Genomic DNA, 54,721 nt, shown 5'->3' on the forward strand with positions numbered 1-54,721 from the left:
GTCCCGCGCTGCCGCGTCCCGCGCTGCCGCGCCCCGCGCTGCCGCGTCCCGCGCTGCCGCGTCCCGCGCTGCCGCGCTGCCGCGTGCCGCGGGGCCGCGTGCCGCGGGGCCGCGTGCCGTGGGGCCGCGTGCTGCGTGACCGCGCGTGCTGGGGGCGGCGGGGTCAGGCGTCGTGGCGGCTGCGGTAGCTTTCGATCATCTCTTCGCGCAGCTCGTCGCGCGCGTCCATCAGGGCGAAGCCCAGCAGGTTCAGGCCGCGCCACTGCGACGGGCGGCGCGCCTCGGGGGCGTGCTCGTCGTAGCCGATACCCCAGATGCGGTCCAGCGGGCTGGCCTCGACGAGGACCTTCCCGACCGTCGAGAGCAGGAAGCCGCGCAGGTCCGGGTCGGACGAGAACTTGGCGACGCTGCCGCGCCGGACGATGTCGTACCGGTGCTCGACCCACGCGTCCTCGTCGAACCCGCGCACGTTCCGGCCCATGGCCTTCGCGCGCCCCGGATCCGGCGACTCCAGGATCTTCGCGACGGACGCCTCGTCCCCGAACAGCCGCGCCTTCTCGCACATCATGTAGTGCTCGGCGGTCGGGTACTCGACGCCGTCCACGGTGAACGGCGACGGGTACCACTGGCTCAGGCAGCCCTTCGCCTGCGTCCCTCCCCAGAACAGGACGAACTTGGGAAGCTCACCGCGTTTTTCCAGTTCGAGAAGCTCTTCCATGGTCATTCTCCGAGCGTGGCGGACGTCCCGCGACCGGCGCAATCGGATAAACGAACCCCCGGCCGGAAAATCCGACCGGGGGCCCGGAAAAATCACAGCGCTCGAAGCGCGGTGCTCAGAAGCGCGTCGGCTGCGACGGGGAGCGCGGGATCCGGCGCTCGTTCTGCGAGCTGTAGTCCGGCAGGACGGCCGGGCAGCGCGCGCCCGCCGCCGGACGCGTCCCCGCCAGCAGGTAGGCGTCCACGGACTTGCGGACGCAGGGGCTCAGCCCGTACGCGCCGTGCCCCGCGCCCTGGTAGGTCACCAGGGACGAACCCCTGACCTGCCGGTTCACGTTCTCCGCCCACGGGTAGACCGTCGCCGGGTCGCCGACCCCGCCGATCACCACGACGGGCGCCGACGCCGGGATGCGGGACGGCCGCTGCCGGTCGGCCCCGCCCGGACGGCCCAGGCACGCGACGACCGCCTCGTAGCCGAGCGGGCTCGTCCCCAGGTGCGGGGCGGCCTTCCGGTTCGCGGCCCACATCGCGGCCAGGTCCTTGTAGTTCCGCACCGGGAACGACCAGTCCGAGCACATGATCCCGGCGAACCGGCCGTCCGGCGACACGGGCGTGCGCGCGCCCTTGACCTTGCGGGCCTTCTGCCGGGACAGCTCGCCCAGCTCCTCGCTCAGCTCGTTCCAGGCGATCGGGTCGTACATGGTCGACCGGACGGTCTGGGCGATCCCGGCCGGGGTGAGCCGGATCTTCGGCGAGTCGATGTCGTGCAGCGTCCCGGCGGAGGCCCGCTTCATCAGCGAGTCCAGCACCTTCCACGGGTTCTTGCCGCGGATCGCGCAGTACTTGGACGTCGGGCACCAGCGCGCGAACTGCGCGTAGGCCGCCTCCAGCCCGCGCGACTCGTCCGAGGTGAAACGGGACGCGCCCGCGACGGTGTGGTCCATCGTGCCGTCCACGACCATCGCCTTCAGACGGCCCGGGAAGAGCTCGGCGTAACGCTGCCCGAGCCACGTCCCGTAGGAGACGCCGTAGTAGCTGATGCGCTGCTCGCCCAGCGCCGCGCGGACGGCGTCCATGTCACGCGCGAAGTCGGTGGCGCCCATGTGGTCGTACATGGGGCCGGTGTTCTTGCGGCACGCCTTGTACAGCGCGCCCTGGTACGCCTTCAGCTTGCGGAACTCGGCCTCGTTCCGCGGGTAGAGCGCCGGCGCCTTGCCGAGTTTTCCGCACTTGACGGGATGGCTCCCGCCGACGCCGCGCGGGTCGAACCCGACGATGTCATAGCGCTTGCGCACCTCGCGGGACAGCCCGGCCCGGTCGAGCACGAAGTCGATGCCCGACCCGCCCGGCCCGCCGGGGTTCACGAAGACGGTCCCGAGGCGGTGCTTCGGATCGGTGGCCCTGGCCCGGGCGACGGCGAGCTTGATCGTGCCGAGTTTCGGGCGGGCCCGGTCGATGGGGACGGTGAGCGTGCCGCACTGCGCGGAGTGGTCGTCCGCGCAGCGCTTCCAGGTGATCTCGGCGGGGGACGCGGCCTGCGCCGGCGCGGAAGCCAGCGGCACCGCCGCCACCAGGGCGGCTGCCGCGGCGTATCCCGCCGTGCGGCCCATTCGGGTCACGGAAAAGGACTCCCTGTGGGATGGGGCCTGCGGGGACAGGGAGATGATCTCGGCGTCAGATCACGATTGGGTCATCTCCGAACGCCGATTACGGAAAACAATGAGCCCCGCCGTCCGACCGGACGGCGGGGCCCCGCGCCTCGGAGCCTCAGCCCCGAACCGCCTCAGGACGTCAGCCCTGGACGGCTCCGGGACGTCAGCCCTGGATCGCCTTGTACAGCTTGATCGCCGCCGACCCGAGGTACGGCGAGTTCATCTGCAGCGTCTTGGTCATGTGCGTGCTGTTGATGCCCGCGACGCGTCCGATGCCGTTGCTCTTCATCCCGTAGAGCCACGGCCCGCCGCTCGCGCCCGGCCCCATGCTGCACATGATGCCGAGTCCCCCGGCGGGGTACTTGGAGGCGAAGCTCGTGCCCGAGCAGTAGTAGAGCTGGTCCGGCGGGTTGTGCAGCCTCTTGCCGGAGGGCAGGAGCTCGGCAGGGTAGCCGAACGTGTAGAAGGGGTACTTGCGGTGCTTGTACCCAAAGCTCAGGCCCTGCGCGCCGGTCACCGACTGAATCGGCGTCTTGCCGTGCTTCGTCACGGTGAAGGCAGCGAAGTCGTAGCGGAGGTCACTGCTGTTGGCCCAAGGCGCCATGACGCGGATGCCGGACAGGTACCAGACCCCGAGGCCCTTGCCCCTGTCGAAGTCCGGCTGGAACGCGTAGTACCTGTAAAACCCGTTCTTGCCGCCCCGGCCCTTGTGGACGCAGTGCCCCGCCGTCCACACCGTGGACTTGTTGTGCGAAGTGATGACGGTCGCCGTGCAGGAGTAGAAGGTCTCGCGGTCGTCGGTGGCGAGCAGGCGTCCGATCGTGCGCGCGGGGGCCTTGCCGTGCCGCGTCCAGAGCCTGGCGCTGGAGCTGGCGGCGGTCACCGTTCCTTTGGCGCTGAGCGAGTCCGGAGTGTTCTCCGGTAGCGCACCATCGAGGTTGAGCGATTGGGTGTCAGCCGCCTCCGCCTGGATCCCGGACGACTGCGCAGTCGATGCCGGCTCGGGCATCGGCACGACCTTGGCCTTCGACAAGTCGAGGTTGGCCTGTGCGGACATGCCGGAGCCGAAGTCCTTGGCGATGATGCCCGGCCCGGCCGGGCTCTGCGCCGACACCTTCCCGGCGTCGTGCGTGGTGGACGTGCCGGTGGCGGCGTACGCCACCCCGCCGCCGATGGCGAGCGCACCGGCGGCGCCGCCCGCGATGAGAAGTCGGGTCTTGGAAGGACGCACCCAACTGGCCTTTCCGTAGAGGGATCGGTAACAGCCGTGATGAAAGCCCCAAGACAACCGACTTGGGGCGCGTGCGTCAACCTACGCCAACCGCGCCACACGCGAAGAAATACCGCCAAAGTGGATGCCGATGTTCACCTTCCGTCCCCGTGCTCAGTAGGTGACGTGAGTGGCGTGGTCCTTGACGGGAGGAAGGCACGTGGTAGGGCTGCACGCCGCGTAGGAGACGACGGCGTCACCCGCGTGGCCGGACCGGCGCAGGGGGAGCGTGAGCGTCACCGGGCCGTCGGGGTAGACGGGCAGGGTGGCGTTCACGGACGGCAGGTGAAGAGCGCGAACGGGCTGGTCCGCCGTGGGACGGGCCGTGGCGGTGAGGCCGTCCCGGACGGTCAGGTTCGTGGCGACGCCCAGGCCCTCGACACCGCCCGGCGGCAGGTCGCGGCTGTAGAGGTGGAAACCGGGGCGGACGGGCCGGAAGACCGCGGTCGCGGTGGACGCCGTCACCCTGATCGTCACTTCCACGCCACCCTCGGTGAAGCGGTCGGATGTCCGCCCGTGCGTCGCCGCGCACCCACCGAGCGCGAACGCCACACCGAGTGAGGCCGCCAGGACGATGGCCGGAAGCGGTCTCACCGCCACCAGTGGCCCAGGAAGGTCGTCACCCGCCGGGGCGTCGCGGCGTCCTTGCCCCCGACGGCGTCATTGCCCGTCACGACCTTGACCTCCCCGGACGGCGCGAGGACGACGAACGCCGGGATGCCGGTCCGCTCCAGGTTCAGCCCGTAGCGGTGCGCCGTGGCGAGGTTCCGGTCGAACCGTCCGACGTCGACCATGACCAGGTGGTACTGGCCGAGCAGGGCCAGGACGGAACTGTCCCGGTAGACGCGCAGCATGGTCTTGCACGACGGGCACCAGTTCGCGCCGAAGTCGAGCAGGACGGGCCGGTGGTCGGCGCGGGCCTTGGCGAGCGCGGCCGAGATGTCGGCCGGGGCGCTCCGGGACGTGCCGTACCCGGTGGGCACGTCCTTCAAGGCCATGGGCGGCGCGGACGGGGCCTGCGCCGGCGTGCTCGACACCTCGCCGGCGGCCTTGGGGATCTCGACGCCGCCGGGGGAGGCGGTGCCGCACGAGGCCGCCGCCAGGACGGCGACGACGGCCAGCGCGAGGGCTTTCGCGGGCATGGGGAACGGGACTCCTCAAGATCAAATGACGCTCGACAGTAGCGTTCGATCTCGGGATGCGGGGTTCGGCTGCCGGATCCGGCCAACTCGTAAGTCCAGAGGCGAACTCGAAGGTCAGGCGAGGGCGAAGGACGCGCGGTCGGCGGCGGTCAGGTCGCCGAGCAGGGAGGCGAGGACGGTGGCGGGGGACGTCCTTAAGGCGTCGTCGCCTGGGTGGATCAGGAGGGGGTGTCCGTGCGGGTCTGGATCTCCTGGACGGTCAGGTGGGTCGAGGCGGAGGCCGGGAAGGTGCCGTAGGAGCCGCTCAGGGCGTCGCATGCGCCGGAGCAGGTCCAGTTCACCGTGTAGTAGACCGTCGCGGTGACCGTGGCGGACGTGGCGCGGCGGTAGGTGTAGGCGCAGGTGCTCGGTGGGCCGCCTCGGTGGTAGGGAGTGCCCGGGCCGTCGCAGGTGGTCGCGGCCTCGCCCGTGGACCAGTCCACGCGGAGCGGCGTGCCGGTCATGGTGACGGTCTGGCCGTCCACGGAGGCGCGGGCGAGGCGCGGTTTCCAGGCGGACGCGTCGATCCACAAGTACGTCGGCAGCGAGACCCACGAGCGGCCGGACGGGCTGGTGTGCGGACGCGGCGGCGGGAGCTCGAAGGAGTCCCAGGCCATCGCCGCGACGTCGGCCGTCGGGACTTTCGCGGGCTTCTCGGGGAGCGTCATGCAATGGTCTGCGCCGCCGGTCGCCCGGCACATCGGCTCGACGTCGATGCCCTCGGGGGGTGCGGCGTCCGCGGCGGACGACCTTCCGTGGCCGCCCGGTGAGGCCGACGACGCGCCGATCGTGCAGACCCAGCCGCCCGATCGGGTGCAGCCGCCGGTCAGGACCGTCCAGGCGAGCAGGGACGAGGTCAGCAACGGGAGTCCTTGAGTGCGGTCAGCATCGGAATTCCTCCCACGCGGTCAGCATCGGGAGTCCTTGGGCGTGGCCAGTTCGGCGACCTTCCACGTGCCGTCGGCGTGCGACATCGTGGCATAGACCAGGGAGCGGTGCGGTCTCGGCGCGCCGCCCACGCGCTTCCCGGTCCCGCGCCGGAAGGTGTACGGGCCCGCGGCGGCCAGGCAGTCGACGAGCTGCGCCGATCCCGCGCGGACGGCCGCCAGGTGCGGGTGGGGGACCGCGTGTCCTCGCAGGACGACGCCCTTGCGCCGGTCGCGGGCGATCTCCTTCTGGAGGTGGGCGGCCACCGCGCCGGTCGCGACGGTCGGGATCTGCGACGCGTCGCCCGTCGCCAGCGCCTTCTCGGCGACCTCGTGGAAGCGGCGGTACCGGGTCAGGACGTCCTCGGGAGCGGTCGGCGGGGCCGCGGCGAACCTGGACGGGACGGTTCCCACGGGGTTCAGGACCCCGCCGCGTGCCGCCGTCCGGTCGGTGCAGGCCGACGCGGCAAGGCACAGCGCGAGCGCGGCGTACACCATGCCCCTCATCGAGCCCTCCTTCATGCGCGGGGGCTCGCAGGCTAACGGCGTCGCGGCGGGACCCGCCGGGGCTCTGGGGAACGTCCCGATGGGCCCGCCTCGCCGTGAATCAGGTGGTCCGGCCGATGTCGGCCACGACGTTCAGGCCGAGGAGCAGGTCGAGGTGGATGAACGTCTCCAGCTTCGCGCCGGGGGCGAGCGACGCGTCGGACGCGACCCGGTCCAGGACGGCCAGCGCGACCGGGGTGTTCAGGTCGTCCGCGAGCGCCTTCTCGGCCTCGGTGACCGACGGGCGGTGCAGCGGACGGCCCGGAGCGTTCGCCCAGGTCGCGACGTCCGTCCGCCAAGCGTGGAGGCGTGCTGAGGCGGCTTCGGCGTCCGGGACGAGCGGCTCGCGGTAGTGCGCCGACAGGAAGGCCAGCCGCACGGCCAGCGGATCGTCCTCGGGCACCGAACCGGACGCTGCTGGCGGAACCACGAGCGTCAGGGATTCAGCCTCCCGCGCCTCCGGGACGATGTGGATATCCGGGCGGGACGGCGGGGGCAGCAGCGGAGGGACGCCGTAGTCGGACGCGTCCTCGTGCGTGCCCGCGACCTGGACGCGTCGTCCGGCGCGTTCGGCGACGCGGCGGAACAGGTCCGCGACGACCAGGCCGCGGAGGTCGGCGTCGTCCGCGATGTGGACCGACAGCACCTCCGTGCGTGGCAGGCCTTCGAGCCGTCCGGACCGAGGGTCGTGCAGGCGCAGCATGCCTCGGAGCCTAAGCGATGCCCCGGAGGACCCGCGGGAGTGGCGGTCAGGGGAGGGTGGTGGAGCCGTCCGGCTTGCGGACGGCGGCGAAGCGCAGCCGGACGTAGTCCGCGACCCAGCCGGACTCGCGGCGCAGGGCGGGGGCGGCCAGCTCGTTGACGCGGGCGAGCAGCGGCTCGACCATCTCGGGCGGGACGTCGGCGAGGGTGCTCGGCGCGTAGATGCGGATCCAGTCGGCCGCGCCGTCCGGGCATTCGGTCATCCGGGACGGCCGGTCGGCGTGCTCCATGAGGCGGATGGTGAAGCCGCCGTCCTCCAGCCGCGCCGCGTACTCGGCGGGCGTCGGGAAGTACCAGGGGAGTTCGGGCTCGCCGAGGCCGAACACGCGCCACGCGGTCTGCATCGCGGCGATCAGCTCGGCGCAGTTCCCGGCGCCGCCGAGCTCGCCGACGAACCGTCCGCCGGGACGGAGCGCGGCGTGCACGCGGGCGATCACGGCGTCCGGGTCGCGGGTCATCCAGTGCAGGGCCGCGTTGGAGGCGACCGCGTCGAACGGCTCGCTGGTGGTGAAGTCGTGCGCGTCGCCGATCGTGAACGACAGGCCGGGGTACAGCGCGGACGCCTGGGCGACCATCTCGGGCGCGCCGTCGATGCCCAGCACCTCGGCCCCGCGCTCGGCGATCTCCGCGGTGAACGAGCCCGTCCCGCAGCCCAGGTCGATGATCTTCTCGCCGGGTTGCGGGTCGAGCAGGTCGACCAGCGGGGCGCCGTGTGCGGAGACGTACCCGAAGGCTGAGTCGTACGTCGACACGGACCAGTTCACATCGCGCAATTTATCGGACATGTCACTTCCGCCGGGCGCTCGACCCCGCCCGCGCCGCCATATCGTGACGTGAGCGGAACGGGCGAGCGCCGGCGGAACGGGCGAGCGTCAGGGGAACGGGCGAGCGCCGGCGGAACGGGCGAGCGTCAGCGGAACGGGCGAGGAGGAACGCGTGGATCGGCAGCGGACACGGGGCGAGGTCCGGATCGTCGGGGCCGAGCGTCCCGGCGGGCTGGAACTGCGGACGGCGGGCCTGGCGGCGCGCGGCCTGCCGGAGCTGCGGGTGACCGGGCTCGCCTGGTACCTCGGGTCGGGCTGGTCGCGGGTGCTCGGCGAGCTGGCGCGGCGGATCGCCGCCGCCGGACCGGCGCACCCGGCGACCTTCGAGCTCGGCGACGGCGTGACGGTCAACCTCGTCCCGGACGGCGACTTCCTCGCCCCGCACCCGCCGCCCGGCGTGACCGCGGGCGTCGCCGACTGGCGTCGCGAGATCGTCGAGAGCCTCTTCCCGTCCGCGTCGTCCTGACCCCTCCCTCACCTGTGGGGCGGGGGCGGGCGCCGGGAGCTTCGGGGGACGCATTCTAGAATCGGCTTCCAAAACGCGGGAAGGGACGGCCGGGTGACGTACACCGAGATCGAGTACGAGGTGCGGGACGGGATCGCGACGATCACCCTGAACCGTCCGCACCGGATGAACGCCTACACGTACACGATGCGCGCCGAGATGCTCGACGCGTTCGACCGGATCGACGCCGACGACGACGTGCGCGTGGTCGTCGTGACGGGCGCCGGCAAGGCGTTCTGCGCGGGCGCGGACCTCGGCGGCGGTGGCGACACCTTCAACAAGGACAAGTCCCACGACATGTTCGCCGGGGAGGACGACGTCCTGGAGGACGGCACCCCGCGCGACGGCGGCGGCACGGTCGCGCTGCGCATCGCGCGCTGCCTGAAGCCCGTCATCGGCGCGTTCAACGGCGCGGCCGTGGGCGTCGGGGTGACCATGACGCTGCCCATGGACGTCCGGCTGGCCAGCGAGAAGGCCAAGTTCGGGTTCGTGTTCGCGCGGCGCGGGATCGTCACCGAGGCCGCCTCGTCCTGGTTCCTGCCGCGGCTCGTCGGGATCGCGCAGGCCATGGAATGGGCCGCGACCGGACGGGTCTTCGACGCCCGCGAGGCGCTCGACGGCGGGCTCGTGTCCCGCGTCTACCCGCCGGACGAACTGCTCCCCGCCGCGTACGCGCTCGCCCGCGAGATCGCCGACAACACCTCGGCCGTGTCGGTCGCGGCGATCCGGCGGCTGATGTGGTCGGGCCTGTCGGCGCCGTCCCCGTGGGACGCGCACGTCAACGACTCGCGGCTGATGGCGGCGCTCGGCGGCGCCCCGGACGCGGCCGAGGGCGTCACGTCCTTCCTGGAGAAGCGTCCGGCCGAGTTCCCGATGCGGGTCAGCAAGGACCTGCCCGGCGAGGTGCCCGACTGGCCCGTCCGGTGATCAGAAGTTTCAGGTGACCGGCTGGCCGGTTCGCTGATGTTCCTTATGGCTCGACCGCACCGACCGGTTTGTCTGGCAACCTCCGGATTTGTCTGGGGGTTTTGCCGTTTCTGGACGGGATCCTCAAGGACACGTGATCTGTTCCGGGGCACGCCTGAGGCGACGAGGGGCTCAGGCGACGGAGCGGAGGTGCGTGGACATGCGGGGCAGCACGGTGGCGAAGGGCGCGGCGGTGGGGCTGGCGGCGGCGGTGGTCGCGGCCTGCGGGTCCGTCCACGCGGGTGACCTCCGGCAGCAGGCGGCAGCCGCGAAGAAGCGGGCCGCGGCGCTCGCCCCGCCGCCGACCCCGACGGCGCCCCCGGCGCGGACGATGGACTGCGCGCGCCTGAAATGCGTCGCGCTGACCTTCGACGACGGCCCCGGCCCCTACACGGCGCACCTGCTGGACGTGCTGAAGGCGGCGGGCGCGCGCGCGACGTTCTTCATGCTCGGGGAGAACGTCGGCGGGTACAAGGCGGACGTCCGGCGGATGGTCCTGGAGGGGCACCAGCTCGGCAACCACAGCTGGTCGCATCCCCAGCTGACGACGCTGTCCACCGCGGCCGTCCGGTCGCAGGTGCGGCGGACGCAGAAGGTGATCACCCAGGCGTCCGGCGGGGTGGCGCCGGAGGTGTTCCGGCCGCCGTACGGCGCGACGAACGCGCGCGTCGGCAAGGCCGTCGGGATGCCGGAGATCGTCTGGGACGTGGACAGCCTCGACTGGCGGTACCGCGACGTCGCCCGGAACGTCCGGGTCGGGACGCGGGACCCGAAGAAGGGCAACGTCGTGCTGTTCCACGACATCCACAAGACGACCGTGCAGGCGATCCCGCGCGTCCTCGCGGGGCTGAAGAAGCGCGGGTTCACCTTCGTCACGATCGGCGAGCTGACGGAGGGCAAGCGGCTCATCCCCGGCCACACCTTCCCCGCCTGGTCCTGACGCCCTTCACAGTTCGAGGTCCGGTTTCAGCCGGGACATCGTCCAGCGGCGTTGCAGCCGGACGGTCAGCACGAGCAGGGCCAGCGCCGCGAGCAGGTAGAGCCCGAGGATCCCGGCGTCGCGGAGCGCGCGGCTCGCCAGGCCCCCGGAGATCGTCGTCCGCAGCGGCTCCACCAGGTACGTCATCGGGATCACTCGGTGGATCACGCGGAACGGCTGCGGGAGCGTCTGCACCGGGTACAGGCCCCCGCACGACACCAGTTGCGTGATCAGCAGGACGAGCGCCAGCGCGTCCCCGACCGCGCCGACCGCGACCCGCAGGAACTGCACGATCGCGGCGAACGCGGCGATACCGAGCGCCATCAGGCCGAGCGTCCCGGCGGTGGAGACCGGGTCGAGGCCGAGCCCGACGTCCAGGACGAGGAACAGGACCAGCGCCGCGACCAGCCCCACCGCGAGGACGGGCAGGTAGGCCGCGAACGCGACCGTCCCCGCGCCGAGGCGGCCGGCGAGCAGCCTCCCCGAGACCGGACGCATCATCAGGAACGCGACGATCCCGAACACCCACAGGCCGATCGCGATGAAGAACGGCGCGAGGCCGCGCCCGTAGACCTTGGCCGGATGCGCGTTGGACGTCCGGACGTTCACCGGGTTCGCGAAGTTCTCGGCCGCGCGGTGCTGGTCGCCGTTGCCGACCAGCGGGATTTGGTCGCGGGCCGACGCCAGCCCCGACGCGAGCTTCCCGGCACCCGCCTTGAGCTGCGCGTTCCCGTCGTCGAGCTGGATCGCGCCGGAGAGCAGCTGCGCGTTCCCGCTGTCGAGCTGGCGTCCGCCCGCGAGCAACTGCCCGGCGCCCGTATGGAGCTTCTGCGCGCCCGCGAGCAGGGGCGTCGCGCCGTCGTCGAGCTGCCGGGCGCCGGTCGCGACGGCCGCCGCGCCCTTGTCGAGCGTGCGAAGCCCGGACGCGCCCTCCAGCAGCTTCTTCCGCAACGCCGGGACGACCTGCTCGAAGCAGTTCGCGTCGGCGGCGAGTCCCATCGCGACGGTGTTGACGTGCGCGGTCGTCCGGGCGAGGTCGGCGGTGCGCTCGGCGATCGTGTCGGCCAGCTCCAGCAGCGGACCGTAGACCGGGTCGTCCGGCGCGATGTGGTAGCGGACGGCGAGGCGGTGCAGCAGGCCGGGCAGGGTCGCGTCGAGCTTGCGCGCGACGTCGAGGGCCGTCCAGTAGCCGTAGGTGTCGGTGACGGCGGGAAAGCGGGCGGCCAGGTCGCGCAGCCGCGGCTCGGCCGTGCCGTCCACGGACCGCAGTGACCCGAGGAGCGCGCGGTAGTGCGGGCTCTTCGCGACGTCGGGATGCCGGGCGGCGACGTCGCGCAGCCAGCCGTCCACCGCCCCGGTGTCCTTGGCCAGCCGCTGCGTGAGGACGGTCGCGGCCGACGTGAGCCGGGCCGCGTCGGAGGTGACCGAGGACGCCTCGTTCGCCAGCTTCGGCAGGCTCCCGGCGGCGAGCTCGGCCAGCGGGACGGCCGTGGACGCCAGCTCGTGCACGCCCCCGGCCACCTGCGCCGCGCCCGGCGCGAGCCTCGCCGTCCCGGCCTTGAGCTGGGTCAGGCCGTCCGCGAGCTGTTCCGTTCCCGAGTCGGCCTGGGCGAGGCCGGTGACGAGCTGCGCGCTGCCCTGTTTCGCGGCGACGAGACCGTTGACGAGCTGGGCCGATCCGTCCTTCGCCTTGCCGAGTCCCGTGTTGAGCTCGCTCGCGCCGTTCGCCGCGTCCGACAGGCCGCTGTGCAGCTCGGTGAGCTTCCCGAACGCCGCCTCGAAGTAGGCGCTGACGGCCGCCGCCGAGATCTTGCGCTCCAGCTCCGACTGGATCGTCTTGGCCATCACGCCGACGAGGTAGTTGTTCGAGTCGTCCAGCCGGATCGACATCGCGGCCTTCTCCGGCATGCCGGTCGCGCCGCTGGTCAGCCGCGAGCTGAAGTCCGGCGGGACGGTGATCACCGCGTAGTAGCGGCCGTGGCCGAGGCCGTGCGAGGCGGTCCCCGAGTCGGTGAAGTGCCAGTCGAGCAGCCTGTCCTTGCGCAGCTCGGAGACGAAGTCCGCGCCCGCGTTCACCGTCCGGCCCTGCACCTGGACGGGCCGGTCCTCGTTCACGACCGCGACCGGCACCCGGTCGAGCCGCTTGTAGGGGTCCCAGTTCGACCACAGGTAGATCCCGCCGTAGATCGTCGGGACGAGGATCGCGAACACCAGCCCGAGCCGCTGCAACAGCGTGCGGAAGCGCAGCAGCTCATACGGAGCAAGTCGGAACACCGGAGGGAAACGGAACGCCGAGGGGAGACGGAACGCCGGGGGGAGACGGAACGCTGGAGGGAGACGGAAGGCTGGAGGGAGACGGAATCGGCGCATCACTCGGCCCCGCCCTCGTTCGGGGCGGAGTCGGCCGGGGTGGGTCCGGCGGAGCCGGCGGGTTCGTGGCGCGCGAAGTCGCGGGGTTCGAGCCGGACGAACGCGTCGGCGAGGCCGTGCGCGGGCGACGGCTCGGTGACCGTCGCGACCACCGCCGGGCCGGCGCCGGCCGCGCGGCGTGCCGCCGACCACAGCGTGACCTGCTCCTCGGCGTCCGCGCCCAGGTCCAGATCGTCCAGGACGATCACGGCGGGCTCCTCCAGCAGCGCGAGGGCGAGCGCGAGGCGCGTGCTCTCGGCGTCCGGCAGATCGCGGACGACCTCGCCGTCGGCGGCCGTCAGCCCGACGATCTCGCGCACGTCGTCGAAGTCGCGAGCGGCGCCCGGGTCACGCAGGGTGAGGCACCGCTCCCGGACGTGCCGGGCGACGCTCAGCTCCGGCTCCGGCTCGGCCGCGCCGGTCAGCCGCGCGACCGCGACGCGCGTGCGGATGCGCGCGAGGTCCGAGGTGCCGGCGACGGCGAGCGCGCCCTCCGCCGGACGCATCCGTCCGGCCAGCGTGAGCAGCAGACTCGTCCGTCCGCTGCCGCCCGGCCCCGACACCGCGACGACCTCGCCCGGCCCCGCCTTCACCGTCACCCCGGTGAAGATCGGGCCCCGGCGCGTCCGCGCGCCGAGCCCCTCGGCCGCGAGCACAGCTTCCATATCGACCCCCCGGCCAACACCTTCCGGAGGGCGTGCCGTGCCCGGTTCCCCGAACCGGCGGGACGGCCTGGATCTTCACCGAACCTTTGCCGCCACCGTGCGTGACCCCCGAGCCGCGGGGCCGGCGGGGATCACTCCGCGCGGGGGCGGCGGCGGGGCGGCGGGGTGGGCGGGACGACCTTGCCCGCGACGACGATCCCCTCGGGGACGTCCACCAGCTCGCCGGTCCTGCGGCGGACCAGCAGCACTCCGCCGGACCAGGATTCGAGCACGCCGACCACGTCGCTGTACTCTCCCGTTGGCAGACGGCGGCGGAGCGAGACCCGCGCGCCGACGTCGGCCGGTGTGACGGAGACCACCAGCCGCGCGCCGATACGCCCTGGCATGTGCGACCCCCATGTCGAATCGACCGTGCGGTGATGGCCATACTATTCACAGCGAGCTTGCGGTGAGCCGTGACGTGCGGCGGGGCCGGTAACCCGAGAGGAGTCACTGACGTGACCTACGTCATTGCGCAGCCCTGCGTGGACCTGCTCGACAAGGCATGCATCGAGGAGTGCCCGGTCGACTGCATCTACGAGGGGAAGCGCCAGCTCTACATCCACCCCGACGAGTGCGTCGACTGCGGTGCGTGTGAGCCGGTTTGCCCGGTGGAGGCCATCTACTACGAGGACGACGTCCCCGAGCAGTGGAAGGACTTCTACAAGGTGAACGTGGAGTTCTTCGACGACCTCGGCTCCCCGGGCGGGGCCTCGAAGGTCGGGAAGATCGACAAGGACCACCCGATCGTCGCCGCGCTGCCCCCGCAGACGCAGGAGGACTAGCGGCGGCCGGGACTCCCCGGTCCGGTTCAGGTCGTCGGGCCGCGCCCTCCTGTGCGGAGGTCGCGGCCCTCGCCGTTTCTCGATGAGACAGGAGGGGTGGGATTTGCTCTCGCTACCGGATTTCCCGTGGGACCGGCTCGCGCCCTACAAGGAGCGCGCCGCCGCGCACCCGGACGGGATCGTGGACCTCTCGGTCGGCACGCCGGTGGATCCCACCCCGGAGCCGATCCGTGAGGCGCTGCGCGCCGCCGCCGACGCGCCGGGCTACCCGCAGACGTACGGGACGCCCGCGCTGCGCGAGTCCGTCGCGGGCTGGATGCGCCGCCGCCTCGGCGTCGCGGACGCGAACCCTGATGCCGTCCTCCCCGTCGTCGGCACCAAGGAGCTGGTCGCCTGGCTGCCGACGCTGCTCGGCCTCGGCGCGGGCGACAAGGTCGCCTTCCCGGCGCTCGCGTACCCGACCTACGACGTCGGCGCGCGGCTGGCCGGGGCCGCTTCGGTCGCGACCGACTCGCTGCTGTCGCTCGGCCCGGAGACGCCGAAGCTGGTCTGGGTGAACTCGCCGTCCAACCCGACCGGCAAGGTGCTGCCGGTGGAGCACCTGCGCAAGGTGGTCGCGTGGGCGCGCTCGCGCGGCGCGATCGTCGTGAGCGACGAGTGCTACGTCGAGTTCGGCTGGGACGAGTCGAACCCGCCCGTCTCGCTCCTGCACCCGGACGTCTGCGAGGGCTCCCACGAGGGCCTGCTCGTGCTGAACTCGCTGTCCAAGCGCTCCAACATGGCCGGGTACCGCGCGGGATTCGTATCCGGCGACCTGTCGCTGGTCAAGCGCCTGCTGGAGGTGCGCAAGCACGCGGGGATGATCGTCCCGGCGCCGGTGCAGGCCGCGATGCGGGCCGCGTTCGACGACGACGAGCACGTCCGCGAGCAGTACGAGCGGTACGCGCGGCGCCGCGCCGCGCTGCGCGAGGCGTTCGAGCGGCACGGCTTCCGCATCGACCACTCCGAGGCGTCCCTGTACCTGTGGGCGACGCGGGACGAGTCGTGCTGGGACACCGTCGCGCACCTCGCCGACCTCGGCATCCTCGTCGGCCCGGGCGACTTCTACGGCCCGGCGGGCGCGAGCCACGTCCGCATCGCGTTCACCGCGACCGACGAGCGCGTGGAGTCCGGCGCCGCGCGCCTCTGACCCTTCCGCGGAGGCCCGCCACCCATCGCCGGGTGGCGGGCCTTTGGCGTACGTCACACCCTTCTGCCTGGGACGACGGACGCCGCTGCGCTACATTGTGGGCGAGTCAGTACGCACTTACAGTCGAGGAGCTCCGGCGCATGGCACGCGACATCTTCACCGAGGAGCACGAGGCCTTCCGGGACATGGTGCGCTCCTTCATCGCGAAGGAGATCGAGCCGTACCACGCCCAGTGGGAGAAGGACGAGATCGTCTCCCGGGACGTGTGGCTCGCCGCCGGACGGCAGGGCCTGCTCGGCATCGAGATGCCCGAGGAGTACGGCGGCGGCGGCGAGACCGACTACCGCTACTACGCCGTCCTGAACGAGGAGCTGGCGAAGGCGGGCGCGTCCGGGCCGGGCTTCTCGGTGCACAACGACGTCGTCGGCGGCTACCTCGTGCAGCTCCTGAACGACGAGCAGAAGCGCCGCTGGCTGCCCGGCTACTGCCGCGGCGAGCTGATCACCGCGATCGCCATGACCGAGCCCGCCGCCGGCTCCGACCTCCAGGGCATGAAGACCACCGCCGTCAAGGACGGCGACGACTACATCCTGAACGGCCAGAAGACCTTCATCACCAACGGCATCCTGTCCGACCTGGTGATCGTCGCGGCGAAGACCGACCCGTCCGCCGGCGCGCACGGCGTCTCCCTGCTCATGGTCGAGCGCGGCATGCCCGGCTTCGAGCGCGGCCGCAACCTCGACAAGATCGGCATGCACGCCCAGGACACCGCCGAACTCTTCTTCGACAACGTCCGCGTCCCCGCGTCGAACCTCCTGGGCGAGGAAGGCATGGGCTTCATCTACCTCATGCAGAACCTCGCCCGCGAGCGCCTCTGCATCGCCGTCTCCGCCGTCGCGGGCGCCCAGTCCGCCTTCGACATGACCCTGGACTACTGCAAGAACCGCGAGGCGTTCGGCCGTCCCATCGGCAAGTTCCAGCACATCCGCTTCACCCTCGCCGAGATGAAGACCGAGATCACCGTCGCCCGCGCCTTCCTCGACCAGTGCCTCGCCAAGGAGGCCAAGGGCGAACTCGACGCCGAAGAAGCCTCAATGGCCAAGTACTGGACCACCGAAATGCTGAAGACCGTCGTAGACCGCTGCCTCCAACTCCACGGCGGCTACGGCTACATGAACGAGTACCCCATCGCCAAGGCCTACCAGGACGTCCGCATCCAGACCATCTTCGGCGGCACCACCGAAATCATGAAAGAAATCATCGGCCGCAGCCTCGGCATCTGACCGCCCCGCGACCTAATCCGGGCGATTCCCCGGGGCGGCTCCAGCCGTAGGTAGCCATCGCCGGCCGGCAGGGTCCCACCGGCCAGACTGGCGCTCGCCATTCAGCACCGGGTCGAGGAATGCCCTCGCGAGAAGGAGGGCGGGCGCGAGTGTGCGTTCGTTGAGATCTGGCACATCGGCAGCCACACGTTCATAGCCTTTCTTCCAGACGGATGCGTCGGGGATGTCGAAGTGATCGCTGAGCAGCTGGTTTCGACGGTGGTGCTCTGAGTGAAGTGCCCGGCGCAGTGCGGCGGCTTCGATCGTCGCCGTGTGGGCGATCAGGACGATGTCGACCAGATCGCGGAACCGGGTGGACGGTCGGTCACCGTGCCGTTCGACGATGGCCAGGACCTTGTCCGCCAGTGTGTCGACCAGCGGATAGAGCCGATACCGGGGCTTGACCAGCCCTGGGACGTCGGCGAGGAGGTTCAGCGGCCCGCTGGTTTCGGGCGGTGCTGTGATCTGTACGCCGGTGACGAGGTCGATGCTGAAGCGCTCGAACGGGCGGGGACCGAGCGTCGCCGCCACTGGGATCCGCAGACCTGCGACGCCTTGGACGAGTGACCGCGGCTGATCAAGGACGAAGGTGAAGTGATCTCCGAGATCGTGCTCGGCGATGTTCCGCAGTAGCTTGAGCGCGTTCTCCGGGCTAGCCGCGGAGGCGGCCAGATCGATATCGGTGGAATGGCGGGCGGAGTCCAGGCGGGCAAGCATCGCCACGCCGCCTTTGAGGATCCAGGATCCGTCGCCGACGGTGAACACTCTGGCGAGGATCCTGTCGTAGGCGAACTGTCGGCGCAGTTGCGAGACGGTGTAGGGGGATTCTTCGGAAGCGACCTTGAGCCGCGCGGTGATCGCGGCATTGAAGGCAGCGGGCGTCGGGTAGGGGACACCCTCGCCGGCGCCTCTGTACGAGCGCACGTCGGTCATCGTCCGATCTCAGAGAGGAGAAGGCGGAGCAGCCCTGGACCGTCTCTGGGAGGGAGGCCGTAGGACTGCGAGTGGGAGGTGAGCGCGGAGGCGGCGATTGTCGGAGTCAGCAGTCCGCGATCGAGTGCGTCGGAAAGCATCTCGCCGAGATGGCCGCCATCGGTGTTGACCGCGGCCAGGTCCGAAAGCGTGCGTGGCACTGAGGTCACCAGCATCTGGTCCACCCACGCGATATCGTCCGGGCCCAGTGCGCCATGGTGAATCCCGACGTCCGAGCGTCGGGTGCGGACTCTGCGCGTCGCGGGGAAGGTGAACTCGTGCCCGAGCGGGTCCGGGGTGCCCAGGTCGTGGACGAGGGCAGCGCTCATGTGCGAGATGACGCCCTCGCCCGGGGTTCGGGTGCCGACCGGAGTTCCGGGGGAGAGCTGTAGCCAGGCCGCCCTGAGTTCCAGCAGCTCTGGGCGCGGTGCGCCGGCGACGAAGTAGACGCCATGGGCGACTCTTTCGAGCACACCGGCCTGTTCGAGCCGCACGAGATCACGACGGGCGGCACCTGCCGCCTGGGCTTGGCGGGTAGTGAACAGCCCCCATTGCGCCTCGGCGATCGTTGAAGCCGCGGCCAGGGAGGCGGCTAGACTCATGGCACGATTGTCTCACAGTTGAGACAATCGTGTCCGGTGATCGAGGTGGGTGGCCCTGGGCAAAAAACCGAGGATCTTAGGCGGCACCATCGGACCATGAGAGAAACCATCGGCCCTGGCCTCGGCAGCTGACCCACCCGGTAGGGAGTTCTTCCGCGCCTAGTTGCGAAGGACGGTGAGGAAGGCGGCCCAGTCGGCGCGGGTGAAGTCGAGCACGGGGCCTTGGCCATTGGCCTTGGTGTCGCGGACGCCCACGGTGTCGGCGCTGGAGCGCCCGACCTCGACGCAGTTCTCGCCCGGCTCGCTGTGGCTGGCTTTGCGCCAGTCGGAGTACCTGGTGGTCATGTCTTCGTTCCTGCCGTATTGGTGGCGGGCTACCGGCGGAGTTCGGTGAGGAGGGCGGCCCAGTCGGCGCGGGTGACGGCCAGGATGGGGCCTTGGCCGTTGGCCTTGGTGTCGCGGACGCCGACCGTGCTGCTCGTGGAGCGAGCCACCTCGACGCAGCTCTCGCCCGGCTCGCTGTGGCTGGCTTTGCGCCAGTCGGAGTACCTGGTGGTCATGTCTTCGTTCCTGCCGTATTGCTGGCGGATTACCAGCGCAGCTCCGTGAGGAATGCGCGCCAGTCGGCGCGGGTGACGTCCAGGATGGGTCCTTGGCCGTTGGCCTTGGTGTCGCGGACTCCGATTGTGTTGGCTGACGAACGGGCTACTTCGACGCAGGAGTCGTTGGGCTCGCTGCGCTTCGCCTTGCGCCAGCCGTAGTACGTGGTGGTCATGGCGTCGATCCTGCCGCATGAGTGATTTCGTCGGCGAGCGAACTGAGGAAGCTGAGGCTGCTCACCTCCGATAGTGCCGCATCCCGCACGTTCTCGTACCGGGCCAGGCTGCGAGAGACCTCCTCCGGCCGGGTGAGGATGATGTCGGCGGTGACGGTCGCCTCAACGACCACAGTCGGGTCGTCCGGGTCCGGGAACGAGAAGATCAGGAGCGGCGAGCGTGGCATAGGGCTCGCGATCATCTCAGTTCGGAGGGGAAGCACCCGTACGGAAACCCGGGGCTCGGACTCCGCCAGCGCGATGATGTGGCGCAATTGCGAGACGTACACGTCGGGCGGGCAGCTGTAGCGACGTAGCCCCACCTCGTCGAGGATGAACTCGCAGCGCGGGCCGTCCGCGCGGAGGACTGTGCGCTGTCGCTGGAGCCTTGCCTGGGCAAGGCGATCAGCTGAGTACGTGGTCGGCCCCTGTGCCTGTTCCCTCCTGATGAGCGTCCAGGTGTAGTCGGGGGACTGGAGGATGCCGGGAAGGACGCCGGGCTGGTATTCGCGGATGGTTTCGGCGTTGGATTCCAGGTCGGCGTAGATGCGCTGGCGGTCGCCCATCGTGTCGCCGTACTTGTCCCACCAGCCCTTTCGGGCGGCGTCGGTGGCGAGTTCCATGTAGCGGCGCCAGTCGGTGTCGGGGATTTCGAGGGCGCGGAGGATGTTCATGACGTCGGCCAGGTCGGGGCGGCCGTGGGCGTTCTCCAGTTTGGAGATCTTGACGCGGGACTGGTGGATGCGGGCGGCGAGGTCGTCGGCGGTCAGGTCGCGGGACTCGCGGAGCGCGCGGAGTTCGATGGCGAGTCGACGGCGACGTACATAGGGGCTGCTCACACGCGTTCTCCCTTGAACGGACCGGCCCGGGGGTCAACCTCGGCCGCGTGATCTGTCAGACCTGATCGCCACGATAGGCAACGGATGGTGACGGTGGGTGGTTGTTCTCGGGGTTGCGCGGGCTTTTCGTGAAAGGTGCCGGTCGGCTCGGGAACGTTCGCGAGCGGAACGTACGGCTGCGGGACGTCGGGCACGGGCCCGGTCGTGCCGCGCGTCGTAGGAATCGGCTGGAGGGGTGGGCGGGGAGGCCGAAACCGGGACTCGGGCCGTCCGTGGGGATGGACTGTGGGCGACCACGCCGGGTTACCGGTCCAAGCTCGTTCGTGTTCAGGGAGTGCGCCGATGCTGCTCGCGATGCCCCAGCCCGCCCCGTCCGTCCGGGAGATGTACTGGCAGCGTTCCTTTCCCGGTCGTCCCGAACAGGTCAGGGAAGCCCGGTTCTTCCTGCGGACGCTGCTGCCCGGGCATCCCGGGCTGGACGACATGCTGCTGGTCGTCGACGAGCTCGCGGCCAATGCCGTTCAGCACACTCGTTCCGGTGAGCCCGGCGGCGTGTTCGAGGTCGGCGTCCTGCTGGACGGGGAGCACGTCGCGGTCTCCGTGGTCGACCAGGGCGGGTCCGGGGTCCCGGCGGGTGCGGTGTCCGATGAGCTGGACGAGTCCGGTCGCGGGCTCGCTCTCGTCGCCGCTCTCGCCGTCCGCTGTTCCTGGTCGGGGACGGAGGCGTCCCGCACGGTCATCGCCTTCTTTCCCGCTTCGTGAGGGGTCAGGTCGCGAGGATGTGGGCTATCCGGGCGGCTTCGGCGGCGCCTCGGTCGGTGTAGAGGGTCAGGGCCTCGTACCAGTGCGGGCGGGCTTCCTGGCGGCGGCCCAGGGCTTGGTAGGCGTTGCCCAGGCCGTGGTGGGCTCGCGCTTGCTCGTGGCGGTCGTTGATCTCGGTGGCCAGGGAGAGGGCGGCCTGGTGGTGGGTCAGGGCGGCGGTGGGGGAGTCGGTGGCGGTCGCGGTTTCGCCCAGGCCGTTGAGGGCGAAGGCCTGGGCGGCGCGTTCGCCTATGGCCCGGGACGTCGCCAGGGCTTCGCGGTAGTGGTTGCGGGCCGTGGTGTGGTGGCCCAGGTGGTCGTGGGCCTGGGCGAGGAGGCCGAGGGCGTTGCCGCGGGTGAACTGGTCGCCGGTTTTGTCGGTGAGGGCCACGCAGCGTTCCAGGTGGACGAGGGCGTCGGCCGGGCGGCCCGCGTCGTTGTGGACGCCGCCCAGGGCGCAGGTCATGTAGCCGAGGCCGATCTGGTCGTCCAGGGCTTCGGCGATGTCGCAGGCCCGGGCGAGGTGGGTGAGGGCTTCGTCGTGCCGTCCTAGGCGCCAGAGGGCGTAGCCGAGGCCGTTGAGGGCGTGGCTCTCGCCGGTGCGGTCGGCCACGCGGCGGGCTATGTGCAGGGCGAGTTCCAGGTGTTGCACCGCTTCGTCGTAGCGGGCCAGGAAGAAGTAGACGCGGCCGAGGTCGTGCAGGGCGTGGCCCGCGCCGACCGGGTCGTCGTGGCGGCGGGCGGCGGACCAGGCGGCCGTGTGGAGGGCCAGGGCCTCGGTGTGGCGGGCGCGGGCGTTGAGGTAGCGGGCCAGGGCGCCGGACAGGTCGCGGACGTGGCCCGGCCAGCCGTGGTCGGCGGCGTGCGCGGCGGCGGCGAGGAGGTTGGCCCTTTCGGTGTCCAGCCAGGCGAGGGCGTGGTCCGGGCCGGTGAAGGACGCGCCGGGCTCGGATGAGCGCTGCTCGCGTTCGGCGGGGGCGAGCAGGGCCGCCGCGGTCGCCGTGGTGTCGCGGTAGTGGTCGAAGAGCCGGGTCAGGGCGGCGGTGGTGTCGGGGTCCTCGGCGACCAGGTCGGCGGCGTAGGCGCGGACGAGGTCGTGGAACCTGTAGCGGCCCTGCTGCGGCTGCTGGAGCAGGTTGACGTCCAGGAGGTCTTCCAGGAGGTCCTCGGTGGTGGATCGCGGCCAACCGGTGAGGGCGGCGGCCGCTTCGGCGTCGATGTCCGGGCCGGGGTGCAGGCCCAGCAGGCGGAACAGGCGTTGCTGGGGGGCGGTGAGGCACTGGTAGGAGAGGGAGAAGACGGCCGTTATCTCGCGGTCTTCGGCGCGCAGCTCGGTGAGGCGGCGGCGCGTGTCGCGGAGGCGGTCGGTCAGGTGGGCGACGGTCCAGGTGGTGCGGTTGCGGAGGCGGGAGCCCGCGATGCGGATCGCCAGGGGCAGGTGGCCGCAGAGGGCGAGGAGTTCGGTCACGGCGTCCGGTTCCCGGGAGGGACGGGCGTCATCGACGATCTGTTCCAGGAGGGCCGCCGCTTCGGCCCGGGGCAGGACGTCCAGGGACAGGTGCTGGGCGCCGTCCACGCCGCCGAGCCGTCGGCGACTGGTGACCAGGGCCAGGCAACCGGGGGCGCCCGGGAGGAGCGGACGGATCTGGGCGCTGTCGGTGGCGTTGTCCAGGACGACGAGGGTGCGGGTGGTGGTGAGCGTCGCGCGCCACAGGGCCGCCCGGTCCTCCTCGGACGGCGGGATCTGCTCGCCGCGCACGCCTGCCGCCCGCAGCAGCTTCTCCAGCGCGTCGGACGGGCTGAGCGGCGCCTTCACCGGGTGGTGGGCCTGGAGGTCGATCAGCAGCCGGCCGTCCGGGTACCGGTCGGCGAGGCGGTGCGCCAGGTGGACGGCCAGCGCGGTCTTGCCGACGCCGCCCATGCCGTCGATCGCGGAGATCAGCATCGCGGACGGCGCGTCCCCGCGGGCGGGGGCGAGGTCGGCGAGGACGCGGCCCACCTCGCGCCGCCGGCCGGTGAAGTCGGACAGGTCGCCGGGCAGGTCGCAGCGCGCCGCGGGCGACGGCGGCGGCTCGGGCGCGGCGGTGAGGGCCGGGTCGCCGGTCAGGATCTGCTGGTGGAGCCGCCGCAGTTCGGGTCCCGGATCGGCGCCCAGTTCGTCCGCCAGGACGCGCCGGACCTGGTCGTAGGCGGCGAGCGCGTCCGCCTGCCGTCCGGAACGCTGGAGCGCGAGCATGAGCAGCGCCCACAGCGGCTCGCGCAGCGGATGCTCGACGACGAGGCCGCTCAGCTCGCCCACGACGTCGGCGAGGTCGCCGCTGAGCAGCTTCGCCCGGAGGCGGTCCTCGACCACGCCCAGCCGGACCTCGGCGAGGCGGGCCGCCTCGGCGTCGCCGTCGCCGTGCAGGACGACGTCCTCCAGCGGACGCCCGCGCCACAGGGCGAGGGCCCGGGACAGCCGCCGGACGGCGGTGGCGGGCTGGTCCTCGCGCAGGGCGCGCCGTCCCTCGCGGACGAGCGCGTCGAAGGCGAGCAGGTCCAGGTCGTCCGGTTCGACCTGGACGAGGTAGCCGCCCGGCCTGGTCAGCAGCGGGGACGGGCCGCCGCCGGAAGCCTGGAGCAGGCGGCGCAGCGCGGACACGTGCGTCCGCAGGTTCGCCTCGGCCGAGTTCGGCGGCGCGGAGCCCCAGATGATTTCGATCAGTCGGTCCGCGGCGACCACCTGGTTCGCCGACAGCAGCAGCGCCGCCAGCAGGGCGCGCTGCGAGCCCGACCGCACCGGCACGGTCCTGCCGTCCGAACAGATCTCCAGGGGACCGAGCACCCGGAACTCCATGGCCACCTCCCAGGTGAGCACGGATCGTTTCGGCTTCGCGTTCGACCGGGCGGCGAGGCTGTCCGCACCCGGCCGTCCAGCGGTCCGGGCCCGGAGCACCGCGCCGGTGAACAGGCCGCCTTCCGCAAATATGCGCTCCCTGTGCGGTCCCTGTACATCGGCTTCCCACTCTGGAATCACAGCCGATCCGCGGTGGCGGCGACGTCGCACACCGGCTCCGGCCGGTGGCCGCTCGACCGGCTCCGCGTCCCCGGGGACGCGGTTCCAGCAAGGCTCCATCCGAGCTACGGGAGGTAAGTGGTGTTGACCCAGACAGCGCAGACGGCGTCCACGACGGCGGAGGCCGGCGCCGAGGGCGGCCTGGTCCTGCGGGACGAGAACGGCGCCCTGTACTTCATCCGCGAGAGCTTCCTCGACGCGCTCCGCGTGAAGGGCGAGGGCCTGGAGCGGCTGGGCACGCTCCTGCGCGGCAAGGGCGTCGCGGCGGGCGCGAGCGTCCGCGGCTTCCAGATCGTGGACCGCGTCCAGCGGGACGAGATCGAGGTCATCGCGCCGCAGGACCCGGAGGAGATGGGCGAGCTCCAGGCCGTCGTGCTCCCTCCGGTGACCGTCATGTGCCCCTGGTTCTGCTGATCTGACCGGGAGCCGGGGAGCGGAGCCGGCCGGGTGCTCCGGGAGACCGCCCGGGCGGCTCCGCTCCCCACCGACCCCCACCGATGTCCGAGCGAGGAAGGGGACGCAGGTGACCACCGGGACGTACACCGGCGACCGGATCGTGCACGACGCCGACAGCCATCTCATGGAGACGCCGGACTGGCTGGTCCGGTACGCGGACGCGGAGGTCCGCGACCGGCTGCGGCCGCTCGACCTCCACGGCCTGGAGCCGCTGGCCGAGCAGGCCGTCAGCGCGGACGCGCCGTCCGGCCACGTGCAGGACGCGCCCGGCAGGGCGGTGATGGCGGAGAAGAACTGGCGCGCGCAGGGCGCCTTCCGGCCCGAGGAGCGGAGCCGGGCTTTGGACGCGCTGGGTTTCCGCTCGCAGCTCGTGTTCTCCACCTACAGCCATGTCGCGCTGATCGACTGCCCGGGCGGCCCGGGCGGCGTCGACTTCGCACCGGACGTGCTGTACGGCGCGGTCCGGGCGCACAACCGGGGCATGGTGGACTTCTGCCGCGATCCGCGCCTGCTTCCGGTCGGCTGGGTCGCGCTCGACGATCCGGAGCGCGCCGTCGAGGCGTGCGCGGAGGCGCTGGCGATGGGCTGCGCCGCGATCGAGGTCCCCACCTATCCGGTGGGTCCGCGCAGCCTCACGCACCCGGCCCTGCATCCGCTGTACCGGATGCTGGAGGAGGCGGGCCGTCCGCTGGTGTTCCATGTCGGGGGCGGCGGCCCGCTCGTCCACCGCGTCTACGCGAACAACGGGCTCGCCGACCGGGACGGGGCGGTCGGCCACGACACGACGCTCGCGGAGCTGACGCTCGTCGGCATGCCCGCGCCGGTGCAGATGGCGATCGCGGCGCTGATCTTCGACGGGGTCTTCGAGCGGTTCCCCGGCCTGCGCTGCGGCGTGATCGAGCAGGGCGCGACCTGGGCGCCGGGCTTCCAGCGGTGGCTCGACCTCGCGCCGTCGTTCGCCCCGCGCAGCCACGGCGAGCGCCTGTCGATGGCGCCGAGCGAGTACTTCCGGCGGCAGGTGAAGCTGACACCGTTCCCGTTCGAGGACGTCGGCCGCCTGATCGGGGAGCTGGGGCCGGACGCGCTGATGTTCGGCAGCGACTACCCGCACGACGAGGGCGGCGAGGACCCGCTGGGGCGGGTCGAGGCGTCCGTGGCGTCCCGGAGCGCGGACGAGCGCGACCGCTTCTACCGGGGCAACTTCGAGGTCCTGATGGGACATGCGCCCGAGCCGTCGCCCGCCGCCGGCACGGCGGTCCTGCGGACGGGCGAGACGATGGACGTCCTCCGGAAGAAGGCGCTGTTCCGCCTGCTCGCCCGGGACGTCGCCGAGCGCGCCGGGATCCGCGTCGGCCAGGACGAGATCAACGAGGAACTGCACGGGTTCCTGCGGCAGACGGGGCTCGGCTCGCTGGAGGAGGCGCTGTCGTGGATGCGGCACGAGCGGGTCGCCGACGAGGTGTTCCGGCGGTTCCTGGAGGACGCCCGCCTGGTCGGCAGGCTCGCCGAGATGAACGCGGACCGGCTCGGCGGGGAGACCACCGCGCAGGTGCGGATCTCGACCGCGCGCGCGTGGAGGGGCGGAAGAGCTCATGCGAAGCCTTGACCCTCATGTCGCGCTCGCCGTCGGCTACGACGACAGGACGCCGTTCGGCAGCCCGGTGACGACGCGTCCGAGCGGTTCGGTCCGCGAGGTGTACCGGCCGGTGATCGAGCACGCGCGCCGGCACGGTCTCGACGCGGTGGTCGCGGCGGGGCCGGAACTGCTGCGGGAGGTCGTCGGGAGCCGGGCCTTCGCGGGCATCGCGCGGCGCGCCGGGCGGGAATGGCGACTCCGGGAAGAGGTGCTGTATCCCGACCCGCAACTGGCGCGTCCGCGCCTGCTGTCGTTCGAGCACCGCAAGGACGGACGGCGGTTCCAGGCGTCCGTGGACGCGGACGCCTGGCCGGAGGTCCACGCGCTGATCGCGTCGCTGGCGACTCCTGGCGGCGGACCGTCCGGCTCCGTGGCGGGCAGCGCGCGCAGCCGTGCGCTGCTCGACGTCCTGGTGAAGACGGGGATGGTCGGCGGCGACGGCGTACCTTCCGAGAGCGCCGGCGTCCTGGGACGGTCGCAGGTGAGCTTCGTGGGGCACAACACGGTCGTCGTCCGGTCGGGCGCGACCCGGCTGGCCATCGACCCGTTCCAGTTCTCCCGCAGCCCGCGCTACCCGGCGGCCTACCAGCCGCTCGGGCTGGCGGAGCACGGACGCGTCGACGCCGTCCTGATCACCCACTCGCATCCGGACCACTTCGACGCGGCGTCCCTGCTGCGGCTGCCGCCCGGCACCAGGATGATCGTCCCCGACGCGGGGCCGGAGACGCTGCTCTGCGCCGACATGGCCGCGCGGCTGCGCGAGCTGGGCTTCACCGACGTGACGGCGCTGGGCTGGGGGTCCTCGGTCCGGATCGGCGACGCGCGGGTGCACGCGCTGCCGTTCTACGGGGAGCAGCCGACCGACGAGACGACGCTGCACCCGGACGTCCGCAACGGCGGCAACACCTACGTCGTCGAGGCGGCGGACTTCAGCGCCGCGTTCGTCTCCGACAGCGGACGGGACGCCGCGGGGGACGTCCGGTCCGTCGCGTCGCGCTGGCACGCCGAGCATGGCCCGGTCGACCTGGTGTTCAGCGGGTACCGCGGCTGGATCACCTATCCCGTCCAGCTCCTGTTCTCCTCGGTGGGCAGCTACCTGCCGTTCGTGCCGCCCGACCTGTGGGGCGCGCGCAGCCGCCTCATGAACGGCCCGGACGAGGCGATCGACCTGGCCGAGCGCTGGGGCGCGAAGTACCTGTTCCCCTACGGGGACGGCGGCGCGCCCTGGTACTGGTCCGCCGGGCTCGGCCCGCGCCTCGACGGGACGGGGACCGAGGACGCCGACTTCGACCCGTTCCCCGAACGCGTCGCCGACGCGGCCGGACGCCGGATCCGGCTGCCGGGCGGGCTCGGCGGCCGCTCGCCGGTCGAGGTCGTCGTGCTGCGTCCGGGCGACGCGCTGACCGGGTTTCCGGAGTCGTTCGAGGTGGTCCGCGCGCCGGGCCACGCGTGGCCTTTCGGCTGAACGGACGCGAGGAGGAGCCATGAGTCCCGCGCCGGACGGCGGGCATCGTCCCGTCGCTGCGACGATCGAGGTCTTCCCGGACGCGGTGCTGCGCTGCGCGGCGCTGCCCGCGCAGGCGCTCGCGCCCTTCCACGCCCCTGCGCCGGCCGCCGCCGCGCGCCTGGTCACGGCGGCGCGGAACGAGATCGTCGCGCGCCGGGAGCGGCTCGGCGACCTCCTGTACGCGGCGGTTCCGGAGGTCGCGGACCGGCGCGTCCGGCGGCTGCTGCTCGACGTCAGGCGCCAGATCCACCGGCACACGCGGCGGCTCGACAGGCTCGACGAACTGCTCGGGTATCCGGCGGGCGTCCGTCCCGAGCTGGCGGAGGCGCTCGCGGGCGAGCAGCGGTCCCGGTTGCGGCTCGAAGGGCTGGTCGCCTCGTTCGAAGCCGAGCACGCGGCGGTGATGCGGCGGGAACGCGTCGCGCTGCGCCAGGCCGGGTCGTGCGAACACTTCCGCAAGGCGCTGCTGCTGGCCAGCCCCGGTCTCTCGGCGAGCTGGGAGGCGGAGTTGCGGAGGTTCGCCACAGAAGGCGACGGGACGCCGGGCACCGCTCAGAAGAAGCGATCGGCGGCGCGGACCGAGCGTATGGAGCGCGGCGTGTTCGCGTATCTCGTCCGCGCGGCGACGCGTCCGACGCCTCACGGCTTGTGGGCGGGCGTCGTCCCGGTCGGCATGGACGAGACGGCGTCCGCGAGCGCTCGACCTGGGGGGATAACGCTTCGGGCCGCTGAACCGCGCCATGCGGTCAGCCCTGACCTGACGGTCTTCCGGGCGATCCTGGACGCGATCGTGCGGGATCCGAAATACCGGTGGGAGACGCCCGTCCGGCTGGCCCCGACCGTCCGCGCGTTTCCGGACGGCTGGCGCGTGTGGCGTCCGGCCGTCTCCGACGAGGGCTGGGTGCCGCTCCGCACGGACCAGGCCGCCGAGCGGCTGCTCAAGGCGTACGGCGACCGGAGGGCGAGGCCCCTGCGATCCGTGATCTCCGAGCCGGCCGGGTACGAGGCCGCGCACCGCCTGCTGCTCCAGAACGTCCTGCGCTCTGACCTGCGGATTTCCCCGTCGGATGCCGATCCGTGGGCGGCGCTCGCAGAGGCCGGTGACAGGCTTCTCGACCCTGATCGGAAACTCTGGAACGACGCCGTCGAAGGGCTGCGCGCGGCCTGTTCCGATCTGTCCGAGCGCCTTGAGGTCATGGGCGTGGACGAGCTCCGGAAGCGTCTGACGGCGATCGCCGCCGAGGTCCGCGCGTTCGCCGGACGCGCCGGGGTGAAGGTCGGCCTGCCGCGATGGCCGGTACGCGTCGACTACCGTCCGGGCCTCGCGGCGTCCTGGACGGCTGAATTCCGCGAAGCGGTTCGCCGTGCCGTCGCCGAAACGCTGGCCTACTACGAGGCCGACAAGGGGCCGGAACTGCTGCGCCGGTCGAGCATGCGGCTCCTGCTGGGGGAGGCGGAGACCTCCTCCGCCGTCCCGGTCGACCATCTCGTCCGTCACGCCGGAACCCCGTATCGCCTGATGAACGGCATGGGCCCGGTGGGGCGTCCGGACGCGGCGCGCGCCGTGGAGGAGTTGCGCTCGCACCGGGACGAGACGGCGCTCCGCTGGTGCGAACGGCTGCACTCGGCCTCGCCTTACCGGATACCCGAGGCGGACCTCCGCTCCGAGCCGACGGCAGGACCGGGCGGCGCGGTCGTCGTGGCGGTGTGCGGGCGAGGCGGGCTCCGCGTCGAGTGGGGGAGGCCGCAACCCCTCGCGCTGGCCGCGCGGTTCGAGCCCCTGCTCGGCGAGCCGGGGGCCGCGTCGCCGCTGGCCGCTGCGGTGCGGGACTGGTACGCGTCCTGGCCGTCGCGAACGGCCCGGGCCATGGAGATCACGGGAGCGGACGCGCCCGGCCTCAACGTGGCGTCCCGCCCGCCCGTCACCCCACGACGACTCGACTCCGCAGGCGCCGACCGGACGGTGGTTCGCGTGGACCGGGAACGCCTGCTGCCCTGGCTCGCGGATCCGGCGTGGGGCGACGCGCTCGTGCCGGTCTACAACTCGTCCGCGGCGATCGGCGGACGGGACCCGCGCGGCTTCGTCCTGCACCGCCTCGCGCTCGGGCACGGCTGGGAGTTCCTCTGCCGACGCCTGCTGCCCCGCCCGGCACCGGGCGGTCGGGTGCCGCGCGTCGAGCTGCCCTCGTCCGCCGTGCTGTCGCCCGCCCGCTGGTGCCTCGGCGAGCAGGCCGTCGCGGAGATGCTCGCGCCGGCCGAACCGAGCCGCTACCTCGCGTGGCGCGCGCTCGCGGACGGCCTCGGCCTGCCCGAAACGGTGTGGGCGTCCGTCGAGGACGACCCCGAAGCGCCGCCGCTGTACCTGATCACGACGAGCCCGCTCGCGGTGGCGGCGCTGCTGCACCGGCTGGAGGAACGGCCGCGTCCCGTCGAGCTCTTCGAGGTCCACGGGACGGAGCGGAGCTGGGCCGAGTGCGGCGACACCGGCCGGCGGTACTCCTGCGAACTCGCCGTGACCTGGCATGACAGCGGCTACTGGGAGAAGGTGCGCAAGCCATGAAGGTCCTCACGGAGGTGCTCGACCACCTCGACGAGCAGGCGGACGAAGGCCGCCGGTGGCTGGAGGTCCGGCTGCTCGTGGGAACCGATCCCCTCACCCGGGGGCCGCGAATCCCCTGGGCGCGACTCGACGCGGCCGTCGCCCGGTGGCGGAGCGAGCAGCGTTTCGAGCAGTGCTTCTTCGTCCGCAAGTACCCGGGCCTGCGGCTGCGCTTCAGCGGTCCGGGCCTGGCGGAACGGCTGACGCCGGACCTCGCCGCGTGGGTCGAGGACGAGACCGGTCGCGGCGAGCTCGCCGGGCACCGGTTCGCGGTGTACGAACCCGAGCTGCGTCGTTTCGGCGGTCCCGCCGGGATGGACGCCGCGCACCGGCACTGGGACCAGGACACCCGGCTCGTCCTCGGCTACGAGGCGATGTGCTCGGCGATGCCGGTGACGGCGTCCCCGGTGACGGTCGGCGCGTCCCGGCTGTGGGCGGCGATGGTCAACCACCTGCTGCGGCTCTGCCTGGAGGACGCGGCGGAGGTCTGGGACGTCTGGAAGCGCCTCGACACGCTGATCGCCTCGGCGTCCGCGTCCGGCGAAACGGAGCACAGCCGCCCGCAAGGCATCGATCCCGCGCTGGCGCGGGGCCTCTACCAGCTCTCCCCGGAACTGCTCAAACGGCTCGTCCCGGCCGAGGTGCGCATCCTGCTCCAAGCAGCGATCGGCAACCAGAGGACCGCGAAGGAGATCGGCGCGCTGGACTTCCACGGCGGGCTGGCGGTCGGGAAGCGGTCGTGGCTGACGGCGAACGCCACCTTCCAGTGCAACCGCTGGGGGCTCGGCCTGCGGCTGGGGGAGCTGAGGAGCGTCACCGAAGCGATGACGCTCCTCCTCCAGCCCGATCGTCAGGGGACCTCTTAACGGGGCTTGCGAAGGACGAACTTGTCGAGTTCGTCGTAGTTGGGGGAGCCGAGGTCGGCGCCGTAGTGGGTGACGGTGATCTCGGTGTGGCCGTTCGGGGCGTGGGGCTCGTAGTCGAAGGCGGCGAAGCCGTAGGGACGCTTCAGGTCGCGGTAGGCGGACCAGGGCGCGGGCTCGGTGGTGGTCTTCGAGACGCGGGGCGTGGTGGGGTCGCCGGGGCCGACGTCGTGGATCAGGACGCCGTCGTTCGGGGCGTCGAAGGCGGACCACGGGGTGGCGGCGGAGTGGCCGCCGCCACCGATGATCATGTGGACGGCGCCCTTCGTGGCGTCGATGACGGCCGGGTCCGTCTCGCGCGGGGCCGGGGTGAGCAGGTCGCTGCCCGGCAGGACGCCCTTCACCGGGAACGTCCGCTCGAAGTGGTGCTCGTGGCCGGCGAGGACCAGGTCCACGCCGTAGCGGTCGAACAGCGGCAGCCACTCCCGCCGGATGCCGAGGTCCGCGCCGTTGAAGTGCGCCGACGACATCGCGACCTGGTGCATGCAGACGATGATCCAGTCGATCCGCGGGTCGTGCGCGGCGGCGCGCAGCTCGCGCTCCAGCCAGCGCTTCTGCGCGCCGTGGCTGTAGCCGCGGATGTAGGGGTCGTAGCCCTTCGCCTTGTAGCCGGGGACGTTGTCGCGCCGGTACGCGCTGAACGCGCCGTCCTGGAGGCAGACGTCGTCGTTGTTCAGCGAGATGACGCGGATCGGGCCCACGGTGAACGCGTACCAGTTGTTCCGGAACCGGCGGGAACCGTTCTCCGGGAGGGAGAAGCGGGTCTGGTAGGACAGGTAGCCCTCGGGACCGTTCCCGACCTCGTTCTCGTGGTTGCCCGCGCACGGCATCCACGGACGGCGGCTCGCCGACCGCTGGTTGTTGTTGAAGAACGACCGCCAGGTCTCCACCGGGGCGTCGCTGACGTTCGCGTAGCAGAGGTCGCCGTTCAGGAGGTGGAACAGCGGGTCCTGCTTCTCGACGGCGTCCACGATGTAGCCCGCGTTCGGCGTCGCCGGGCCGAGGCCCTTGCCGACCTTCGCCGGAATCGCCTGGTCGCCGAAGCTGGTGAACCGGAACCCCTTGGAACGGCCATGCGGGGCCGTCCGGAAGGAACCCGCCACCGCGGACGCCGCGCCGCGATGCGTCACCTCGTAGATGTAGCGGCTGTCGGGGCGCAGGCGCGGCAGCTCGGCGTGGTAGGTGAACACGCGCTCGCCCGTGAGGGCCTCGGTGTACACGCGCTCCTCGGCGCGGACGACGGTGCCGTGCCCGTGCCCCGGCGCGCCCAGCCGGACGGCCGGGTGCGCGACCCGCTGCGGCGTCGCCCACGAGACGGTCATCTCGCGGGCCGCGTCCGCGCCGAACTGGAGGTGCACCTGCTCGGGCGCCGGCGCGCCCGCCGCGTCCGGCGTCCGCACGAGGGCCGCCGCCTGTCCCGTCTGCGCCAGCACCGGCGCGGCGACGGCCAGCCCGCCGATACCGCCGATACCGCGCAGCACCTGCCGCCTGCCCACCTGGTCGGTCATCCCGCCTCCTCGTCGCGTTCCGCCGACGAACGATCGACCGCCGGCGTGATCGTCACGTGTCGGCGAACGTCCGCCCAGGTGAACACCGCGCGTCAGGACGGCGCGGAGCTTCGCGCGGGGCGGGGCAGGGCGGCGCGGGGCGGGGCGGGGCGGTGCGGGGCGGGGCGGTGCGGGTCAGGACGGGACATAGACGGAGCGGATGCGCTGGTAGGACGCCAGGCCTTCGGGGCCGAGCTCGCTGCCGAGGCCGCTGGACTTCCAGCCGCCGAACGGCGAGCCGGGGTCGGGCGTCCACATGTTCACGCCGATCGTCCCGGTCTCGACGCGGCTCGCGACGGCGAGCGCGTGCTCGGGGTCGGCGCTCCAGACGCTGCCCGCGAGGCCGTAGTCGGAGTCGTTGGCGATCGCGACGGCCTCGTCCTCGGTGTCGTACGGCAGGACGCAGACGACCGGCCCGAAGATCTCCTCGCGCGCGACGCGCATCGAGTTCGACGCGTCCGCGAAGACGGTCGGCTCGACGTACCAGCCCCGGTCGAAGCCGTCGGGCCGTCCGCCGCCGGTGACGACGCGCGCGCCCTCGGCGCGTCCGGCGGCGACGTACTCCTCGACGCGCGCCCGCTGCCGCTCGGAGACCAGCGGTCCCATCGTCGTGGACGGGTCGAGCGGGTCGCCGATCGCGAACGAGCGCGCGACCCCGGCGAGGCCCTCCACGATCTCGTCGTAGCGGGCGCGCGGGGCGAGCACCCGCGAGTTCAGGAAGCAGGACTGGCCGCTGTTCACGAACGACAGGAACGCGAGGCCGGGCAGGACGGCGGCGAGGTCGGCGTCCGGCAGGACGATCGCGGCGGACTTGCCGCCCAGCTCCAGCGTGACCGGCTTGAGCGCGCGCCCGCACTCCGCGCCGATCTCGCGCCCGACGGCCGTGGAGCCGGTGAACGCGATCTTCGCGACGTCCGGGTGCGCGACCAGCGCCCGGCCCGTCGCGCTGCCGCCCGTCACGACGTTGAGGACCCCGGCGGGAAGCCCGGCCTCGGCGGCGGCCTCCACCAGCAGGGACGTGTCGAGCGAGGTCTCCGGCGCGGGCTTCAGCACGACCGCGCAGCCCGCCGCGAGCGCCGGGGCGAGCTTGTGGACCGCGAGCGTGACCGGGAAGTTCCACGGGACGATCGCGCCGACGACGCCGACCGGCTCGCGCTGGAGCCGGACCGTCCCCTCGAACGCCAGGCCCGCGCGCCGCTCGTCGGCGAAGCCGGCGCGGGCGAGCGCCGCGTAGTAGCGCAGGAGGCCCGCCGGGGCCTGCACGCTGCCTTGCACGGACACGACCAGCGGCGTCCCGTTCTGCCGGGACACCAGCTCGGCGAGGCGCTCGCCGCGCTTCTCGATCCCGTCCGCGAACCGCTCCAGGACGGCGGCGCGCTCGGCGGGATCGGTCGCGGCCCAGCCGCGCCGCGCGCGGACCGCGGCGGCGACGGCCCGGTCCACGTCCTCGGCGCCGGCCTCGGTCACCGCGCCGAGTGGATCCCCGGTCGCCGCCTCGATCACCGGGATCGTCGCGGACGCGTGCGCGGCCGTCCACTCGCCGTCGATGTACAGGGTGCTGTCGGGCATGGCGGGCTCCTGCGGGGGTTCAGGGCGGACGGCCGACGCGGCTAGGGAAGGCGGCCGACTCCGCCGAGGTAGGACGGGACGGTGAAGTCCGGCTCGCCGTCCCCGTGCCGCCAGCTCTGCACGGGTACGATGCCGGGTTCGAGCAGCTCGGTACCGGCGAAGAACCCGGTGATGGCCTTGCTGCTGCGGATCGTGAACGAGCCCGACCGCGTCCGCGTGTAGACGTCGCTGACAGTGTCGAACGCCTCGTCCGGCTGCTCGCCGGGGAACGGGTGCGAGATCACCAGGTGGCTGCCGGGCACCAGCCGTCCGCGCACGGTGGCGAGGATGGACGCGATCTCCGCGTCGTCCGGGATGAACTGGAGGATCGCGCAGAACACGACGGCGACCGGCTGCTCGAAGTCGATGTGCCGGGTGACCTCGGGACTGTCCAGGATGGCGAGCGGGTCGCGCAGGTCGCCCTCGACGACGCGCGTGCGCGGGTTGTCGGCGAGCAACGCGCGCGCGTGCGCGAGCACTATCGGGTCGTTGTCCACGTAGACGACGCGGGAGTCCGGCGCGGTGCGCAGCGCGACCTGGTGCACGTTCTCCTGCGTCGGGAGGCCGGCGCCGATGTCGACGAACTGCCGCACGCCCGCCTCGGCGAGCGCCCGGACCGTGCGGCCGAGGAAAGCGCGGTTCTGCTGCACCGCCACCCTGATGTCCGAGCCCGACGCCACGCTGACCTCGATCACCTTGGCGGCGGCCTCGCGGTCGGACGCGTAGTTGTCCTTGCCGCCGAGGTAGTAGTCGTACATCCGGGCCACGCTGGGCACCGAGGGGTCGATGCCGGGCGGCACCGGCCGAATCTCGTTCATGTGCTCAGACAACCACACCCGCGGGGCTTTCGCGATCTTTCTTCACGAAGAGCGGGCCCCGTCCCGCCGGGTGATCCGGACGGCGAAGGCGACCAGCGCGGCGGCGAGCGGCAGCTCCAGGAACGCCGCCATCGACAGCGCCGCCGGAAGGTACCCGGACCGGGCCGTCATCACGTCGAACCAGGCGTCGGCGACCATCAGCGTCGCCAGCGCGGACAGCGCGATCGGCGCCAGCGCGTCCCGCCGCCGCACCAGCACCGCGGCCGTCCCCATCGCGACCACCTCGATCGCGTCGAACCCGCACCACAGCAGCGCCCAGTTCACCGGGCGCGGCTCGGACGGCGGGATGGAGAACGCCATGCCGACCGTCCACACCAGCAGGACGGCGGCGCCGATCGCGAGCGCCCCGGCGAGCAGCCGCTCGGGCGCGCAGGCCCGCGTGCCGCGCGGACGCGGCAGGTTCGTCGTCGTCATGCGTCCAGCTTCGGGCGCACGGGACGACCGCGCCTCCCGCGTCCGGACCGTCCCCCCGGCCAGTCGCACGACCGGCTTTCATCCTCCAGAAGGATTCAGGCGAACCGGGCCTCCACCTGTTCGGGGGTGAGGCCGAAGTCGGTGAGGGTGTAGCGGTGGGACGGGCGGGCGCGGCCCTCGCTCGACTCGGTGTGGAGGTGCTTCATCGCCTCGCGGGCCTCGCCGGTGAGGGGCAGGCCGAAGCGCGCGTAGATCGCTTCGACCGTGCCGAGGGGGTCGCGGACGAAGTCCTCGTAGCGGACGTCGAAGAAGCGGGACGGGTCGTGGCGGGCGCGCTCGGCGCGGAAGGCGCGCAGGCCGCGCGCCCACAGGTCGAGCTGGTCGCGGCCGATCACCTCGCCGCGGAACAGCTCGGACCAGCCGTCGGTCGCGTGCGCGGCGAGGCTGCACATGGACGCCATGGCGGTGCCCGGGTCGCGGTGGGTCTGGACGACCAGGGCGTCCGGGTAGACGGCGAACAGGGCGTCCAGCGCGAACAGGTGGCTCGGGTTCTTCAGCACCCAGCGCCGTCCCGGGTCGTTCAGCCCGATGAGCTGGAGCAGGCGGCGGTGGCGGCGGTAGGCGGGCGTCCAGTCCTGCTCGGCGAGCCACGCGGAGTAGGACGGCAGGTGCGCGAGGCACTCGAACGAGATCGACCGCATCGACTGGCGCAGGAGCTGCCAGCACTCCTCGACCATGTCCGCCGACATGTAGTGGACGCCCATGAACTCCGGGTGCTCGACGTGGTGCCGCTCGTAGCTCGCCTGGACGGCCTGGAAGACCGGGTCGTCCGCCCACGAGTCGCGCGGCGGGCGCGGCTGCGGGACCTCGGTGAGCCACAGTTCGAGGCCCTGGTGCGCCGGGTCGGCGGTGAGCAGCCGGTGCAGGGCGGTCGTGCCGGTGCGGGGCAGGCCCGTGACGAAGATCGGGCGTTCGATCGCGACATCGGCGTGGGACGGGTTCCGCTTCCAGGCGTCCTCGGCGAACAGCCGCGCGGCGAGCGCGCCGCGCAGGAACGCCCGCTGGATCTTGCTGCCGAGCGGCGTCAGGTCCGCGTCCTTCCGGTAGGACGCGAGGAGGACCTCGAGGCCGTCGATGTAGTCGTCCTCGCCGAAGTCGGTCAGGCCGGTGAGGCGGGTGGCCGAGGCGTGCAGGTCCTCGACCGTGCCGACCGTGGTGGCGCCGTCCATCTCGCTCACTCCTCAGTGGTGGAACTCGCCCCTCAGTGCTGGAACTCACTCCTCAGTGCTGGAACTCGCCTCTCAGTGGTGGAACTCGCCGCCGTTGACGTCGAGGCACTGGCCGGTGATCGCGCGCGCGTACGAGGACAGCAGGAACACCGCCGCGTCGGCGATCTCGTCGGGTTCGGGGAGTTTCCGCAGGTCGATGGTCGCGGCCGTCTCCTCGTAGATCTGCCGGGACGGGACGCCGCGCTCCTTCGCGAGATGGTCGAAGTACCACTTGAGGTTGTCGGCCCAGATCCAGCCCGGCGCGATCGTGTTCACCCGGACGCCGCGCGGCCCCAGCTCGGTGGACAGGCCCCGGGCGAGCGCGAGCAGCGCCGCCTTCGCCATCTTGTAGGCGCCGAACGTCGGCCTGGAGTGCCGCAGGACGGCCGAGTTGACCATCACGACCGACCCCCTCGCCTCGACCAGCGCCGGGACGAACAGCCGGGTCAGGTCGAGCGCGGCGAGCACGTTCGTCTCGAAGCCCTTGCGGACGGCGGCGAGGTCCACGTCGAGGAGGTCCTGGAGCGGCGGGATCGCGAAGGCGTTGTTGACCAGGCCGTCCACGCGTCCGTGCGCGTCGAGCGCCGCGCGGACGAGCCGCTCGCAGGACGCCCGGTCGCGGATGTCGGTCGGGACGGCGGTCGCGCGGCGGCCGAGCGCGCGGACCTCCTTGGCGACCTCCTCCAGGCGTTCCTCGGTGCGGGCGGCGAGGACGACGTCCGCGCCCGCCTTCGCGCACCGGAGCGCCAGCCCGCGCCCGAGGCCGGGGCCGACCCCGGAGATGACGACGACACGTCCGTCCAGCATCAGCCCAGCATCCTTCGCGCGGTCGAGACCTGGCGGGCGGCGATCCGGTCCGCCCACTGACGTGCGGTGACGCGCTGCCGCTCGTGGAACGGCAGGCGGTCCGGGAGGTCCTTGAACGGGACGACCTCGACGCGCGGGCCGTCCTCCGGGGTGAGCTCGCGCGACAGCCGCTGCCAGCGGATCTGGAGGAAGCCCCGGTCGTGGCCGGTGCACTCGACCCAGTTCGCGAGGCCGGGGTCGCGCTCGGCGACGACCATGCGGATCATGCCGTCCGGGTCGGGGACGGCCTGGTCGGCGGTGAGGCTCGTCTGGTGGTTGACGTAGTCGAGCGACACGTACCACATGCTGCCGAGCTGGAAGCCCTGGTAGGGCGCGTCCGAGCGCGGGACGGTGATGACCATCGCGTCGTCCGGGCCGAGGTCGTAGTGCCCGACGGACGAGTACTGCGTGGGCAGCCCGCCGGGCGTCGGGCGCGGCTCGGTCATCGTGTTGACCGGCAGCTTCAGGTAGTGCCACTCGGGAAACGCTAGGAACGTCTTGATGCGTGAGACGAGCATCTTCCCGGCGACGTCGAAGCGTTTGGCCTCGCGTTCGGGTGTCGGACGGTCCGGAGCGGAGCCGAGCCGGTCGGCGCGATGGATGCGGATCTCGCCGGGCCGCTCGTCCGTCCAGTCGCTGAACACCTCGCGGACGAGCAGCATCGCCGCGCCGCGACCGAGGACGAAGTAGTTCGGGTCGTCCTTGCGCGCCGGGTTCTCCGGGCCGAAACGCAGCTCGTAGGAGCCGCCCGGCGCGATCTCGAACGCACGGTCGTCGAACGCGCTGAGGCTGTCGGGGGACGCGGACGGCGTGTAGTCGCCGTTCAGCACCTGGAAGCTGAGGTCGGCGGTGGTTCCGCGCCGTCCGGTCACCACGTACTCGGCGTCGTCGCGCAGGTAGGCGTTGAAGTAGAGCGTGTCGGGATTGTCCAGGCCGAGCTTGGAGTGCGGCCCGGTGGAGCGGGCGAAGAACGGGAAGTCCCGCTCGTACGCCCAGGCCATGTGGAGCGACGCCCGGACGCTTCCGGCGAGGTATTGCAGACCTTCGGCGAGGTCGAGCTCCGACCGCGCGTGCGGCGCGGCCCGGATGATCGCCTCCGCCTCCGCGACCGCCCGCGCGAACGACTCCGTGGCCACCAGGCCTCCCGATGTCTCGGTCAAGCGTTAGCTTGGTTCTGCCGCCGAGACTAGAACGTGTTCCACTACGCGGTCAACGGCGGCCGTCACCGCGTCCGGATGGGTGAGCGGCGGGGTGTGCGCGGCCCCGGGGATCAGCACCGGCTCGGCGATCGTGTTCGGCAGGGCCGCGTGCAGCGCGAGCCCGGCGGCGACCGGGACCGGACCGTCCGCCGTCCCGTGCACGACCAGCGCCGGCGCGGTGATCTCCGCCAGCCGGTCGCGGACGCCGTCCACGGCCATCAGCATCGCGACCGCGTCCGCGAGCCGCTCGCGCGGCTGCGCCCGCCACCGGTTCGACCACTCCTCGTGCAGCGCCGGCGCGTCCCCGAGCAGGAACGGCAGCAGCTCCGGCGCGACGGCCTCCGGCCCGGCATCGCGCATCCCGTCCCGGATCCCGCCCATCTGCTCCAGCGCCTCGGGCGGCCACGGATCGGCCGCCGTGTCGACGAGGACGAGCCCGGCGACGCGCTCCGGCGCGAGTAGCGCGGCCCGCAGCGAGACGAAACCGCCCTGCGAATGCCCGACCAGCACGGCCCTCGGGACGTCCAGTAGGTCGAGCAGCGCGAGCAGGTCCTCGGCAGAACGCCAGTAGGTGGGGACACGACTGTCGTCCGAGGCGCGGTCCTGGTCAGGGGCGTCGCTGTCGCCGGAGGTGCGGCTGTCGTCGGAAGTGCGGCTGTCGTCGGAGGTGCGGCCGTGGAGGCGGGCGTCCCACGCGATGCGGCGGACGCTCTTCGGGAGGGCGTCGATCTGCCGCTCCCACATGTCGGCGTCCATGAGGTTGCCGTGGCTGAACACCACGGCGGGGCCGTCCCCGCCGGTGTCCAGGTAGTAGATCTTCTGACCGTCGATGGCCGCGAAAGGCATGGCCCGTTCTCCTTCGTGGTGGATAACGACAGCCTGCCGCGCGGATCGGAGCGCCGGCGAGGTAGGATCCGAGCTGGTCATGGTGAATAACGGACACGAGCCCATCCGGAGGGTGCCCTACCTCGGCCCTGAGGACGCGCCGTACGGCATCGAGGTCATGTCGTTCGCTCGGCTCCGCGAGCTGGGGCCGCGCGAACGCCGCGCCGCTCCGCAGCGCCCCGAGTTCCACGTGCTCGGCGTCGTCGAGAGCGGGACGGGCCACCACACCGTCGACTTCGTCCGCCACCCGCTCGGGCCCGGCTCCGTCCTGTGGATCAGGCCGGGTGTCGTCCACCGGCTCGACGGCGTGGAGGACGTCCAGGGCACGCTCGTCCTGTTCCGTCCCGACTTCCCGCCGCCGGGCGTCGCCCGGACCGCCGCCGACGACCCCTTCGGCCCCGCCTGCTGGACGGTCGAGCCGGCCCGGACCGTCCGGCTGGCCCTGGAACACCTGCGCGCCGAGTACGCCCACCCCGGCCCGGCCGGACGCGCGGAGGCGCTGCGGCACCTGCTCGCCGTGCTGGTGCTGCGGCTGCTGCCGGAGGCGTCGGTGCGGGCGGGAGGCGCGTCCCCGGCGGCGAACGAGGTGTTCGCCGCCTTCCGCGCGGCCGTCGAACGCGACTTCCGGCACTCGCGCCAGGTCGCGGACTACGCGGCGCGGCTCGGCTACGCGCCCCGCACGCTCACCCGCGCGACCCTCGCCGCCACCGGACTGACCGCCAAGCGCTTCCTCGACCAGCGCGTGGCCCTGGAAGCGCGGCGCCTGCTCGCCGACGGCGACCTGTCCGCCGCGCGCGCCGCCGCCCGCCTGGGCTTCGACGACGCCGCCAACTTCGCCAAGTTCTTCGAACGCCACGCCGGCACGACACCCGGAGCCTTCCGCGCCGAGGCGGCCGGACGAACCTGAAGTGGAAACTTCGCGGGGCGCTGGACGGGGCCTCTTCGGCGCGGATCTCCAGGATTTCCAGGGGGAGGCGGCCTTGCAGGTCCGAAGTGGGGGCGTTCGCGGGACTCTAGGCTGGGGCCATGGTGATCGGGTGGCCTCGCGGGCGGGCGGCGGACGTCGCGATCGCCTTCGGCGTCCTGATCCTCGTCGGGGCGGGCAGCGCGGAGTCGCTGTTCGGGCCGCGCGAGGAGCCCTGGTCGGTCACCGCACTCACCTGGGTCCTGATCGTCGCGGTGTGCGGCGCGCTCGCGGCCCGGCGCCGGTACCCGGTCACGGTCGCCGTGTTCATGCTGGCCGCGACGGTGGCGTACTACCTGACCAGCACGTACGACGGGCCGCTGCTGGCGGCGTTCATGGTCGCGCTGTACACGGTCGCGGAGGCGGGCCGCCCGCGCGCGGCGATCGCGCTCGGCGCCGCCGCGCTCGGCCTCACGAGCCTCGGCACGCTGGCGGGCAACGGCGACGTCAACGGCGTCGCGCTGTTCATGCTCGCGGGCTGGGTGGTCGCGGTCGTCCTCATCGGATGGCTGCGGCACACGAGCCTCGCGCACGCGCGCGAGGTCGAGCAGCGCGCCGCGACCGAGGAGCGGCTGCGCATCGCGCGCGAGCTCCACGACGTCGTCGGGCACCACCTGTCGCTGATCAGCGTCCAGTCGGCGGCGGCGCTGCGCCGGTTCGCCAAGGACCGGCGGCGCGGCGAGCAGCACGCCGAGGAGGCGCTGGCCGCCGTCCGCGAGACGAGCAGGGAGGCGCTGCGCGAGCTGCGCGCGATGCTCGCCGTCCTGCGGCAGGACGGCGAGGACCCGCCGACCGCCCCCGCGCAGGGCCTCGACCGCCTCGGCGAGCTGGTCGAGCGGGCCCGCTCGGCGGGGCTCGACGTCCGGCCGGACGTCTCGGGCGACGGCCGTCCGCCGGCCGAGGTCGATCTCGCCGCGTACCGGATCGTCCAGGAGGCGCTGACCAACGTGGTCAAGCACGCCCGCGCGACCTCGGTCGCGGTCCGCGTCGAGCGCGCGCCGGACGCGGTCCTGATCGAGGTCACCGACGACGGCCGGGGTCCCGCCGCCGCACGCCCCACCTCCGGCTCGTCCGCGTCCGGTTCGGCCGCGTCCGGCTCGTCCGCCTCGGGTTCGGCCGCGTCCGGTTCGGCCGCGTCCGGCTCGGCCGCCTCGGGTGCGGCGGGTGCGGCGGGTTCCGTGGCGTCGGGGAGCGGGATCGGCGGGATGCGGGAGCGGGCTCGGGCGCTCGGCGGCGAGCTGTCCGCCGGCCCCGGCACCGGCGGCGGGTTCCGCGTGCGCGCCCGCCTGCCCCACGAGAAGAGGACGGCATGATCAAGGTTCTGCTGGCCGACGACCAGCGGCTGGTGCGCGCGGGCTTCCGCTCGATCCTCTCCGACGAGGACGACATCGAGGTCGTGGGCGAGGCGGGCGACGGCGCGCAGGCGATCGAGCGGGTGCGCGAGCTGCGCCCTGACGTCGTCCTCATGGACATCCGGATGCCCGGCACCGACGGCCTGGAGGCGGCCCGGACGATCTCCGCCGACGCGCGGCTGGCCGGCGTCCGCGTGGTCATCCTGACGACCTTCGACCTGGACGAGTACGTCTACGGGGCGCTGCGCGCGGGCGCGAGCGGCTTCCTGCTGAAGGACACCGAGCCGGAGGAGCTGATCCAGGCCGTCCGGGTCGTCCACCGGGGGGACGCGCTGATCACGCCGCGCATCACCCGGCGGCTGATCGGCGAGTTCGCCGGACGCGTCCGCGCCCCCGACCCCGGACCGCGCCTCGCGGCCCTCACCGACCGCGAGCGCGAGGTGCTGCGGCTCGCCGCCGCCGGGCTCAGCAACGACGAGATCGCCGCGCACCTCGTGCTGAGCCCGACCACGGCCAAGACGCACATCAGCCGCATCATGACCAAGCTCGGCGCCCGGGACCGGGCGCAGCTCGTCGTCCTCGCCTACGAGTCGGGCCTGGTCAGCCCCGGTTGGCTGACCGACTGACCCGCGCCGTCACGCGGGCCGCCCGCCGCCGAACATCCCCGCCTCCCAGAGGCGGCGGATGTGCTCGACGAGCGGCGGGCCGAGCGCGCGCAGCGCCTCGGCGTCGCCCGCCGCGACGGCCGGGGTGACCATCGCGCTGGTCGCGGCGACGATCACGTGGCAGGTGTAGAGGCCCGCCTCGTCCGTCGCGCCGATCAGCTCGGCGAACACCCCGGCGAGGCTGCCCTGGAGGGCCGTCCGCCGCTGGACCGCCTCGGGCCCGGCCGCGTACACCTCCACCAGGAACAGCCGCGCGTACGGCATCTCCCGCGCCAGGACGTCCAGGTACGCCGTGACCGCCTGCTCCACCGCGGGCAGCGGATCCCGCCGTCCGCCCGGCTTACCCGTGCCGCCCGGCTTCCCCATGCCGCCTGGCTTTCCGCTGTCGCTCGGCTTCCCCGTGCCGCCCGGCTTCCCGGTGTCGCCCGGCTTCCCCGTGTCGCTCGGGTTCCCCGTGCCGCCCGGCTTCCGCGTGGTGCTTGTCTTCGCCGAGGCGGACGGGTCCTGCCCGTCGCCCGGGTCCGCCTTGGCGGACGCCTCCTCGAACTCGCCGAGCGCCTGGAGGACGTGCGCGACCAGGATCTCGCCCGCGCGCTCGAACGCGCCCATGAAGCAGTCGAGCTTGGACTCGAACAGGCGGTAGAAGCTCTGCCGGGACACGACCGCGCGCTTCAGGACGTCCTCCACGGACGTCCGGACGTAGCCGCGCTCGGCCATCGCTTCGGCCATCGCCGCGTACAACCGGTCCCGGTGGATGCGCTCGACCACCTCGGGCGCGAGGGCGTGCCGTCCCCGGGGCAGCCGACGCGGCGCCGGAGCGTCCGTCCGTTCCTCCGCTGACTGGGGCATCTGCCCACGATAAGGCACCGCTGACCCGGCCCCGCTCCCGCCTCGCCGCGCCTGCCGGGCATCCGGGACGTGAGACCGGGGCCGGTTTCTCAGACGTGTATCGGGACGGTGGCCGGGCCGCGCAGGTTGATGCGGCCGTTCCATTTCACCTCGCCGTCGAGCGCGAGGTCCGGGAAGCGGGACACCAGGCGCTCGAGCGCGACGCGTCCCTCCAACCGGGCCAGGGCCGCGCCCAGGCAGTGGTGCGGGCCGCCACCGAACGCGACGTGCCGGCGGGCGTTCGGACGGTCGAGACGCAGCTCCTCGGCGTCCGGGCCGAAGAACTCCGGGTCGCGGTTGGCGGCGGCGAGCCCCGCCACGACGAACCGGTTCGCCGGGATCTCCCGGTCGCCCACCTTGTACGGCGCTACGGTCACGCGGCGGCTCTGCTGGACGGGGCTGACGAACCGCAGCAGCTCCTCGACCGCGTTTCCCGCGAGGTCCGGGTTCGCGCGGAGGAGCGCGAGCTGGTCGGGGTTCTCCAGCAGCGCGACCGCCCCGCCGCCGATCAGGTTGACGGTGGTCTCGTGTCCCGCCACGTACAGCAGGACGACCTGGTCGACCAGTTCGGCGTCGGTGAGCCGGTCGCCCTCCGCCTCGGCCGCGATCAGCGCGCTCAGCAGGTCGTCGCCCGGACGCGCCCGCTTGTCCGCGATCAGGCCGCCGACCAGCTCGTACAGCTCGACGCCGGCCGCGCCGACGCGCCGGACGGTCTCCTCGTCCGGCAGCGGCTCCAGCGACCGGACGACCCAGCCGCTCAGCTCCCGGACGCGCGCGTGGTCGGTCGGCGGCATCCCGAGCATCGTGGAGATCACCGTGAACGGCAGCGGGAAGGCCAGCGCCTCGACGAGGTCGGCGCTCCCGGCGTCCTCGATCCGGTCGAGCGCCTCGTCCACCAGGGCGGTGATCTCGGGTTCGAGCGCGGCGACGCGGCGCGGGGTGAACACCTTGGAGACCAGGCCGCGCAGCCGGGTGTGGTCGGGCGGGTCGAGGTCGAGCATGGACCGTCCGCGCCCGTCGAGCGCGCTCTCGAACTCGCGCATCTGCGCGACGAACGCGCCCTCGGTGACCTGCCGCTCGTCCACCGAGTGGTCGGAGCGGAGCAGGTCCACGACGTCCCGGTGGGCCGTCAGGATCCAGATGCCGATCGGGCTCTCGTGCACCGGCTCGGCCTCGCGCAGCCGCCGGTAGGCGGGGAACGGGTCGTCGGTGAAGCCGGGCTCGAACGGGTTGAACAGCAGTTCCGGTTCGGACATCGGGGGCCTCCCGGGAGGGCTCGTACGTACGCTGTGTCGGTTACATACGCCGTGTATGTAGTATGCTCCGCGCATGCCAGACGTCAAGAGCCGCCGGGCGAAGTACTCCGAGGAGACGCGCAACGCGCTGCTGGACGCGGCGACCCGGCGGTTCGCCGAGCACGGCTTCGCGGGCACGTCGCTGGAGGACGTCGCGGCCGACATCCAGGCCACCCGCGGCGCGGTCTACCACCACTTCGCGAGCAAGACCGCGCTGTTCCAGGCGGTGTTCGAGCGGCTGGAGCAGCGCTCGACCGAGGGCATCCTGCGCGCCGCCGCGGACGCGCCCGACGCCTGGACGGCCGCGACGCTCGCGCAGAACACCTTCCTCGACCACTGCTGCGACCCGGTGTACGGCCGGATCATCTGGCAGGAGGGGCCGATCGCGCTCGGCTGGCAGCGCTGGCGCGAGTGCGAGGAGAAGTACGGCTACGGGCTGGTCGAGCAGCTCGTCCGGTCACTCCAGGAGGCGGGCCTGCTGCCGCCGCTGCCGCGGGTGCCGCTCGCCCGCGTCGCCTTCCACGTCCTCGGCGCGGCGGGCACCGCCATCGCCGAGGCCCCCGAGCAGGACAAGCGCCGCCTCCGCGCCGAGTACGCCGAGGTGCTCGCCAGCCTCCTGAACGGCATCCGCACCGACCCGGCCGAATGATTCTCGGCGCTGCCTACTCGTCGTCGGTGACGTGGGTGAGCTTCTCCGGGTTCGTGACGGCGTAGATGCCCTCGACGCGCTCGCCGTCCGGGGACAGGTCGAGGACCATCACCGCGAACGGCGCGTCCTCGTCGAACAGGACGGCGGACGGGTCCCCGTTGACCGTCCGGTACCGGACGTCCAGGTTGTCCGGACGGCGGAAGGTGCCGCCCGCGATGAGCCGGACCACCTTGTCGCGGCCCCGCACCGGACGCAGCGCGGCGCGGGCGCGGCCACCGCCGTCCGTCCACATCGTCACGTCGGGCGCGAGGATCTCCATCAGCGCCGCCAGGTCGCCGCCGAGCGCGGCGGCCAGGAACCGCCGGGTCGCCTCGCGCTGGGTGCGGCGGTCGACCGTCCGGCGCGTCCGCCTCGACCGGACGTGCAGCTTCGCGCGATGCGCCACCTGCCGGACGGACGCGGGGGAGCGGTCCAGGATCTCGGCGATCTCCGTGTGCGGGTACCCGAACACCTCGTGCAGGATGAACACCGCGCGGCTCAGCGGCGTCAGCGTCTCCAGCACGACGAGCATCGCGAGCGACACCGCCTCGCCGCGCGCCGCGTCGTCCGCCGCGTCCTCCCCGGCGCCGGCGTCCGCGACGAGCGGCTCCGGCAGCCACGGCCCCGGATACGACTCGCGCCGCCGCGCGACCGCCGCCTGCCGCGCCAGCGCGGTGTTGACCGCGATCCGCACCAGGTACGCGCGCGGCTTCTCCACGCCGTCCGTCCCCCGCGCGGCCCAAGCGAGCCACGTGTCCTGAAGAACGTCCTCGGTGTCGGCGACGCTGCCCAGCAGGTTGTACACGATCGAGAACAGCAACTCCCGATGCTCCGCATAAACCCGCGTGGCCTCGTCCGACGCCCGCAGCGCCGCATCAGAACCGCCCCCGGCCTCATCGGACACCCGCACGGCCTCGTCGGATGCCCGCAGCGCCTCGCCGGTCGCGCGTAGGGGCTCGTCCGGCGCGTGCGTGGCCTCGTCGGGGGCGGGGTGGGGCTTGTCGGGCGTGCGTGGGGCCTCGACGTGGGGGGTGGGCTCGTCGGGGGCGGGGGCCGTCGAGATGTCGTGGGGCATGGTCCCTCCTGTTCGCCACCCCTGAGGGACGGCGACCCCCGAAGTGTGACATCCCTCGGAGAAATGGGATTCGTCTCTCACCGCGTCACATCGGCCGGACGCCCGCGCCTCATGGTTCGCGACACACATCCGAAGCCGGAGGCGAAACCCCAATGTCCGAAAGCTCGTTCCTGGCGACCCGCCGGGGCAGGCTCACGCTGGCGCTGCTGTGCGGCGTCGCGTTCCTCGACTTCATCGACGCGTCCATCGTCAACATCGCGCTGCCCGGGATGCAGCGCGCCCTCGGCTTCTCGGTCGAGGGGCTCCAGTGGGTCCCGAGCGGGTACCTGCTCACCTACGGCGGCTTCATGCTGCTCGGCGGGCGCGTCGCCGACCTGCTCGGCCGCCGCCGCGTGCTCGTCGCCGGGACGGTCCTGTTCGGCGCGGCGTCCGCGGCGGGCGGCCTCGCGCAGACGGCGTCGGTCATGGTCGGCGCGCGGATGGTGCAGGGCCTCGGCGCGGCGACGATGCTCCCGTCCGCGCTGTCGCTGCTCACCACGTCCTTCAAGGAGGGCCCGGACCGCAACCGCGCGCTCGCGGTGTGGGGCGGCGTGGCCGCGGGGGCGTCCGGCGCGGGCGTCCTGCTCGGCGGCGTGCTCACCGACGGCCTCGGCTGGCGCTGGGTGATGCTGGTGAACCTGCCGGTCGTCGTCACGGTGCTCGCCGCCGTCCCGATGCTCCTCCCGGACGACCGCCGGACGGCCCGCGTCCGCGACTTCGACATCCCCGGCGCGTTCCTCGTCACCGGCGCGATGCTGCTGCTCGTGTACACGCTGGTCAAGGCCCCGGACGCCGGGTGGGGCGCGGCCCGGACGATCGGCGGGCTCGCCGGCGCGGCCGTCCTGCTGGCGCTGTTCGTCCTCAACGAGACGCGCGCGGCGCATCCGCTGCTGCCGCTCGACACGCTCCGCATCCGGGGCCTCGCGGCGGCGAACGTCACCCAGCTGCTCGTCCTGGCGGGCGGCGCGGCCATGTTCTTCTTCCTCAGCCTCTACATGGAGACGATCCTCGGATACTCGCCGCTCCAGACCGGCTCGGCCTACCTGCCACTGTGCGCGTGCGTCGGCGTCGCGGCGGGCATCGCGTCCAAGCTGCTGCCGAAGTTCGGGACGCGTCCGCTGATCGTCGTCGGGTCGCTGGTCGGGACGGGCGGGCTGTACCTGCTGTCGCGCGTCCCGGTCGGCGGCTCGTACGTCTCCGACCTGCTGCCCGGCCTGCTCGTGTTCGCGCTCGGCCTCGGCGTCGTGTTCGTGTCGGTCACCGCCGCCGCGAACGCGGGCGTCCCGGCGAACCGCGCGGGGATCGCGGCGGCGCTGCTCAACTCGTCCCAGCAGCTCGGCACCGCGCTCGGCCTCGCCATCATGGCCGTCCTCGCCGCCGACCGCACCGGCCACCTCGTGAAGCTCGGCACGGACGTCCCGCACGCGACGACCGAGGGCTTCCAGCGCGCCCTGTTCGCGGGCGCCGTGTTCACCTTCGCGGCGGCGATCGTCGGCCTGGGCGTCCGCAACAGCCGAGGCGCCCCCGACCCCGCCCAAGCGGCCGCCCCGCTGACCGCGCAGCCCGACGCGCAGCCCGAAGCGCAGCCCGACGCGCAGGCCGCCGCGCACTCCGACGCGCAGCGCGAAGCGCACCCCGACGTGCGGCGCGGTGCGCGGAGTGACGGGCGGCCGGACGAGGCGTCGGAGGCATTTCCGGACGCGCCCATCCGTGCGGAGACGACGGCCGAAAGCGCGGCGGACGCGCGCTGAACCCCGGCGGGCCCGGACCGGGTGACATCTGCCACGATGTCGGGCGATCGAACACATGCGGCGCGGACGGCGTCCAACCCTGTGATCACCCCCGACACCCGGACCGACCTACGGAGTACTCATGCCGAACGTGGACCGCCGCCGTGCCCTCGGGCTCCTGACCGCCGGGGCGGCGGGCATCGCCGCCGCGGCGGCCCCGGACCTGTGGCACGCGGGCCCGTCGCGGTCGGCCAGCGCGTCCGGCGGCCACAAGGGCGGGCACCACGGGAAGGGGCCCGCCCAGCCGCCGGACCCGGGCTACGCGCACGGGCAGCCCATGCAGGCGCTGCACCTGCCCGTCCGCAGCCTGCAGGACCTCTCGCCCACCGCCCCCGCGAACGCCATCGCGCTGACCATCGACGACGGCCCGCACCCGAAGTACACGCCGATGATGCTGGACCTGCTCGCCGCGCACGGCGTCAAGGCCACCTTCAACATGATCGGCGAGCAGGTGGTGGAGCAGCCGAAGATCGTCCAGCGGATCGTCGCGGACGGCCACCAGATCGCCGACCACACCGTCACCCACCCGATCAACCTGCCGCGCCTCGACACCGCGCGGATCACCAGGGAGATCGGCCAGGCGCACGACCAGATCGCCCAGACCACCGGCGTCGCCCCGAAGTTCTTCCGCTCGCCCGGCGGCAACTGGTCCCAGGCCGTGTTCGACATCGCCGCTCAGCACAAGCTGATCTGCGTGGACTGGAAGATCGACCCGCGCGACTGGGCCCGTCCGGGCATCTCCCACATCACCCGGACCATGCTCCAGGCCCAGCCCGGCGACATCCTGCTCTGCCACGACGGCGGCGGCGACCGCATCCAGACGATCGACGCCCTCAAGACCGTCCTGCCGCAGCTCAAGCAACGCGGCCTCCAGTTCGTCGCCCTGTAAGCCCCGCCCGCCGGCCGGATCGCGTCGTCCGCCGAGCGGATCGCGTCGTCCGCCGGCCGGGGCGCCGTCCGGGGAGGGGCGTCCGCCGGGCGGTCAGCGGATGATGACGGTGGTGGCGGGGGCCTTGGGGTCGTGGGTCCAGCCGTCGTGGCCCTCGCCGGCGCGCCAGTGGCGGCCGGCGAAGCGGACCTCGGTCAGGCCGTAGGACTGGGCGTGGGCGACGGCCCAGGAGGCGACGGCCCAGCCCGTCCGGTCGTTGGGGGACTTCACCGCGTCGTAGTCGGGGGAGGCGGGGGCGACGACCTGGAGGCGGCTGCCGAAGGCGCGGCGCATCTCGCGGACGGCGTCCGCCCGGCGGGGCGCGGTGCGCTTGTTCGGCGGGTACCAGCAGCGGACGGCCGCGGGGGACCGTCCGCCGAACGCCTGCGCGAGCACCTTCGCGTCGCCCTCGTGCTGCGCGTAGGCGTTGCCGTCGGCGCTGCGCTGGACGCGCTGCGCGGCGTCGTGCAGGTCGAGGTCGAGGTAGTCCTTGACCTTGACCAGCGCGTCCAGGAACTTGCTGGTGGACTGGACGGGGTCGCGGAGCTTGTCCGGTGAGCCCCAGCCCTGCGAGGGACGCTGCTGGAACATGCCGACCGAGTCGCGGTCGCCGCCCGCCAGGTTGCGCATGTGCGACTCCTGGATGGCGGTCGCGTAGGCGATCACCATGGCCCGCTCGGGCAGCGCCTTGCGGGCGGCGACGGCGGCGATGGTGGAGCCGTTGGCGGCCTGTTCCAGGTCCAGCGGCATCTTGCCCTGCGCGGTGCGCACCTCGCACCCGGATCCGTGCAGGTAGGGGCGGGCGCGCGTGTACAGCACCCAGCCGCCGGCGGCCAGCGCGACCGCGGCGGCGAGCGCCGCGATCCACCAGCGCCGCCGCCGTCCCCTCCGCTCGCCGCCGGATCCCTCCCGGGGACCGGAACCCAGCTTCGCCCAGACTGCCACGCGACGACCGTACCGGGCTCCGGCCGTCGGTAAGCTCAATGTCCATGACCGAAACGTTCACCAGCCCGATCTCCGCCGCCGTCGACGAGCTCTGGGAGCGGCGCGCCGAGCTCGGCCCGGACGACACCGAGGCGCGCGCGGCGATCGTCGCCGCCGTGGACCAGATCGACGCGGGCGAGGCCCGGGTCGCCCTCATCGACCCGGCGACCGACGAGGTCGTCGTCGACGAGCGCGCCAAGCGCGCGATCCTGCTCAGCTTCAAGGTGCTCGGGATGGTGCGGTCGCAGGTCGGCGACTTCCAGTACCACGACCGGATCCCGCTGAAGAGCCGGCTGGACGGCGTCCGCGTGGTGCCGGGCGCGATCGCCCGCTGGGGCTCCTACCTGGCCCCCGGCGTCGTGCTGATGCCGTCGTTCACCAACATCGGCGCCTACGTCGACTCCGGCACGATGGTCGACACCTGGGCGACCGTGGGGTCCTGCGCGCAGATCGGCAAGAACGTCCACCTGTCCGGCGGCGTCGGCATCGGCGGCGTGCTGGAGCCGCCGAACGCCAAGCCGGTCGTCATCGGGGACGAGGCCATGATCGGCTCCCGCTCGATGATCACCGAGGGCGCGCGGGTCGGCACCGGCGCGGTCGTCGGCTCCGGGACGAACCTGTCGGCGTCCATGCCGGTCATCGACGTCGAGACGGGCGAGGAGATCAGCCGCGGCCGCATCCCGGACTGGTGCGTCGCCGTCGGCGGCACCCGGATCAAGGAGTTCCCGGGCGGGAACTTCGGTCTGCCGGCCGTCCTGGTCCTGAAGAAGCTGGAGCCGGGGCAGCGGCACAACAAGGCCGAGCTGAACGGCATCCTGCGCGACCACGGCATCAACACCTGAGCGTGGAGAGGTGAGGGGCGGCCCACGTGGCCGCCCCTTTTGCATAGGGTTTCCGGCATGACCTCTCTCGATCTCCAGATGGACGTGTCGGATCTGACGGCGGCGATCGTCGACGTCGAGTCGGTGAGCGGGAACGAGAAGGCGCTCGCCGACGCCGTCGAGGCGGCGCTGCGGGCGCTGCCGCACCTGGAGGTCGTCCGGGACGGGGACTCGGTCGTCGCGCGGACGGACCTGGGCCGGGACGAGCGCGTCCTGCTCGCCGGGCACCTCGACACCGTCCCGCTGAACGGGAACCTGCCGTCCCGCCGCGAGGGCGACCGCCTCTACGGCTGCGGCACGACGGACATGAAGGCGGGCGTGGCCGTGCAGCTGAAGCTGGCCGCCGCGCTGTCGGAGCCGTCCCGCGACGTGACGTACGTCTTCTACGAGTGCGAGGAGATCGAGGCCGCCCGCAACGGCCTCAAGCGCATCGCCGAGACCCGCCCCGAGCTGCTCGCCGCCGACTTCGCCGTCCTGATGGAGCCGACCGGCGGGCTCATCGAGGGCGGCTGCCAGGGGACCCTGCGCGTCGAGGTCACCGCGCGCGGCGAGCGGGCGCACAGCGCGCGCGCCTGGATGGGCTCCAACGCGATCCACGCGGCGGGCGCGATCCTCGACCGCCTGCGCGGCTACGAGCCCGCCAAGCCCGTCGTGGACGGCCTGGAGTACCACGAGGGCCTGAACGCCGTGTTCATCAGCGGCGGCGTCGCGGGCAACGTCATCCCCGACGAGTGCGTCGTCACGGTGAACTACCGCTTCGCGCCCGACAAGTCCGAGGACGACGCCGAGGCGTACGTCAGGTCATTTTTCGAAGGCTTCGAGGTGAAGCGGATCGACTCGGCGCCGGGCGCCCGGCCGGGCCTGGACCGTCCGGCCGCCCGCGCGTTCGTCGCCGAGACCGGCGCGCAGGTGCGCGCGAAGCTCGGCTGGACCGACGTCGCGCGCTTCGACGCCCTCGGCGTCCCGGCGGTCAACTACGGCCCGGGCGAGCCGACCCTCGCCCACACCAAGGACGAGTTCGTCGAGCTGCCCCTCATCGCCGATGCCGAGGAACGGCTGCTCGCCTGGCTAAGGTGAGGCCATGAAGCGCGAGATCCGCACCAGGAGGCAGGGTCCGGCGACCCTGCGCGGCAAGGCCATCCCCTCGACGACCACCGACCAGCGGCTGCTCGACCGCCGCGGGCCCGCGGACTGGGTGCACGCCGACCCGTGGCGGGTCCTGCGCATCCAGGCCGAGTTCGTCGAGGGGTTCGGGCTGCTCGCCGAGCTGCCCAAGGCCGCCTGCGTGTTCGGCAGCGCGCGGACCAGGCCCGACTCGCCCGAGTTCAAGCTGGGCGAGCAGATCGGCGCCAAGCTGCACGAGGCGGGCTACGCGGTGATCACCGGCGGCGGCCCGGGCATCATGGAGGCCGCGAACAAGGGCTGCGACGAGGCGGGCGGCCTGTCGGTCGGGCTCGGCATCGAGCTGCCCTTCGAGCAGTCGATGAACCCGCACATCGACATCGGCCTGGAGTTCCGCTACTTCTTCGTCCGCAAGACGATGTTCGTGAAGTACTCGCAGGCGTTCGTGGTGCTGCCGGGCGGCTTCGGCACCCTGGACGAGCTGTTCGAGGCGATCACCCTGGTCCAGACCGGCAAGATCACCCGGTTCCCGATCGTGCTGGTCGGCACCGAGTTCTGGTCCGGCCTGCTCGACTGGGTGCGGAAGGTCATGGTGCCGTCCGGCAAGATCTCGGCGGAGGACCTCGACCTGATCCACCTCACCGACGACCCGGACGAGGTCGTCCGCGTCATCGTGGACGCGCACGAGCAGGTCGAGCGCCAGCTCGCCGAGCAGGAGGCCCGCGCCGAGACCGCCCGCCAGGCCGGGAACGGCTCCTGATGGGCATCGCGGTCTGCGTCTTCTGCGCCTCGTCCACCCGCATCGACCCCCGGCACGTCGAGTTCGCCGAGCAGGTCGGTGCGGAACTCGCCCGGCGCGGCCACACCCTGGTCAGCGGCGGCGGCCGGATCTCCTCGATGGGTGCGGTCGCCCGCGGCGCGCGCGCCGGTGGAGCCCGCACGATCGGCGTGATCCCCGAGGCCCTGCGCGACGTCGAGGTCTCCGACGAGGACAGCGACGAGCTCGTCATCACGCCCGACATGCGCGCGCGCAAGGGCGAAATGGACCGGCGCAGCGACGCCTTCCTGGTCCTGCCCGGCGGCATCGGCACGCTGGAGGAGCTGTTCGAGATCTGGACGTCCCGGACGCTCGGCATGCACGACAAGCCCCTGGTCGTCCTCGACCCGGACGGCGTCTTCGCCCCGCTCCGCCAGCTCGCCGAGAACCTCACCGAGCTGGGCTTCGCCCGTCCGAAGATCTTCGACGCGATCGGCTGGACGGCCGACCTGCACGAGGCCTTCGACCTGCTGGAACGCACCCGCCCCCACATCGAGGCCACCCCCGAGGACTACGTCGAAGCCGAGCCCTGACGGCGACGCGGGGTTCGAGGGCGGCGTCCCTCGAACCCCGCGTGACCGGCGCCCGCAGGCGACGCCCGCGTGACCGGCGCCGCGTGACCGGGCGTGACCGGGCGTGACCGGTGCCCGCGAAGGTCAGTCCGCGTCGGAGGCGACATGGAGGACGGTGCCGAAGTTGGCGCCGTTGGCGAGGTTGATCAGTTGGGTGCCGGAGGCGACGGTGGTGGCGCGGGTGAAGCCGCCGCCGTAGCCGCTCGCGACGGTGAAGATGCCCCAGGCGACGATCCAGGGGTGCAGGTCGCCCGCCTCGTCGTGGAAGAGCTCGGGCACCGGGACGACGCGGCGTTGCAGCACGTAGGGGCCGTCCACGGCGGCGGTGACCTGCTCGCGCCACTCCTCCGGGGAGACCTCGGGGAGCCAGCCGAGGACGACGCCGTGGCCGCCGTGCAGCTGGGTGGGCTTGAGCGCCAGGTGCTCCTGGTTGGCCAGGGCGTAGTCGAGGAGTTCGACGCGCTCGCCGCTCTCCAGCGTCACCTTGCCCGGACGGACCATGCGCGTCCACGGCAGGATGCGGTCCAGGCTGGCCAGCTCGGCGGGCGAGAACAGGCCGCGGTTGCGCTCGTCGGAGAGCATCGCGAGGGCGCCCTTGCTGGCGAAGACCTCGGCGTCCATCGGGGTGAAGATCTTCACCTGGCCCCGGTGGGCCGCGTCCAGGACGGGGTTCATCAGGCCGGGCGCCTCGGCCGACTCCATCAGGTCCTCGATCAGGAACATCCGGTAGACGACGTCGACCTTCCGGTCGCCGAGCCAGACGCCGTCGTCGCGGACGTCGAGCTGCCCGATGTGGCAGGGGTGGGCGTCCAGGCCGAGCTCCTGCCAGCGCGCGCAGTAGTGCGTCATGTAGGAGCGCAGCCGGTCGAAGCTGGCCGGCCAGTCGCACATCGCGACCACCGGACGCGAGCCCGGCGCGAACCCGGTCTCGGCGAACACGCTGTCCACCAGCTCGCGCATGGTGTCCACGTACGTCAGGCCGCGGCGTTCGGCGAAGGACGCCAGCACGGGATGCTCCAGGAGGGCGCGGCTCATGTCGGCGTTGTCCAGCCCGCCGAGCGAGCCGCCCATGTTC

General features: G+C 72.7%; 55 protein-coding genes (1 of these 55 cut by a window edge). 23 read left to right on the top strand and 32 right to left on the bottom strand.

Annotated features, from left to right (window positions below; all coding sequences use genetic code 11):
* Positions 1-188 (top strand): hypothetical protein (locus ACFPCY_RS00005; protein ID WP_378251431.1); only part of this gene is annotated, 188 nt, incomplete at its 5' end.
* Here the strand turns inward: ACFPCY_RS00005 and ACFPCY_RS00010 are convergent.
* The 9 genes from ACFPCY_RS00010 to ACFPCY_RS00050 form a co-directional block, all read right to left on the bottom strand.
* Positions 164-724, bottom strand: a complete 561-nt coding sequence (locus ACFPCY_RS00010; RefSeq protein WP_378251432.1) for an NADAR family protein — start codon at positions 722-724, stop codon at positions 164-166. The two genes, ACFPCY_RS00005 and ACFPCY_RS00010, sit on opposite strands and share 25 nt — an antisense overlap.
* Positions 725-833: 109 nt before the next feature.
* Positions 834-2,327, bottom strand: a complete 1,494-nt coding sequence (locus ACFPCY_RS00015; RefSeq protein WP_378252537.1) for an alpha/beta hydrolase — start codon at positions 2,325-2,327, stop codon at positions 834-836.
* A 205-nt stretch (positions 2,328-2,532) separates the two neighbouring features.
* Positions 2,533-3,600 carry a trypsin-like serine peptidase gene (locus tag ACFPCY_RS00020; protein ID WP_378251433.1) on the bottom strand — a complete coding sequence of 356 codons (1,068 nt, stop codon included), beginning with the start codon at positions 3,598-3,600 and terminating at the stop codon, positions 2,533-2,535.
* Positions 3,601-3,753: 153 nt separating this feature from the next.
* Positions 3,754-4,116 carry a hypothetical protein gene (locus ACFPCY_RS00025; RefSeq protein ID WP_378251434.1) on the bottom strand — a complete coding sequence of 121 codons (363 nt, stop codon included), beginning with the start codon at positions 4,114-4,116 and terminating at the stop codon, positions 3,754-3,756.
* Positions 4,117-4,229: 113 nt separating this feature from the next.
* Positions 4,230-4,781: a thioredoxin family protein gene (locus tag ACFPCY_RS00030; RefSeq protein ID WP_378251435.1), complete on the bottom strand. Its 552-nt coding sequence runs from the start codon at positions 4,779-4,781 to the stop codon at positions 4,230-4,232.
* Positions 4,782-4,999: 218 nt separating this feature from the next.
* On the bottom strand, positions 5,000-5,683 hold the full coding sequence (locus ACFPCY_RS00035) for a hypothetical protein (RefSeq protein WP_378251436.1): 684 nt from the start codon (positions 5,681-5,683) through the stop codon (positions 5,000-5,002).
* 45 nt (positions 5,684-5,728) lie between these two features.
* On the bottom strand, positions 5,729-6,253 hold the full coding sequence (locus tag ACFPCY_RS00040; RefSeq protein ID WP_378251437.1) for a hypothetical protein: 525 nt from the start codon (positions 6,251-6,253) through the stop codon (positions 5,729-5,731).
* A 100-nt stretch (positions 6,254-6,353) separates the two neighbouring features.
* Positions 6,354-6,995, bottom strand: a complete 642-nt coding sequence (locus ACFPCY_RS00045) for a cysteine--tRNA ligase (RefSeq protein ID WP_378251438.1) — start codon at positions 6,993-6,995, stop codon at positions 6,354-6,356.
* A gap of 46 nt (positions 6,996-7,041) precedes the next feature.
* Positions 7,042-7,818: a class I SAM-dependent methyltransferase gene (locus ACFPCY_RS00050; protein WP_378251439.1), complete on the bottom strand. Its 777-nt coding sequence runs from the start codon at positions 7,816-7,818 to the stop codon at positions 7,042-7,044.
* 172 nt (positions 7,819-7,990) lie between these two features.
* Between ACFPCY_RS00050 and ACFPCY_RS00055 the strand changes: the two genes are divergently transcribed.
* The 3 genes from ACFPCY_RS00055 (at position 7,991) to ACFPCY_RS00065 (ending at position 10,289) form a co-directional block, all read left to right on the top strand.
* Entirely contained in the window at positions 7,991-8,344 is a 354-nt protein-coding gene (locus ACFPCY_RS00055; protein WP_378251440.1) for a hypothetical protein, read from the top strand.
* 93 nt (positions 8,345-8,437) lie between these two features.
* Positions 8,438-9,310 (top strand): enoyl-CoA hydratase-related protein, encoded by an 873-nt coding sequence (locus tag ACFPCY_RS00060; protein ID WP_378251441.1) that lies wholly within the window; start codon positions 8,438-8,440, stop codon positions 9,308-9,310.
* Between the two features lie 199 nt (positions 9,311-9,509).
* Positions 9,510-10,289 carry a polysaccharide deacetylase family protein gene (locus ACFPCY_RS00065; RefSeq protein ID WP_378251442.1) on the top strand — a complete coding sequence of 260 codons (780 nt, stop codon included), beginning with the start codon at positions 9,510-9,512 and terminating at the stop codon, positions 10,287-10,289.
* 6 nt (positions 10,290-10,295) lie between these two features.
* Here ACFPCY_RS00065 and ACFPCY_RS00070 read toward each other — a convergent pair whose 3' ends face one another.
* The 3 genes from ACFPCY_RS00070 to ACFPCY_RS00080 all read right to left on the bottom strand — a co-directional run bounded on the left by ACFPCY_RS00070 (position 10,296) and on the right by ACFPCY_RS00080 (position 13,788).
* Positions 10,296-12,602, bottom strand: coding sequence for a YhgE/Pip family protein (locus tag ACFPCY_RS00070; RefSeq protein ID WP_378251443.1), 2,307 nt, complete (start codon positions 12,600-12,602; stop codon positions 10,296-10,298).
* 95 nt (positions 12,603-12,697) lie between these two features.
* The gene (locus ACFPCY_RS00075) at positions 12,698-13,402 is read right to left on the bottom strand and encodes an ATP-binding cassette domain-containing protein (RefSeq protein WP_378251444.1); all 705 of its coding nucleotides are present in this window, start codon (positions 13,400-13,402) and stop codon (positions 12,698-12,700) included.
* Between the two features lie 131 nt (positions 13,403-13,533).
* Positions 13,534-13,788 (bottom strand): putative acetyltransferase, encoded by a 255-nt coding sequence (locus ACFPCY_RS00080; RefSeq protein WP_378251445.1) that lies wholly within the window; start codon positions 13,786-13,788, stop codon positions 13,534-13,536.
* A 111-nt stretch (positions 13,789-13,899) separates the two neighbouring features.
* Between ACFPCY_RS00080 and fdxA the strand changes: the two genes are divergently transcribed.
* The 3 genes from fdxA to ACFPCY_RS00095 all read left to right on the top strand — a co-directional run bounded on the left by fdxA (position 13,900) and on the right by ACFPCY_RS00095 (position 16,698).
* Positions 13,900-14,226 carry a ferredoxin gene (gene fdxA, locus ACFPCY_RS00085; RefSeq protein ID WP_378251446.1) on the top strand — a complete coding sequence of 109 codons (327 nt, stop codon included), beginning with the start codon at positions 13,900-13,902 and terminating at the stop codon, positions 14,224-14,226.
* Between the two features lie 103 nt (positions 14,227-14,329).
* The gene (gene dapC / locus ACFPCY_RS00090) at positions 14,330-15,415 is read left to right on the top strand and encodes a succinyldiaminopimelate transaminase (protein WP_378251447.1); all 1,086 of its coding nucleotides are present in this window, start codon (positions 14,330-14,332) and stop codon (positions 15,413-15,415) included.
* 140 nt (positions 15,416-15,555) lie between these two features.
* Positions 15,556-16,698: an acyl-CoA dehydrogenase family protein gene (locus ACFPCY_RS00095; protein ID WP_378251448.1), complete on the top strand. Its 1,143-nt coding sequence runs from the start codon at positions 15,556-15,558 to the stop codon at positions 16,696-16,698.
* A 12-nt stretch (positions 16,699-16,710) separates the two neighbouring features.
* Here ACFPCY_RS00095 and ACFPCY_RS00100 read toward each other — a convergent pair whose 3' ends face one another.
* The 6 genes from ACFPCY_RS00100 to ACFPCY_RS00125 form a co-directional block, all read right to left on the bottom strand.
* Positions 16,711-17,670 (bottom strand): nucleotidyl transferase AbiEii/AbiGii toxin family protein, encoded by a 960-nt coding sequence (locus ACFPCY_RS00100; protein WP_378251449.1) that lies wholly within the window; start codon positions 17,668-17,670, stop codon positions 16,711-16,713.
* Positions 17,667-18,311 (bottom strand): type IV toxin-antitoxin system AbiEi family antitoxin domain-containing protein, encoded by a 645-nt coding sequence (locus tag ACFPCY_RS00105; protein ID WP_378251450.1) that lies wholly within the window; start codon positions 18,309-18,311, stop codon positions 17,667-17,669. Before ACFPCY_RS00105 ends, ACFPCY_RS00100 begins: the two co-directional genes overlap by 4 nt.
* A gap of 159 nt (positions 18,312-18,470) precedes the next feature.
* Complete coding sequence (locus tag ACFPCY_RS00110) at positions 18,471-18,656, bottom strand: DUF397 domain-containing protein (protein WP_378251451.1); 186 nt, start codon at positions 18,654-18,656, stop codon at positions 18,471-18,473.
* A gap of 29 nt (positions 18,657-18,685) precedes the next feature.
* On the bottom strand, positions 18,686-18,871 hold the full coding sequence (locus tag ACFPCY_RS00115) for a DUF397 domain-containing protein (protein WP_378251452.1): 186 nt from the start codon (positions 18,869-18,871) through the stop codon (positions 18,686-18,688).
* Positions 18,872-18,900: 29 nt separating this feature from the next.
* A complete protein-coding gene (locus ACFPCY_RS00120) occupies positions 18,901-19,086 on the bottom strand; it encodes a DUF397 domain-containing protein (protein ID WP_378251453.1) in 186 nt (61 codons plus the stop codon).
* Positions 19,083-19,964 carry a helix-turn-helix domain-containing protein gene (locus ACFPCY_RS00125; protein ID WP_378251454.1) on the bottom strand — a complete coding sequence of 294 codons (882 nt, stop codon included), beginning with the start codon at positions 19,962-19,964 and terminating at the stop codon, positions 19,083-19,085. The genes ACFPCY_RS00120 and ACFPCY_RS00125 overlap by 4 nt, the downstream gene beginning before the upstream one ends.
* A gap of 342 nt (positions 19,965-20,306) precedes the next feature.
* On the opposite strand from ACFPCY_RS00125, the gene ACFPCY_RS00130 reads away from it, so the two are divergent.
* Positions 20,307-20,726, top strand: a complete 420-nt coding sequence (locus tag ACFPCY_RS00130; protein ID WP_378251455.1) for an ATP-binding protein — start codon at positions 20,307-20,309, stop codon at positions 20,724-20,726.
* Between the two features lie 4 nt (positions 20,727-20,730).
* Here ACFPCY_RS00130 and ACFPCY_RS00135 read toward each other — a convergent pair whose 3' ends face one another.
* Positions 20,731-23,601 (bottom strand): AfsR/SARP family transcriptional regulator, encoded by a 2,871-nt coding sequence (locus tag ACFPCY_RS00135; protein WP_378251456.1) that lies wholly within the window; start codon positions 23,599-23,601, stop codon positions 20,731-20,733.
* A gap of 300 nt (positions 23,602-23,901) precedes the next feature.
* Here ACFPCY_RS00135 and ACFPCY_RS00140 point away from each other — a divergent pair, with 300 nt between their 5' ends.
* The 5 genes from ACFPCY_RS00140 (at position 23,902) to ACFPCY_RS00160 (ending at position 30,884) form a co-directional block, all read left to right on the top strand.
* Entirely contained in the window at positions 23,902-24,234 is a 333-nt protein-coding gene (locus tag ACFPCY_RS00140) for a hypothetical protein (RefSeq protein WP_378251457.1), read from the top strand.
* A gap of 109 nt (positions 24,235-24,343) precedes the next feature.
* The gene (locus ACFPCY_RS00145; RefSeq protein ID WP_378251458.1) at positions 24,344-25,882 is read left to right on the top strand and encodes an amidohydrolase family protein; all 1,539 of its coding nucleotides are present in this window, start codon (positions 24,344-24,346) and stop codon (positions 25,880-25,882) included.
* Positions 25,869-27,377, top strand: a complete 1,509-nt coding sequence (locus ACFPCY_RS00150; protein WP_378251459.1) for an MBL fold metallo-hydrolase — start codon at positions 25,869-25,871, stop codon at positions 27,375-27,377. Before ACFPCY_RS00145 ends, ACFPCY_RS00150 begins: the two co-directional genes overlap by 14 nt.
* Positions 27,378-27,396: 19 nt before the next feature.
* Complete coding sequence (locus ACFPCY_RS00155; protein ID WP_378251460.1) at positions 27,397-29,979, top strand: lantibiotic dehydratase; 2,583 nt, start codon at positions 27,397-27,399, stop codon at positions 29,977-29,979.
* Positions 29,976-30,884 carry a thiopeptide-type bacteriocin biosynthesis protein gene (locus tag ACFPCY_RS00160; RefSeq protein WP_378251461.1) on the top strand — a complete coding sequence of 303 codons (909 nt, stop codon included), beginning with the start codon at positions 29,976-29,978 and terminating at the stop codon, positions 30,882-30,884. Before ACFPCY_RS00155 ends, ACFPCY_RS00160 begins: the two co-directional genes overlap by 4 nt.
* Here the strand turns inward: ACFPCY_RS00160 and ACFPCY_RS00165 are convergent.
* The 8 genes from ACFPCY_RS00165 to ACFPCY_RS00200 all read right to left on the bottom strand — a co-directional run bounded on the left by ACFPCY_RS00165 (position 30,881) and on the right by ACFPCY_RS00200 (position 39,547).
* Entirely contained in the window at positions 30,881-32,449 is a 1,569-nt protein-coding gene (locus tag ACFPCY_RS00165; RefSeq protein ID WP_378251462.1) for a purple acid phosphatase family protein, read from the bottom strand. The two genes, ACFPCY_RS00160 and ACFPCY_RS00165, sit on opposite strands and share 4 nt — an antisense overlap.
* 174 nt (positions 32,450-32,623) lie before the next feature.
* Positions 32,624-34,057 (bottom strand): aldehyde dehydrogenase, encoded by a 1,434-nt coding sequence (locus tag ACFPCY_RS00170; RefSeq protein ID WP_378251463.1) that lies wholly within the window; start codon positions 34,055-34,057, stop codon positions 32,624-32,626.
* A 41-nt stretch (positions 34,058-34,098) separates the two neighbouring features.
* Positions 34,099-34,914 carry an SAM-dependent methyltransferase gene (locus ACFPCY_RS00175; protein WP_378251464.1) on the bottom strand — a complete coding sequence of 272 codons (816 nt, stop codon included), beginning with the start codon at positions 34,912-34,914 and terminating at the stop codon, positions 34,099-34,101.
* Between the two features lie 42 nt (positions 34,915-34,956).
* Positions 34,957-35,388, bottom strand: a complete 432-nt coding sequence (locus ACFPCY_RS00180) for a hypothetical protein (RefSeq protein ID WP_378251465.1) — start codon at positions 35,386-35,388, stop codon at positions 34,957-34,959.
* Between the two features lie 95 nt (positions 35,389-35,483).
* Entirely contained in the window at positions 35,484-36,617 is a 1,134-nt protein-coding gene (locus ACFPCY_RS00185) for a sulfotransferase family protein (RefSeq protein WP_378251466.1), read from the bottom strand.
* A gap of 72 nt (positions 36,618-36,689) precedes the next feature.
* On the bottom strand, positions 36,690-37,463 hold the full coding sequence (locus tag ACFPCY_RS00190) for an SDR family oxidoreductase (RefSeq protein WP_378251467.1): 774 nt from the start codon (positions 37,461-37,463) through the stop codon (positions 36,690-36,692).
* A complete protein-coding gene (locus tag ACFPCY_RS00195; RefSeq protein WP_378251468.1) occupies positions 37,463-38,638 on the bottom strand; it encodes a hypothetical protein in 1,176 nt (391 codons plus the stop codon). The genes ACFPCY_RS00190 and ACFPCY_RS00195 overlap by 1 nt, the downstream gene beginning before the upstream one ends.
* A 27-nt stretch (positions 38,639-38,665) precedes the next feature.
* The gene (locus tag ACFPCY_RS00200) at positions 38,666-39,547 is read right to left on the bottom strand and encodes an alpha/beta fold hydrolase (protein ID WP_378251469.1); all 882 of its coding nucleotides are present in this window, start codon (positions 39,545-39,547) and stop codon (positions 38,666-38,668) included.
* Positions 39,548-39,626: 79 nt separating this feature from the next.
* Between ACFPCY_RS00200 and ACFPCY_RS00205 the strand changes: the two genes are divergently transcribed.
* The 3 genes from ACFPCY_RS00205 to ACFPCY_RS00215 all read left to right on the top strand — a co-directional run bounded on the left by ACFPCY_RS00205 (position 39,627) and on the right by ACFPCY_RS00215 (position 42,528).
* Positions 39,627-40,493, top strand: a complete 867-nt coding sequence (locus ACFPCY_RS00205; protein ID WP_378251470.1) for a helix-turn-helix domain-containing protein — start codon at positions 39,627-39,629, stop codon at positions 40,491-40,493.
* Between the two features lie 125 nt (positions 40,494-40,618).
* On the top strand, positions 40,619-41,863 hold the full coding sequence (locus ACFPCY_RS00210) for a sensor histidine kinase (RefSeq protein WP_378252538.1): 1,245 nt from the start codon (positions 40,619-40,621) through the stop codon (positions 41,861-41,863).
* Positions 41,860-42,528, top strand: coding sequence for a response regulator transcription factor (locus ACFPCY_RS00215; protein WP_378251471.1), 669 nt, complete (start codon positions 41,860-41,862; stop codon positions 42,526-42,528). The genes ACFPCY_RS00210 and ACFPCY_RS00215 overlap by 4 nt, the downstream gene beginning before the upstream one ends.
* A gap of 9 nt (positions 42,529-42,537) precedes the next feature.
* Here the strand turns inward: ACFPCY_RS00215 and ACFPCY_RS00220 are convergent, their stop codons facing one another.
* Together ACFPCY_RS00220 and ACFPCY_RS00225 are read right to left on the bottom strand one after the other, a co-directional pair.
* A complete protein-coding gene (locus tag ACFPCY_RS00220; protein WP_378251472.1) occupies positions 42,538-43,416 on the bottom strand; it encodes a TetR/AcrR family transcriptional regulator in 879 nt (292 codons plus the stop codon).
* 89 nt (positions 43,417-43,505) lie between these two features.
* Positions 43,506-44,711 (bottom strand): cytochrome P450, encoded by a 1,206-nt coding sequence (locus ACFPCY_RS00225; protein ID WP_378251473.1) that lies wholly within the window; start codon positions 44,709-44,711, stop codon positions 43,506-43,508.
* Positions 44,712-44,784: 73 nt separating this feature from the next.
* Between ACFPCY_RS00225 and ACFPCY_RS00230 the strand changes: the two genes are divergently transcribed.
* Positions 44,785-45,399 (top strand): TetR/AcrR family transcriptional regulator, encoded by a 615-nt coding sequence (locus tag ACFPCY_RS00230; RefSeq protein WP_378251474.1) that lies wholly within the window; start codon positions 44,785-44,787, stop codon positions 45,397-45,399.
* A 13-nt stretch (positions 45,400-45,412) separates the two neighbouring features.
* Here ACFPCY_RS00230 and sigJ read toward each other — a convergent pair whose 3' ends face one another.
* Positions 45,413-46,513, bottom strand: coding sequence for an RNA polymerase sigma factor SigJ (sigJ, locus tag ACFPCY_RS00235; protein WP_378251475.1), 1,101 nt, complete (start codon positions 46,511-46,513; stop codon positions 45,413-45,415).
* 152 nt (positions 46,514-46,665) lie between these two features.
* Between sigJ and ACFPCY_RS00240 the strand changes: the two genes are divergently transcribed.
* Together ACFPCY_RS00240 and ACFPCY_RS00245 are read left to right on the top strand one after the other, a co-directional pair.
* A complete protein-coding gene (locus tag ACFPCY_RS00240) occupies positions 46,666-48,303 on the top strand; it encodes an MFS transporter (protein ID WP_378251476.1) in 1,638 nt (545 codons plus the stop codon).
* Positions 48,304-48,424: 121 nt separating this feature from the next.
* A complete protein-coding gene (locus tag ACFPCY_RS00245; RefSeq protein WP_378251477.1) occupies positions 48,425-49,231 on the top strand; it encodes a polysaccharide deacetylase family protein in 807 nt (268 codons plus the stop codon).
* A 93-nt stretch (positions 49,232-49,324) separates the two neighbouring features.
* On the opposite strand, the gene ACFPCY_RS00250 is transcribed toward ACFPCY_RS00245, so the two are convergent.
* Entirely contained in the window at positions 49,325-50,215 is an 891-nt protein-coding gene (locus ACFPCY_RS00250; RefSeq protein ID WP_378251478.1) for a hypothetical protein, read from the bottom strand.
* Between the two features lie 44 nt (positions 50,216-50,259).
* Here ACFPCY_RS00250 and ACFPCY_RS00255 point away from each other — a divergent pair, with 44 nt between their 5' ends.
* The 4 genes from ACFPCY_RS00255 to ACFPCY_RS00270 are packed head-to-tail and all read left to right on the top strand — an operon-like array spanning position 50,260 to position 53,607.
* On the top strand, positions 50,260-51,096 hold the full coding sequence (locus ACFPCY_RS00255) for a 2,3,4,5-tetrahydropyridine-2,6-dicarboxylate N-succinyltransferase (RefSeq protein ID WP_378251479.1): 837 nt from the start codon (positions 50,260-50,262) through the stop codon (positions 51,094-51,096).
* A 57-nt stretch (positions 51,097-51,153) separates the two neighbouring features.
* Positions 51,154-52,212, top strand: a complete 1,059-nt coding sequence (gene dapE, locus ACFPCY_RS00260; protein WP_378251480.1) for a succinyl-diaminopimelate desuccinylase — start codon at positions 51,154-51,156, stop codon at positions 52,210-52,212.
* A 4-nt stretch (positions 52,213-52,216) separates the two neighbouring features.
* Positions 52,217-53,017, top strand: a complete 801-nt coding sequence (locus ACFPCY_RS00265; RefSeq protein ID WP_378251481.1) for an LOG family protein — start codon at positions 52,217-52,219, stop codon at positions 53,015-53,017.
* Complete coding sequence (locus ACFPCY_RS00270; RefSeq protein WP_378251482.1) at positions 53,017-53,607, top strand: LOG family protein; 591 nt, start codon at positions 53,017-53,019, stop codon at positions 53,605-53,607. Before ACFPCY_RS00265 ends, ACFPCY_RS00270 begins: the two co-directional genes overlap by 1 nt.
* Before the next feature lie 123 nt (positions 53,608-53,730).
* On the opposite strand, the gene ACFPCY_RS00275 is transcribed toward ACFPCY_RS00270, so the two are convergent.
* Positions 53,731-54,721, bottom strand: partial view of a hypothetical protein gene (locus ACFPCY_RS00275; RefSeq protein WP_378251483.1) — the 3' portion only. Its footprint extends 368 nt past the window's final position; 991 of the gene's 1,359 nt are visible here — the last part of the coding sequence; its start codon lies beyond the right edge, outside the window — the gene reads right to left on this strand; its stop codon occupies positions 53,731-53,733.

The sequence above is a fragment of the Actinomadura gamaensis genome, assembly GCF_042652125.1.
Taxonomy (GTDB): Bacteria; Actinomycetota; Actinomycetes; order Streptosporangiales; family Streptosporangiaceae; genus Spirillospora; species Spirillospora gamaensis.

What these genes read in the sequence shown, in the direction of transcription:
- ACFPCY_RS00010 (WP_378251432.1), bottom strand. Translation starts at nt 724, where the DNA reads ATGACCATGGAAGAGCTTCTCGAACTGGAAAAACGCGGTGAGCTTCCC.
- ACFPCY_RS00015 (WP_378252537.1), bottom strand. Translation starts at nt 2,327, where the DNA reads ATGGGCCGCACGGCGGGATACGCCGCGGCAGCCGCCCTGGTGGCGGCG.
- ACFPCY_RS00030 (WP_378251435.1), bottom strand. Translation starts at nt 4,781, where the DNA reads ATGCCCGCGAAAGCCCTCGCGCTGGCCGTCGTCGCCGTCCTGGCGGCG.
- ACFPCY_RS00040 (WP_378251437.1), bottom strand. Translation starts at nt 6,253, where the DNA reads ATGAGGGGCATGGTGTACGCCGCGCTCGCGCTGTGCCTTGCCGCGTCG.
- ACFPCY_RS00045 (WP_378251438.1), bottom strand. Translation starts at nt 6,995, where the DNA reads ATGCTGCGCCTGCACGACCCTCGGTCCGGACGGCTCGAAGGCCTGCCA.
- ACFPCY_RS00065 (WP_378251442.1), top strand. Translation starts at nt 9,510, where the DNA reads ATGCGGGGCAGCACGGTGGCGAAGGGCGCGGCGGTGGGGCTGGCGGCG.
- ACFPCY_RS00075 (WP_378251444.1), bottom strand. Translation starts at nt 13,402, where the DNA reads ATGGAAGCTGTGCTCGCGGCCGAGGGGCTCGGCGCGCGGACGCGCCGG.
- ACFPCY_RS00080 (WP_378251445.1), bottom strand. Translation starts at nt 13,788, where the DNA reads ATGCCAGGGCGTATCGGCGCGCGGCTGGTGGTCTCCGTCACACCGGCC.
- ACFPCY_RS00095 (WP_378251448.1), top strand. Translation starts at nt 15,556, where the DNA reads ATGGCACGCGACATCTTCACCGAGGAGCACGAGGCCTTCCGGGACATG.
- ACFPCY_RS00100 (WP_378251449.1), bottom strand. Translation starts at nt 17,670, where the DNA reads ATGACCGACGTGCGCTCGTACAGAGGCGCCGGCGAGGGTGTCCCCTAC.
- ACFPCY_RS00105 (WP_378251450.1), bottom strand. Translation starts at nt 18,311, where the DNA reads ATGAGTCTAGCCGCCTCCCTGGCCGCGGCTTCAACGATCGCCGAGGCG.
- ACFPCY_RS00110 (WP_378251451.1), bottom strand. Translation starts at nt 18,656, where the DNA reads ATGACCACCAGGTACTCCGACTGGCGCAAAGCCAGCCACAGCGAGCCG.
- ACFPCY_RS00115 (WP_378251452.1), bottom strand. Translation starts at nt 18,871, where the DNA reads ATGACCACCAGGTACTCCGACTGGCGCAAAGCCAGCCACAGCGAGCCG.
- ACFPCY_RS00120 (WP_378251453.1), bottom strand. Translation starts at nt 19,086, where the DNA reads ATGACCACCACGTACTACGGCTGGCGCAAGGCGAAGCGCAGCGAGCCC.
- ACFPCY_RS00130 (WP_378251455.1), top strand. Translation starts at nt 20,307, where the DNA reads ATGCTGCTCGCGATGCCCCAGCCCGCCCCGTCCGTCCGGGAGATGTAC.
- ACFPCY_RS00135 (WP_378251456.1), bottom strand. Translation starts at nt 23,601, where the DNA reads ATGGAGTTCCGGGTGCTCGGTCCCCTGGAGATCTGTTCGGACGGCAGG.
- ACFPCY_RS00150 (WP_378251459.1), top strand. Translation starts at nt 25,869, where the DNA reads ATGCGAAGCCTTGACCCTCATGTCGCGCTCGCCGTCGGCTACGACGAC.
- ACFPCY_RS00155 (WP_378251460.1), top strand. Translation starts at nt 27,397, where the DNA reads ATGAGTCCCGCGCCGGACGGCGGGCATCGTCCCGTCGCTGCGACGATC.
- ACFPCY_RS00160 (WP_378251461.1), top strand. Translation starts at nt 29,976, where the DNA reads ATGAAGGTCCTCACGGAGGTGCTCGACCACCTCGACGAGCAGGCGGAC.
- ACFPCY_RS00165 (WP_378251462.1), bottom strand. Translation starts at nt 32,449, where the DNA reads ATGACCGACCAGGTGGGCAGGCGGCAGGTGCTGCGCGGTATCGGCGGT.
- ACFPCY_RS00170 (WP_378251463.1), bottom strand. Translation starts at nt 34,057, where the DNA reads ATGCCCGACAGCACCCTGTACATCGACGGCGAGTGGACGGCCGCGCAC.
- ACFPCY_RS00175 (WP_378251464.1), bottom strand. Translation starts at nt 34,914, where the DNA reads ATGAACGAGATTCGGCCGGTGCCGCCCGGCATCGACCCCTCGGTGCCC.
- ACFPCY_RS00180 (WP_378251465.1), bottom strand. Translation starts at nt 35,388, where the DNA reads ATGACGACGACGAACCTGCCGCGTCCGCGCGGCACGCGGGCCTGCGCG.
- ACFPCY_RS00185 (WP_378251466.1), bottom strand. Translation starts at nt 36,617, where the DNA reads ATGGACGGCGCCACCACGGTCGGCACGGTCGAGGACCTGCACGCCTCG.
- ACFPCY_RS00190 (WP_378251467.1), bottom strand. Translation starts at nt 37,463, where the DNA reads ATGCTGGACGGACGTGTCGTCGTCATCTCCGGGGTCGGCCCCGGCCTC.
- ACFPCY_RS00200 (WP_378251469.1), bottom strand. Translation starts at nt 39,547, where the DNA reads ATGCCTTTCGCGGCCATCGACGGTCAGAAGATCTACTACCTGGACACC.
- ACFPCY_RS00205 (WP_378251470.1), top strand. Translation starts at nt 39,627, where the DNA reads ATGGTGAATAACGGACACGAGCCCATCCGGAGGGTGCCCTACCTCGGC.
- ACFPCY_RS00215 (WP_378251471.1), top strand. Translation starts at nt 41,860, where the DNA reads ATGATCAAGGTTCTGCTGGCCGACGACCAGCGGCTGGTGCGCGCGGGC.
- ACFPCY_RS00220 (WP_378251472.1), bottom strand. Translation starts at nt 43,416, where the DNA reads ATGCCCCAGTCAGCGGAGGAACGGACGGACGCTCCGGCGCCGCGTCGG.
- ACFPCY_RS00225 (WP_378251473.1), bottom strand. Translation starts at nt 44,711, where the DNA reads ATGTCCGAACCGGAACTGCTGTTCAACCCGTTCGAGCCCGGCTTCACC.
- ACFPCY_RS00230 (WP_378251474.1), top strand. Translation starts at nt 44,785, where the DNA reads ATGCCAGACGTCAAGAGCCGCCGGGCGAAGTACTCCGAGGAGACGCGC.
- sigJ (WP_378251475.1), bottom strand. Translation starts at nt 46,513, where the DNA reads ATGCCCCACGACATCTCGACGGCCCCCGCCCCCGACGAGCCCACCCCC.
- ACFPCY_RS00240 (WP_378251476.1), top strand. Translation starts at nt 46,666, where the DNA reads ATGTCCGAAAGCTCGTTCCTGGCGACCCGCCGGGGCAGGCTCACGCTG.
- ACFPCY_RS00245 (WP_378251477.1), top strand. Translation starts at nt 48,425, where the DNA reads ATGCCGAACGTGGACCGCCGCCGTGCCCTCGGGCTCCTGACCGCCGGG.
- ACFPCY_RS00255 (WP_378251479.1), top strand. Translation starts at nt 50,260, where the DNA reads ATGACCGAAACGTTCACCAGCCCGATCTCCGCCGCCGTCGACGAGCTC.
- dapE (WP_378251480.1), top strand. Translation starts at nt 51,154, where the DNA reads ATGACCTCTCTCGATCTCCAGATGGACGTGTCGGATCTGACGGCGGCG.
- ACFPCY_RS00265 (WP_378251481.1), top strand. Translation starts at nt 52,217, where the DNA reads ATGAAGCGCGAGATCCGCACCAGGAGGCAGGGTCCGGCGACCCTGCGC.
- ACFPCY_RS00270 (WP_378251482.1), top strand. Translation starts at nt 53,017, where the DNA reads ATGGGCATCGCGGTCTGCGTCTTCTGCGCCTCGTCCACCCGCATCGAC.